Annotated in this window: 53 protein-coding genes and 1 tRNA gene (1 of these 54 running past the window's edge); 25 read left to right on the forward strand and 29 right to left on the reverse strand. The window is 68.1% G+C overall.

Going from position 1 to position 57,671, the window contains the following annotated elements:
• Positions 1-225, forward strand: a 225-nt coding sequence (locus B0F77_RS32425) for a VOC family protein (protein WP_211294164.1), incomplete at its 5' end; no start/stop codon positions are given.
• A gap of 155 nt (positions 226-380) precedes the next feature.
• Positions 381-1,088: a class I SAM-dependent methyltransferase gene (locus tag B0F77_RS32430; protein WP_211294165.1), complete on the forward strand. Its 708-nt coding sequence runs from the start codon at positions 381-383 to the stop codon at positions 1,086-1,088.
• A 44-nt stretch (positions 1,089-1,132) separates the two neighbouring features.
• On the opposite strand, the gene B0F77_RS32435 is transcribed toward B0F77_RS32430, so the two are convergent.
• Positions 1,133-1,217 (reverse strand) — tRNA-Ser (locus B0F77_RS32435).
• Between the two features lie 49 nt (positions 1,218-1,266).
• Positions 1,267-1,698 carry a MarR family winged helix-turn-helix transcriptional regulator gene (locus B0F77_RS32440; RefSeq protein WP_242642580.1) on the reverse strand — a complete coding sequence of 144 codons (432 nt, stop codon included), beginning with the start codon at positions 1,696-1,698 and terminating at the stop codon, positions 1,267-1,269.
• A gap of 166 nt (positions 1,699-1,864) precedes the next feature.
• On the opposite strand from B0F77_RS32440, the gene B0F77_RS32445 reads away from it, so the two are divergent.
• The 4 genes from B0F77_RS32445 to ypfJ all read left to right on the forward strand — a co-directional run bounded on the left by B0F77_RS32445 (position 1,865) and on the right by ypfJ (position 6,528).
• Positions 1,865-3,580, forward strand: coding sequence for a bifunctional metallophosphatase/5'-nucleotidase (locus B0F77_RS32445; RefSeq protein ID WP_086666834.1), 1,716 nt, complete (start codon positions 1,865-1,867; stop codon positions 3,578-3,580).
• 97 nt (positions 3,581-3,677) lie between these two features.
• The gene (locus B0F77_RS32450) at positions 3,678-4,244 is read left to right on the forward strand and encodes a hypothetical protein (protein ID WP_086666835.1); all 567 of its coding nucleotides are present in this window, start codon (positions 3,678-3,680) and stop codon (positions 4,242-4,244) included.
• 54 nt (positions 4,245-4,298) lie between these two features.
• Positions 4,299-5,036: a hypothetical protein gene (locus tag B0F77_RS32455; protein WP_086666836.1), complete on the forward strand. Its 738-nt coding sequence runs from the start codon at positions 4,299-4,301 to the stop codon at positions 5,034-5,036.
• Positions 5,037-5,631: 595 nt separating this feature from the next.
• Positions 5,632-6,528, forward strand: a complete 897-nt coding sequence (gene ypfJ, locus B0F77_RS32460; protein ID WP_086666837.1) for a KPN_02809 family neutral zinc metallopeptidase — start codon at positions 5,632-5,634, stop codon at positions 6,526-6,528.
• A gap of 55 nt (positions 6,529-6,583) precedes the next feature.
• Here ypfJ and B0F77_RS32465 read toward each other — a convergent pair whose 3' ends face one another.
• Positions 6,584-8,092 carry a M28 family metallopeptidase gene (locus B0F77_RS32465; protein WP_086666838.1) on the reverse strand — a complete coding sequence of 503 codons (1,509 nt, stop codon included), beginning with the start codon at positions 8,090-8,092 and terminating at the stop codon, positions 6,584-6,586.
• 81 nt (positions 8,093-8,173) lie between these two features.
• Positions 8,174-8,806 carry a GNAT family N-acetyltransferase gene (locus B0F77_RS32470; RefSeq protein WP_086666839.1) on the reverse strand — a complete coding sequence of 211 codons (633 nt, stop codon included), beginning with the start codon at positions 8,804-8,806 and terminating at the stop codon, positions 8,174-8,176.
• Positions 8,807-8,851: 45 nt separating this feature from the next.
• On the opposite strand from B0F77_RS32470, the gene B0F77_RS32475 reads away from it, so the two are divergent.
• Positions 8,852-9,817, forward strand: coding sequence for an NAD(P)H-quinone oxidoreductase (locus B0F77_RS32475; RefSeq protein WP_086666892.1), 966 nt, complete (start codon positions 8,852-8,854; stop codon positions 9,815-9,817).
• Here B0F77_RS32475 and B0F77_RS32480 read toward each other — a convergent pair.
• Both B0F77_RS32480 and B0F77_RS32485 read right to left on the reverse strand, forming a co-directional pair.
• On the reverse strand, positions 9,801-10,445 hold the full coding sequence (locus B0F77_RS32480; protein ID WP_086666840.1) for a class I SAM-dependent methyltransferase: 645 nt from the start codon (positions 10,443-10,445) through the stop codon (positions 9,801-9,803). The two genes, B0F77_RS32475 and B0F77_RS32480, sit on opposite strands and share 17 nt — an antisense overlap.
• Positions 10,446-10,464: 19 nt before the next feature.
• Positions 10,465-11,664, reverse strand: coding sequence for a cysteine desulfurase-like protein (locus B0F77_RS32485; RefSeq protein WP_086666841.1), 1,200 nt, complete (start codon positions 11,662-11,664; stop codon positions 10,465-10,467).
• A 91-nt stretch (positions 11,665-11,755) separates the two neighbouring features.
• On the opposite strand from B0F77_RS32485, the gene B0F77_RS32490 reads away from it, so the two are divergent.
• The 12 genes from B0F77_RS32490 to B0F77_RS32545 are packed head-to-tail and all read left to right on the forward strand — an operon-like array spanning position 11,756 to position 24,231.
• Positions 11,756-12,232, forward strand: a complete 477-nt coding sequence (locus B0F77_RS32490; RefSeq protein WP_245848935.1) for a bacterial proteasome activator family protein — start codon at positions 11,756-11,758, stop codon at positions 12,230-12,232.
• 59 nt (positions 12,233-12,291) lie between these two features.
• Entirely contained in the window at positions 12,292-13,131 is an 840-nt protein-coding gene (locus tag B0F77_RS32495) for a class I SAM-dependent methyltransferase (protein ID WP_086666843.1), read from the forward strand.
• A 59-nt stretch (positions 13,132-13,190) separates the two neighbouring features.
• Positions 13,191-14,108, forward strand: coding sequence for a galactan export ABC transporter permease subunit Wzm/RfbD (gene wzm, locus B0F77_RS32500; protein ID WP_086666844.1), 918 nt, complete (start codon positions 13,191-13,193; stop codon positions 14,106-14,108).
• 16 nt (positions 14,109-14,124) lie between these two features.
• The gene (gene wzt / locus B0F77_RS32505) at positions 14,125-14,925 is read left to right on the forward strand and encodes a galactan export ABC transporter ATP-binding subunit Wzt/RfbE (RefSeq protein ID WP_086666845.1); all 801 of its coding nucleotides are present in this window, start codon (positions 14,125-14,127) and stop codon (positions 14,923-14,925) included.
• Complete coding sequence (gene glfT1 / locus B0F77_RS32510; protein ID WP_086666846.1) at positions 14,926-15,828, forward strand: galactofuranosyltransferase GlfT1; 903 nt, start codon at positions 14,926-14,928, stop codon at positions 15,826-15,828.
• Positions 15,829-15,852: 24 nt separating this feature from the next.
• Positions 15,853-18,123 (forward strand): YfhO family protein, encoded by a 2,271-nt coding sequence (locus B0F77_RS32515; RefSeq protein WP_143467002.1) that lies wholly within the window; start codon positions 15,853-15,855, stop codon positions 18,121-18,123.
• Positions 18,120-19,166 carry a glycosyltransferase family 2 protein gene (locus tag B0F77_RS32520; protein ID WP_086666848.1) on the forward strand — a complete coding sequence of 349 codons (1,047 nt, stop codon included), beginning with the start codon at positions 18,120-18,122 and terminating at the stop codon, positions 19,164-19,166. The genes B0F77_RS32515 and B0F77_RS32520 overlap by 4 nt, the downstream gene beginning before the upstream one ends.
• 26 nt (positions 19,167-19,192) lie before the next feature.
• Positions 19,193-21,052 carry a DUF6541 family protein gene (locus tag B0F77_RS32525; protein WP_342746862.1) on the forward strand — a complete coding sequence of 620 codons (1,860 nt, stop codon included), beginning with the start codon at positions 19,193-19,195 and terminating at the stop codon, positions 21,050-21,052.
• A gap of 49 nt (positions 21,053-21,101) precedes the next feature.
• Complete coding sequence (locus tag B0F77_RS32530; RefSeq protein ID WP_143467004.1) at positions 21,102-21,299, forward strand: hypothetical protein; 198 nt, start codon at positions 21,102-21,104, stop codon at positions 21,297-21,299.
• A 60-nt stretch (positions 21,300-21,359) separates the two neighbouring features.
• Positions 21,360-22,547, forward strand: a complete 1,188-nt coding sequence (locus B0F77_RS32535) for an ABC transporter substrate-binding protein (RefSeq protein ID WP_086666893.1) — start codon at positions 21,360-21,362, stop codon at positions 22,545-22,547.
• Entirely contained in the window at positions 22,544-23,422 is an 879-nt protein-coding gene (locus tag B0F77_RS32540) for a carbohydrate ABC transporter permease (RefSeq protein ID WP_086666851.1), read from the forward strand. Before B0F77_RS32535 ends, B0F77_RS32540 begins: the two co-directional genes overlap by 4 nt.
• Entirely contained in the window at positions 23,419-24,231 is an 813-nt protein-coding gene (locus B0F77_RS32545; protein ID WP_086666852.1) for a carbohydrate ABC transporter permease, read from the forward strand. The genes B0F77_RS32540 and B0F77_RS32545 overlap by 4 nt, the downstream gene beginning before the upstream one ends.
• Here B0F77_RS32545 and B0F77_RS32550 read toward each other — a convergent pair.
• From B0F77_RS32550 to B0F77_RS32565, 4 genes are all read right to left on the reverse strand, one after another.
• Positions 24,221-24,976 carry a class I SAM-dependent methyltransferase gene (locus tag B0F77_RS32550; RefSeq protein ID WP_086666853.1) on the reverse strand — a complete coding sequence of 252 codons (756 nt, stop codon included), beginning with the start codon at positions 24,974-24,976 and terminating at the stop codon, positions 24,221-24,223. The genes B0F77_RS32545 and B0F77_RS32550 overlap by 11 nt on opposite strands.
• Positions 24,977-25,062: 86 nt before the next feature.
• Positions 25,063-26,967: a glycosyltransferase gene (locus B0F77_RS32555; protein WP_281252568.1), complete on the reverse strand. Its 1,905-nt coding sequence runs from the start codon at positions 26,965-26,967 to the stop codon at positions 25,063-25,065.
• A gap of 173 nt (positions 26,968-27,140) precedes the next feature.
• On the reverse strand, positions 27,141-28,325 hold the full coding sequence (glf, locus tag B0F77_RS32560; protein ID WP_086666854.1) for a UDP-galactopyranose mutase: 1,185 nt from the start codon (positions 28,323-28,325) through the stop codon (positions 27,141-27,143).
• Positions 28,326-28,393: 68 nt separating this feature from the next.
• Complete coding sequence (locus tag B0F77_RS32565) at positions 28,394-29,281, reverse strand: LLM class flavin-dependent oxidoreductase (RefSeq protein WP_086666855.1); 888 nt, start codon at positions 29,279-29,281, stop codon at positions 28,394-28,396.
• Between the two features lie 58 nt (positions 29,282-29,339).
• Between B0F77_RS32565 and B0F77_RS32570 the strand changes: the two genes are divergently transcribed.
• Complete coding sequence (locus B0F77_RS32570) at positions 29,340-30,131, forward strand: HAD family hydrolase (protein ID WP_086666856.1); 792 nt, start codon at positions 29,340-29,342, stop codon at positions 30,129-30,131.
• On the opposite strand, the gene B0F77_RS32575 is transcribed toward B0F77_RS32570, so the two are convergent.
• From B0F77_RS32575 to B0F77_RS32630, 12 genes are all read right to left on the reverse strand, one after another.
• Positions 30,128-30,847, reverse strand: coding sequence for a DapH/DapD/GlmU-related protein (locus B0F77_RS32575; RefSeq protein WP_086666857.1), 720 nt, complete (start codon positions 30,845-30,847; stop codon positions 30,128-30,130). The genes B0F77_RS32570 and B0F77_RS32575 overlap by 4 nt on opposite strands.
• A 54-nt stretch (positions 30,848-30,901) precedes the next feature.
• Positions 30,902-32,317: an LGFP repeat-containing protein gene (locus tag B0F77_RS32580; RefSeq protein ID WP_086666858.1), complete on the reverse strand. Its 1,416-nt coding sequence runs from the start codon at positions 32,315-32,317 to the stop codon at positions 30,902-30,904.
• A 105-nt stretch (positions 32,318-32,422) separates the two neighbouring features.
• Positions 32,423-33,829: an LGFP repeat-containing protein gene (locus tag B0F77_RS32585; RefSeq protein WP_086666859.1), complete on the reverse strand. Its 1,407-nt coding sequence runs from the start codon at positions 33,827-33,829 to the stop codon at positions 32,423-32,425.
• Positions 33,830-33,926: 97 nt separating this feature from the next.
• Positions 33,927-35,375 (reverse strand): LGFP repeat-containing protein, encoded by a 1,449-nt coding sequence (locus tag B0F77_RS32590; RefSeq protein ID WP_143467005.1) that lies wholly within the window; start codon positions 35,373-35,375, stop codon positions 33,927-33,929.
• 38 nt (positions 35,376-35,413) lie between these two features.
• A complete protein-coding gene (locus B0F77_RS32595; RefSeq protein WP_158102881.1) occupies positions 35,414-36,964 on the reverse strand; it encodes an LGFP repeat-containing protein in 1,551 nt (516 codons plus the stop codon).
• A gap of 92 nt (positions 36,965-37,056) precedes the next feature.
• Positions 37,057-38,613, reverse strand: a complete 1,557-nt coding sequence (locus tag B0F77_RS32600) for an LGFP repeat-containing protein (RefSeq protein WP_086666862.1) — start codon at positions 38,611-38,613, stop codon at positions 37,057-37,059.
• Positions 38,614-38,838: 225 nt separating this feature from the next.
• Positions 38,839-39,846, reverse strand: a complete 1,008-nt coding sequence (locus B0F77_RS32605) for a lysylphosphatidylglycerol synthase transmembrane domain-containing protein (protein WP_086666863.1) — start codon at positions 39,844-39,846, stop codon at positions 38,839-38,841.
• 43 nt (positions 39,847-39,889) lie between these two features.
• On the reverse strand, positions 39,890-41,119 hold the full coding sequence (locus B0F77_RS32610; protein WP_245848939.1) for an acyl-CoA reductase: 1,230 nt from the start codon (positions 41,117-41,119) through the stop codon (positions 39,890-39,892).
• On the reverse strand, positions 41,116-42,183 hold the full coding sequence (locus B0F77_RS32615) for a LuxE/PaaK family acyltransferase (protein WP_086666865.1): 1,068 nt from the start codon (positions 42,181-42,183) through the stop codon (positions 41,116-41,118). The genes B0F77_RS32610 and B0F77_RS32615 overlap by 4 nt, the downstream gene beginning before the upstream one ends.
• The gene (locus tag B0F77_RS32620) at positions 42,180-43,565 is read right to left on the reverse strand and encodes an AMP-binding protein (RefSeq protein WP_086666866.1); all 1,386 of its coding nucleotides are present in this window, start codon (positions 43,563-43,565) and stop codon (positions 42,180-42,182) included. The genes B0F77_RS32615 and B0F77_RS32620 overlap by 4 nt, the downstream gene beginning before the upstream one ends.
• Positions 43,562-44,293, reverse strand: coding sequence for an SDR family NAD(P)-dependent oxidoreductase (locus B0F77_RS32625; RefSeq protein ID WP_086666867.1), 732 nt, complete (start codon positions 44,291-44,293; stop codon positions 43,562-43,564). Before B0F77_RS32625 ends, B0F77_RS32620 begins: the two co-directional genes overlap by 4 nt.
• Complete coding sequence (locus B0F77_RS32630; protein WP_086666868.1) at positions 44,290-44,526, reverse strand: acyl carrier protein; 237 nt, start codon at positions 44,524-44,526, stop codon at positions 44,290-44,292. The genes B0F77_RS32625 and B0F77_RS32630 overlap by 4 nt, the downstream gene beginning before the upstream one ends.
• Before the next feature lie 259 nt (positions 44,527-44,785).
• Between B0F77_RS32630 and B0F77_RS32635 the strand changes: the two genes are divergently transcribed.
• The 3 genes from B0F77_RS32635 (at position 44,786) to B0F77_RS32645 (ending at position 49,061) form a co-directional block, all read left to right on the forward strand.
• Positions 44,786-45,883 carry a DegT/DnrJ/EryC1/StrS family aminotransferase gene (locus B0F77_RS32635; protein WP_086666869.1) on the forward strand — a complete coding sequence of 366 codons (1,098 nt, stop codon included), beginning with the start codon at positions 44,786-44,788 and terminating at the stop codon, positions 45,881-45,883.
• Positions 45,880-46,857, forward strand: a complete 978-nt coding sequence (locus B0F77_RS32640; protein ID WP_086666870.1) for a Gfo/Idh/MocA family protein — start codon at positions 45,880-45,882, stop codon at positions 46,855-46,857. Before B0F77_RS32635 ends, B0F77_RS32640 begins: the two co-directional genes overlap by 4 nt.
• Before the next feature lie 167 nt (positions 46,858-47,024).
• On the forward strand, positions 47,025-49,061 hold the full coding sequence (locus tag B0F77_RS32645) for a N,N-dimethylformamidase beta subunit family domain-containing protein (RefSeq protein WP_086666871.1): 2,037 nt from the start codon (positions 47,025-47,027) through the stop codon (positions 49,059-49,061).
• Here B0F77_RS32645 and B0F77_RS32650 read toward each other — a convergent pair.
• The 4 genes from B0F77_RS32650 to B0F77_RS32665 form a co-directional block, all read right to left on the reverse strand.
• On the reverse strand, positions 49,058-49,702 hold the full coding sequence (locus tag B0F77_RS32650) for an acyltransferase (protein WP_086666872.1): 645 nt from the start codon (positions 49,700-49,702) through the stop codon (positions 49,058-49,060). The two genes, B0F77_RS32645 and B0F77_RS32650, sit on opposite strands and share 4 nt — an antisense overlap.
• Positions 49,702-50,901 (reverse strand): glycosyltransferase family 4 protein, encoded by a 1,200-nt coding sequence (locus B0F77_RS32655; RefSeq protein WP_086666873.1) that lies wholly within the window; start codon positions 50,899-50,901, stop codon positions 49,702-49,704. The genes B0F77_RS32650 and B0F77_RS32655 overlap by 1 nt, the downstream gene beginning before the upstream one ends.
• Before the next feature lie 70 nt (positions 50,902-50,971).
• Positions 50,972-51,913, reverse strand: coding sequence for an NAD-dependent epimerase/dehydratase family protein (locus B0F77_RS32660; RefSeq protein WP_086666874.1), 942 nt, complete (start codon positions 51,911-51,913; stop codon positions 50,972-50,974).
• Between the two features lie 32 nt (positions 51,914-51,945).
• Complete coding sequence (locus tag B0F77_RS32665; RefSeq protein ID WP_086666875.1) at positions 51,946-53,076, reverse strand: DegT/DnrJ/EryC1/StrS family aminotransferase; 1,131 nt, start codon at positions 53,074-53,076, stop codon at positions 51,946-51,948.
• Between the two features lie 212 nt (positions 53,077-53,288).
• Between B0F77_RS32665 and lhgO the strand changes: the two genes are divergently transcribed.
• Positions 53,289-54,482 carry an L-2-hydroxyglutarate oxidase gene (gene lhgO, locus B0F77_RS32670; protein WP_086666876.1) on the forward strand — a complete coding sequence of 398 codons (1,194 nt, stop codon included), beginning with the start codon at positions 53,289-53,291 and terminating at the stop codon, positions 54,480-54,482.
• Here the strand turns inward: lhgO and B0F77_RS32675 are convergent.
• Positions 54,470-55,624 (reverse strand): acyltransferase family protein, encoded by a 1,155-nt coding sequence (locus B0F77_RS32675; RefSeq protein ID WP_086666877.1) that lies wholly within the window; start codon positions 55,622-55,624, stop codon positions 54,470-54,472. The two genes, lhgO and B0F77_RS32675, sit on opposite strands and share 13 nt — an antisense overlap.
• A gap of 141 nt (positions 55,625-55,765) precedes the next feature.
• Positions 55,766-57,016 carry a serine--tRNA ligase gene (gene serS, locus B0F77_RS32680; protein WP_086666878.1) on the reverse strand — a complete coding sequence of 417 codons (1,251 nt, stop codon included), beginning with the start codon at positions 57,014-57,016 and terminating at the stop codon, positions 55,766-55,768.
• Positions 57,017-57,070: 54 nt separating this feature from the next.
• Between serS and B0F77_RS32685 the strand changes: the two genes are divergently transcribed.
• Positions 57,071-57,541 carry a hypothetical protein gene (locus B0F77_RS32685; RefSeq protein WP_086666879.1) on the forward strand — a complete coding sequence of 157 codons (471 nt, stop codon included), beginning with the start codon at positions 57,071-57,073 and terminating at the stop codon, positions 57,539-57,541.
• Positions 57,542-57,587: 46 nt separating this feature from the next.
• Here B0F77_RS32685 and B0F77_RS32690 read toward each other — a convergent pair whose 3' ends face one another.
• On the reverse strand, positions 57,588-57,671 hold the final stretch of the coding sequence (locus B0F77_RS32690) for a DUF350 domain-containing protein (protein WP_086666880.1). Its footprint extends 372 nt past the window's final position; the window shows 84 of its 456 coding nt (coding positions 373-456); its start codon lies off the right edge, out of view — the gene reads right to left on this strand; it ends in the stop codon at positions 57,588-57,590.

Here is a 57,671-nt window from a genome sequence, read left to right on the forward strand (position 1 = left end):
GTCCCGCCCACCGACTACGAGACGCTGAACGCGTTGCTGGCCAAGGGATCCCTGCACGGCGTCATCTTCGAACTGGACGACGTGGACGCGAAGTTCGAGCAGGTCCGCGCGGCCGGCGCCGAGGTCCTGCAGGAGCCGATCGACCAGTTCTACGGCGTCCGCGACTGCGCGTTCCGCGACCCGTCCGGCAACATGATCCGCTTCTCGACCCCGCGCGCGTCGTAAATCGCTTCTGGGTTTCGGCGTTGGTGTGCTTCAGTCAGGTCTTCGGTTCCACACGAGACAAGGTCGATGCCATGGGCAGCCCCGGACACACCGGGTGCCTTCGCAGTACCCGGTGACACGTTTCCGCATTCGTTGCGATCACCAGGAGCTCTACCTTGACGTGGTACACCACTTTCTTCACTGATCTCGCCAATGGATTCTGGCGCGGCGCCGTCCAGGCCTCGCAGACCGTTGCCGAGATCGACTTCGTGATCGGTCTCAGCTCCGGGCGCCGCGTGCTGGACGCGCCGTGCGGCAGCGGCAGGCACAGCATCGAACTGGCCGGCCGCGGCTATTCGGTCACGGGCCTCGACATCTCCGCGGAGGCCATCGCTTTCGCCCGTTCGTCGAACTCGGACGTCGACTGGCGGTTGGACGACGTCCGCAATCTCTCGTCGCACGGATTCTCCGCGGACATCGCCATCTGCATGGGCAACAGCTTCGGCTACCTGACCCACGCGGAGTCCTGCCGATTCCTGACCGACGTGGCGGGCGTCGCACCGGTTCTCGTGCTCGACTACGGCTGCGCGGCCGAGTCGTTGCTGCCCGGAATGCCGGGCGAGATCCGGATGTCCGCGGGTGGCGTCGACATGGTCGCCACCAACTCGTACGACGTGCCCACCGGCCGGCTGTTCATCGAATTCGAGTTCACCGACGGTGAGCGGACCCAGCGGTCGACTGCCGTACAACACGTCTACCCGGCTGCCGAGCTCAGCCGAATGCTCCTGGCCGCCGGTTATGACCGGGTCGACCTGTTCGGCGACACGGACGGCAGTGCGTTCGAGATCGGCAGCCATCGATTGTTGGTGGTGGCGCGCCGCTGAAAGCGAGGAAGGCCGGGGCGATTGGCCCCGGCCTTCCTGGTTTGCGGAAGCGGAGGGATTTGAACCCCCGGACGGTTGCCCGTCTCCCGCTTTCAAGGCGGGTGCATTCGGCCGCTCTGCCACGCTTCCCCGACGCGAGCCACGAACCACGAACCACGGACCGCGTCAGCCGGGAAGCCTAGCCGTTCGACTCTCGCAGGTGTGTCATGACCCGGTCGAACACCTTGGCCAGCACCTCGCCCTCCTCTGGGGTGATGAGGTCGACGATGTGGGCTCGCACGCCGCGCAGGTGGGTTGGGGCGGCTTCTACCAGCTGGGCCATGCCCTTCTGGGTCAGTTCGGCGAGGACGCCGCGGCCGTCTTCTGTGCACTCGCGGCGCAGCACTAAGCCGGCCTTTTCCATTCGGGCCACCTGGTGGGAGACGCGGGACTTCGAGGAGGCCACGTCTTCGGCCAGCTGGGTCATGCGCATGCGCTGGTTGGGCTGTTCGGAGAGCCTGACGAGGATTTCGTAGTCCGCCAGTGACACTCCGTGAGTGTCCTGGAGCTCTCGGTGCAGCCGGTCCATGAGCATGGAGGAACCGTTCACGTAGGTGCGCCACGCACGCATCTCGCCGTCGTCGAGCCAGCGCGGCTCCTGCTCACTTGACGTCACGCGAACAAGGCTAAACCCGCGCATGACGATCCAGTCATTGCTCTGGAAAACGTGGCGTCGGCGAGGCAGACTCCTCCGCCGTACACGCGCGTTAACCACGCCTTGGAGAGGCTTCTAACCCATGAGTTCGTTCAGACGGCTTTCCGTTCTGGCGATCACCGCCGCCGCGGCCACTGTCATCAGCGCCACCGGGCCTGCCCAGGCCGATGCCCAGTCACTGCGCGGTCGGGGCACGGTTGACGTGCGCCTGATCGGGATCAACGACCTGCACGGCAACATCGAGCCGCCGAGCGGGTCCTCCGGACGGGTGATCCTCCCGGACGGCACGACCGTCGACGCTGGTGGCGCCGCTTACAACGCGACGCACATCAAGAACCTCCAGAAGGAGGTCAAGAACTCCGTCGTCGTCGGGCAGGGTGACCTGATCGGCGCTTCGCCGATCGTGTCGGCGCTGTTCCACGACGAGCCGACGATCGAGGTGCTCAACAAGGTCGGCATGGACACGACCGCGGCGGGCAACCACGAGTTCGACGAGGGCTACAAGGAGCTCCTGCGCATGCAGCGCGGTGGCTGCCACCCGACGGACGGCTGCCAGTTCCGGGACACGTACCCCGGCGCGCAGTTCCCGATCCTCGGGGCGAACGTCACCAAGGCCAAGACCGGGCTGCCGGCGCTGCCGCCGTTCTGGGTGGAGATCCGCGACGGGATGCCGATCGGGTTCATCGGCATGCCGCTCAAGGACGTGCCGATCCTGGTCGACCCGAACGGGATCAAGGAGCTGCAGTTCGGCGACGAGGTCAAGGCGGCCAACAGGTACGCCAACTTCCTCGACGCGATCGGCGTGAAGTCGATCGTGCTGCTCATCCACCAGGGCGACCAGGTCACCGCGCCGACCGGCGGGCCCAACGCGTGCAACGTCGCGCCGAACAACCCCGGCACCGCCATCGCCACGCAGGTCAGCCCGAAGATCGACGCGGTCTTCTCCGGTCACAGCCACCAGCACTACAACTGCGTGGTCAATGACCCGGCCGGCAACCCGCGCCCGTTCATCGAGGGTCTCGCGTTCGGGCGTGAGCTCAGCGTCGTCGACCTCAAGATCGACCGCCGGACCCGCGACGTCGTCCGCGGTGAGACGAAGGCCGACAACAAGATCGTCACGCGCACGGTCACGCCGGACCCGGAGATCCAGGCGATCGTCGACGTCGCCAAGACCAAGGTCCGCCCGATCGCGAACCGGCCGGTCGGCACGATCACCGCGGACATCCTGCGGGCGGCGGTCCCGTCCGGCGAGTCGCCGCTGGGCAACCTGATCGCCGACTCGCAGCTCGCGGCCACCACGGGCAACGGCGCGGTGCTCGCGCTGATGAACCCCGGTGGCGTGCGCGCTGACCTCACCTACGCCACCTCGACTGAGAACGAAGGCAACGGTGTTGCGACCTACGGCGAGACGTTCACCGTCCAGCCGTTCGGCAACATCCTGCAGACGGTCACGTTGACCGGCACGAACATCAAGAACGCTCTGGAGCAGCAGTTCAGCGCGGCCAGGACGTTCGTGCTGCAGCCCTCCGCGGGCCTGAAGTACAGCTGGTCGGCGTCCGCGCCGTTCGGTTCGAAGATCTCGGATGTCACGATCAACGGCACTCCCCTCGACCCGAACGCGAGCTACCGCGTGACGATCAACAGCTTCCTGCAGGGCGGCGGTGACGGCTTCAGCGAGTTCACCAAGGGCACCACCATCACCGGCGGTGGCATCGACCTGGACGCGTTCTCCGCGTACCTGAAGGCGCACCCGAACCAGGGGCCCCCGGCGACCGATCGCATCACGCGACTGCCGTAACCGCAGACCGCGGCTGAAGGCCATCTCGGCGACGAAAGTCGCCGAGATGGCCTTTTTCGCGTGTCGGACTGCTCCATTTGATCTAGGGTGAGGGCCGATGTCCTGGTTGCGTCGGCTCCTGCTGCTCGCCGGTCTGGTGACCGGCGCCTGGCTGCTGGGCAGCGCAGGCGAGGCGAACGCCGACGTCAAGGTCGAGATCGACCACCTCAAGGTCGAGGTCCGGCTCCCCGTCGCCGACATCGGGCTCAAGATCGAGACGGGTCTCGCGCCGCAACAGCCACAAGAGCCCGTACCTCCGAGGCCGGCCCCGCGGACGGACACTCCCGCGCCGCCGCCTCCCGCAGCAGCGCGGACACCGTCGAAGCCGGCCGAAACGCCCGTCCAGGCCGAGGTGCCGCAGCAACAGCACACAGCACCACCGTCGACGACGCGGCCCACGAACCCCGTGCCCGTCCCGCAGCAGCCGCATCCGCAGGCCGAGCAGCCGATTCCCGGCACGCTCCCGCAGAGCGGCGCGGGGACCACCTCGGGCAACCAGATTCCGGCGGGCACGCTGCCGCACGCGATGCGGCCGCCCACCACCACGACGTCGCTCATCAGCACCGAACAGCAAGACGTGCCGCGCATCGTGCGCGCGGAGGAACCGACGTTCTCACCTGACTGACCGTGCGAAGCCTCCACAGCCACGCACAGGTCATTCACTCCAGGGAGAACCGTCATGCGCAAGAACCTCAACCGGACCATGTCCGCCGCACTGCTGACCGGCGGCATCATGGTCGCCACCGCCGGGTGGGCCCAGGCGATTCCGGTGCCGCTCAACGTCGACGACGAGATCCGCGTCGGCAACCTGGTGAGCGTCCCGGTCAAGGTCTGCGGCAACGCGATCAACGTGCTCGGCACCAGCGACGCCACCTGCGAGGAGGCGCCCGCCGCGCGCATCCAGACCGACAAGGCGCTCGTCTCCGCTCCCGTCACTGTGTGCGGCAACTCGGTCGGCGTCGCCGGCGGCGGCAACGGCAGCTGCGGCTCGACCAAGCCCGAGGAGCCCAACGGCACCGTCGAGGCCCCGGTGACGGTCTGCGGCACCAGCGCGGCCGTGCTCGGCACCGCGAGCGGCGACTGCGGCAAGACCGACGTGCCCGAGGAGCCGCAGCCGGAAGACCCCAAGCCCGAAGACCCGAAGCCCGAGGACCCCAAGCCGGAGCAGCCGGGCGAGAACCCCGGCAACGGCAACCCCGGCGGCGGCAACGGCAGCGACAACTCCGGTGGCGGCAACACGGGCGACGACTCGGGCGCCGGCACCCCGCAGACCGGCGAGAAGGCCGCGCTGGCCACGCCGATCCCGAACCTGTCGAAGACCGGCGCCGACCCGTTGGAGTTCCTGCTGGTGGGTCTCGGCCTGATGAGCGCGGGTGTGATGGCCCGCCGCGGCGCGCGTCGCGTCACGAAGGCCTGACACCAGGGCCTTTTCTGCGAGGCCTGATCGTTTCCTGATCGTTTTCTGACAATCGCCCGGCGAGTGGGTTCTCGCCGGGCGATTGCTGTCTGCACAGTCGATCTCCGCAGGTCACCCGTCTGACTTCACCAATTCAGGTTTCGGGTGAGGTGTTGAGAAATGCGCTGATCAAGCGCATGCTCGATAACGAGCTGGCAACCGGAAGGTGAATGAACTAGACCACCGGAGGCCACGCCCAGAAGGGGTAGGTGGTGCTGTGCAGGTATCTCCTCGCTGTGGCGAAACGCGGTCTGTTGCATCCCCGCGAGTGGATCGGACGTGAACGGTCCGGTCGCGACTGTGTAGCAACGGACACGAGGTTTCGGGTGCCCCGGCGCCATCGGCGTCGCTCGGCGCACTTCGACGCTGTTGAGCTCGGCATCGGTGTCGTCTCATGGCGTCACCGGCTGAGCCCCACGCCAACCTTCGTGGGCCGTAGTCGTCACTACCAAATGGGAAAGCCTCGGTGCGGGCCCCGACGTCGGGCTCCGCACCGAGGCATGTTTCGTGCTTTATCGTTTGCGGCACCCATGGGGTCCTTGGCAGGAGGATTGCGGTGCAGTTCAACGAAGGCGCGGAACTCGATCTCTCTCAGGTCTCGGACCAGCGGGGCGTCGGTGGCCGGGTGGCCGGCGTCGGCGGTGGCCTCGGCGTGGTCGGCCTGATCATCTACTTCCTGGTGCAGCAGTTCACCGGCATCCAGCTGCCCGCGGGCGGTCTGGAGGGCATGGGCGGCAACAGCCAGGTCGAGTCGAGCCAGCTGGCCGAGAAGTGCAAGACCGGCGCCGACGCGAACCGCGACAGCGACTGCCGGATCGTGGCCACGATCAACTCGATCCAGGCCTTCTGGACGGACCAGTTCGCCCGCTCTGGCAAGTCCTACCAGGTCACCAAGACCAACTTCTTCCGCACCAGCGTGAACACCCGCTGCGGCAACGCCACCTCCGCGGTCGGCCCGTTCTACTGCCCCGCCGACTCCCAGGTGTACATCGACCTGGACTTCTTCAACGAGCTGCGCACCAAGTTCGGCGCGACCGGCGGTCCGTTCGTCGAGGCCTACGTGCTGGCCCACGAGTACGGCCACCACGTGCAGAACCTGCTCGGCACGTCCGACCGCGTCAGCTCGCGCACCGGCCCCACGTCGGACTCGGTCCGGCTGGAGCTGCAGGCCGACTGCTACGCCGGTGCGTGGGGCAAGGCCGCGACGACGGTTCCGTCGGCCAACGGTCAGCCGCTGATCTCGAACATCACCCAGGAGGACGTGAACGCGGCTCTGGACGCGGCTTCCCGCATCGGTGACGACTTCATCCAGCGCGAGCTCGGTGGCGGGCGGGTCGACACGACCAAGTTCAGCCACGGCAGCTCGGCGCAGCGGCAGAAGTGGTTCACGACCGGGCTGCAGACGGGCGATCCGGCGCGCTGCAACACGTTCGACACGAACAACCTGGGCTGAGCTCGATGAAGGGCTCCTTCATCCACGTGAGGTGGATGAAGGAGCCCTTCATCCGTTAAGACACGGCCGCGTGCGAGTGGTCCTCGTGCGCGGTCAGCGACATCTTGGCCGCCGAACGGGCGTCGGCGCGCTTGGAGCGCGGCGGCACACCGTTGACGTCCTCGGTCGAGACGCCGTAGGCAGCGGTCACGAACGCGATAGCGCCCGCGTTGCGGCCGAGCGCCACCCGGTCGAGGTTGCCGAGGTTGTCGCACTTCGAGTGGTAGCAGGGGTCGTAGGCAACGCCCGCCGTACCGCCCCACTTGGCCGCCTGGGCCGCCGTCTTGACGCCCTCGGCGCCGGTGAAGAGGCCGCCGGCCGGGATGCCCTGCGCGATGAACTCGCCGTAGTCGGAACGGCCCGAGAAGTCGGTGCCTTCGGTCGGGACGCCCTTGGCCACGAAGTAGTCGGCGAAGGCCTTCTCGATCTGGGCCGAGCCGTACGGGCCGGGGCCCGCGCCGGTCGCGTCGGAGTCGTCGCCGTCGTAGATGAAGTACGCGGCGTTCGGCGAGGCGACCATGTCGAAGTTCAGGTACAGCGCGATGTCCAGCTGCTGCTCGAACGTCAGCGAGCGGACCCACTCCTCGGAGCCGATCAGGCCGCGCTCCTCGGCACCCCACCAGGCGAACCGGATCGCGTTGTCGACCTTCGGGCGCGAGCCCAGCTGCAGCGCGGTCTCGAGCAGCGACGCGGAACCCGAGCCGTTGTCGTTGATGCCGGGGCCGACCTCGACGCTGTCGAGGTGCGCGCCGGCCATGACGACGTTGTTGGTGCGGCCGGTGCGGGTCTCGGCGATGACGTTGCGCTGGGTGCGGTTCTCGAGGTGGTAGCGCATGTCGACGGTGATGGCGGACCCGGCCTTGCCTGCCAGCGTGGTGCCGTCGGCCTTGGAGACGCCGCCGGTGGGGATCTTGCCGGGGTTCGTCAGCGTCACGTTCGACAGCGGGCCGTCGGCGTTGTTCGAGACCAGCACCGCGACGGCGCCGGCGGCGAACGCGTTGAGGTGCTTCTGCTCGAACGTGCAGCCACCGCGGCGGATCAGGGCGACGGAGCCGGTGAAGTCCTGGCCCGCGAAGTCGGTGGCTTCACAGCCCGTGGTCGCGTCTTCGGGGACAACGCGCAGCGGGCCGGTCACGCCGCCGACCGGGGTCTGCGGCGAGGCGGTCATGACGAGCGCCTCGTAGCTCACGCCGCCGACGGTGGCGGTCTTGGCGTCCACGACCTGGATGTCGAAGTTGAAGGTCGGCGTCGTGACGATGAAGCCCTCGTCGCGGAGCTTGCCCGCGACGTACTCGACGCTCGCGTCGTAGCCGGGGGTCAGGGCGGCGCGGGTGCCGCCGTTGCGGTCGGCGATGCGCTGGAGGGCGATCAGGTGGCGGTTGATTCCCTCAACGGTCACCTTCTTGGCGAGCTTCTTGGCGAGCGCGGGGCCTTCGGGTTCTGTTGCGGCGGTCGCGGTGGCGGTGGGGGCTGCGATCAGTGCCGAGATGGCAAGCACGGTCGCCAGCTTGGATCTGCCGGACATGTGAACGTTCCCCTTCGTTCGAGATGCCTCAAACAGTCACAAAGAGGAGACCTGGGCCACAATCCATCGCTCGGCGGGTGTTCAGGCGGTGATCAGCTGAACACACTCAGCAAGCCCTTCGACGGCGACGTTCCACTCCGGGCGCACGAAGTTCTCCTTGTCCAGACGCAATCGCACGTGCTCAAGGCGCTCGCCGCGGGGTGCGGCACCGATCGTGCCGTCGTGCACGTAGCCGAGCTTTGCGCTGACACGGTTGGACGCGTGGTTGCCCAGCCATGCCGCCGAACGAGCGATGCGCGCGTCCAGGTGGTCGAAGGCGAACTGCAACACGGCGATCCGCATCTCGGTGCCGAACCCGTGGCCCTGAAACTTCTGGCCGAGCCACGAGCCGGTGTTCACCTCGCGCAGCACGCCGAAGTCCCGTGCGCCGATGTCCTGCACCCCGATGACCTCGCCCTCGTGCCGGACCAGGAAGCAGATCGTCCAGTCCTTCGGCGCGAGCTTCGCGCGAGTGCCCCAGAAGTGCTGCAGCATGCCGAAGCCGTGATCGTCCGGGAGGGTGTCGGTCCACGGCACGTAGAACGGCATCTCCGCCGGGTCGTGCACGCCTTCCTTGGCGACCTCGACGAGCTCGAACAGGCCGGAGTCGTCGTCCGGGCGCAGTTCCAGGCGCGGGGTGCGGAGAATCAGATGTCGTAGTGGCCAAGCGTCCATGATCCGATGGTGCCGGACCTGTCGATCGGTATTACGGTCGACTGTATGCATGCCATCACTGTTCGCGAACCTGGCGGCCCGGACGCGCTCGAGTGGACCGAGGTCCCCGACCCCGTGGCCGGTCCCGGTGAGGTGCTGATCGACGTCGCCGCGAGTGCGGTGAACCGCGCGGACCTGTTGCAGCGGCAGGGTTTCTACCCGCCACCGCCGGGCGCGTCGGACATCATCGGGCTGGAGTGCTCCGGCACGATCGCGGCGCTCGGCGAGGGTGTGACCGGCTGGAAGGTCGGCGACGAGGTGTGTGCGCTGCTGGCCGGCGGCGGCTACGCGGAGAAGGTCGCGGTCCCGGCGCAGCAGGTTCTCCCGCTGCCACAAGGCGTCGACGTCGTCACGGCGGCCGCGCTGCCCGAGGTCGCGTGCACGGTGTGGTCGAACGTCGTGATGGACGGCCGGTTGAAGACCGGCGAGACGTTTCTCGTGCACGGCGGTGCGGGTGGCATCGGCACGCACGCGATCCAGGTCGCCAAGGCACTTGGTGCCACTGTCGCGGTCACGGCCGGTTCGGACGAACGCCTGCGGAAGTGCGCGGAGCTCGGCGCGGACATCACGGTCAACTACAAGACCCAGGACTTCGTGGCCGAGGTCAAGCAGGCGGACGTCGTCCTCGACAACATGGGCGCGTCCTATCTGCCGCGCAACATCGACGTCCTCGCCCCGGACGGCCGGTTGATGATCATCGGCATGCAGGGCGGTGTGAAGGGCGAGCTGCCGATCGGCAAGCTGCTGTCCAAGCGGGCGTCGGTGATGGCGACGGGTCTGCGCGCACGCACCATCGACAACAAGGGCGCGATCGTGGCGCAGGTCCGCGAACACCTGTGGCCGTTGATCGAGAGCGGTGCGGTGAAGCCGATCGTCGGCCAGGTCGTGCCGATGTCGAACGCCGCGGAGGCGCACCGGATGCTGGAGGCGAGCGACGTCTTCGGGAAGGTGCTGCTCAGGCGAGAGCGGTAGCAGCGGCCAGCGAGGTCCGGGGAGCCGTGCGGAACTCCAGCCCGAACTCCTCGGACCACCGCGTCAGCACCGCCTGCTCGTCCGGCCGGTCCACGTCGTCCGCGAGCACGGTCGCTCCCGGCGCCAGCACCGCACGCAGCACGGGCAACGCCGGATAACGCGAGTCGCCGAACCCCGGGCCGTCCACCAACAGCAGGTCGACCAGACCGAACCGCTCGACGTACCCGAGCACTTCGTCGTGCACCTGCTGCGGCGCGTACCACTGGCCGTGCCGCGACAACGCCGCCGGATGACGCGACAACGGTGCGTGCACAACGCGCGCGACAGAGCCCAGACCTTCGCGTCGTAGTTGTGAGGCAACGAAAGCAGCCGTGCGTTCGTCGTGCTCGATCGCCAGCAGGTGCCCGAAACCGCGCTGCTGCAACAACCGTGCCAACAGGACGGACGAAGAGCCGCAGCCCAGTTCCACCAGAACGGTCCGGGCGCCGAGCACGATCTCGTCCATCACGGCGACGAGGGCGGCCGGCCGGAGGTCACCGGACAGCTGGGGCAGGTACTCGGTGTCGAGTGAGCCGATGCGCTGCAGGGCCGAGAGATCGGCGAGCTCGCGAGCCAGCGAGTCGTCCAAAAAAAGATCTCCCCAACACTCAGCCCAGTTCGGCCACCGCCCGCACCAGGTCGTCCACTTCCAGCGCGTTCGTGTAGTGCGCGAGCCCGACGCGGATGGCGCCGCCGACCTCGCCGACGCCCAGCACCGAGAACACCCCGTGCTGACCGGGGTCGGCGAACGCGCAGACGCCTCGCGAGGCGAGGTGTTCGACGCCGTCCTCCGCCTTGACCCCGGCGATCGTGAACGCCAGCGCGGGAACCCTGCGCATGGCGTCGCCGATCACCATCACGTGTCGCAGCGAACGCAGTTCGTTGATGAGATTAGCGAGCAGCCCGGCCTGGTATGCCTTCACGGATCCCAAAGACGTGACCAGCCGCTCACGGCGCGTGCCCGAGGCCGAGTCGTCGAGGTCCGCCAGGTACTCCACGGACGCGACGAGACCGGCGAGCATCGGGTAGGCGTGCGGACCGAGCTCCAGCCGCTCCGGACCGCGGGCGGTCGGGTCGACCGAGACCGACGGCAGCCGCTCCAGCACCGACGGATCGCGGAACACCAGCGCGCCGACCGGCGGGCCGCCCCACTGACCAGCGGAAAGAGCCACGACGTCGGCACCCATGCCGACGATGTCCAACGGCACGAACGGCGCGGCCGACGAGGCGTCCACGACCATCAGCGAACCGTGCGCCCGCGCCACCGCCGAGATCTTGCCCAGGTCCGGCCGGGTGCCGACGACACCGGACGCCGCGGTGATCGCGATCAGCTTGGTGCGGTCGGTGACCAGCTCGTCGTACTGCCAGCTCGGCAGCTCGCAGGTCTCGATGTCTATCTCTGCCCATTTGACCGCGCTGCCGGTGCGCTGGGTGGCGCGCAGCCACGGCGCGATGTTCGTCGGGTGGTCCAGCCGGGACACGAGCACCTCGTCGCCCATGAACCAGTCGTCGGTCATCACCTCGGCGAGGCGTTGCAGCAGCACCGCGGAGGACGGGCCGAGCACGACGCCCGCCGGGTCGCCTCCGACGAGGTCCGCGACGGACCTGCGCGCCGCGTCGACGATGGCCTCTGCACGTTGTGAGGCGGGGAAGATGCCACCGGGACCGGAGACCGGGGCGCGCAGCGCGGTGGAGACGGCGGTGGCGACCTGTTCGGGCACCTGCATGCCGGCGGGTGCGTCCAGGTGGACCCAGCCGTCGCCGAGCGCCGGGAAGAGTCCCCGTACCCGTGCGACGTCGAACGCCATGCCACACACCGTACGTATGAAGGCAAACACGGTGTCGGCCAGCCCCCACCCGGATAACCCCTGTCGGATGAAAGAGGCGAGGATGGAGACCATGAACCAGGAGCAGCCCGTTGTGATCGTCGGCGGCCAGGACGGCGACATCACCGACATGGTCGAGCAGCCCGCGAAGGTCATGCGGATCGGCACGATGATCAAGCAGCTGCTCGAGGAGGTGCGCGCGGCACCTCTGGACGAGGCCAGCCGCAACCGCCTCAAGGAGATCCACAAGCGGTCCATCGAGGAGCTCGAGGACGGTCTGGCGCCGGAGCTGCGCGACGAACTGGAGCGGCTCTCGCTGCCGTTCACCGAGGACGGCACCCCGTCCGACGCCGAGCTGCGGATCGCCCAGGCCCAGCTCGTGGGCTGGCTGGAAGGCCTGTTCCACGGCATCCAGACGGCGCTGTTCGCCCAGCAGATGGCGGCGCGGGCGCAGCTGGAACAGATGCGCGGCCGGGCACTGCCCGCCGGCAGCGGTGGTGACGGCGCCGACGGTGCCACCACGGGGAAGGGCACCGGCCAGTACCTCTAGCCGAGATACCGGGTGGTGGCCCTACGATGCGCGCTGAACTTCCCGTGAGAGGAGCCATCGTGCTCGAGCAGGTGCGTCGCGGCCTGTCCGCCAAGCAGTTGCGCCACAAGCTGCGCATCAAGGCCATCGAACTCGTCACGGACGCCGTGGCACCGATCCGCGCGCAGATCGACGACCTGCAGAAACAGGTCGACGAGCTGCGCGTCGAGATCCGTCACCAGGGCGACCGCGCCGTGGAACAGACGCGCCAGCTGGAGGTGCGCACGCGCCGCGACCTCGTGTTCCAGGGCGAGGCGGAGGCCGCGCTGCAGAGTGCGAACTTCGTGCGGGACAAGATGCCGCACACCCCGCAGTTCGGTCACCCGCACGAAACGCTCGAGTACGCGCTGTCGCTCGCGCCGAAGGACGGCCTCGCGCTGGAGTTCGGTGTCTACACGGGTACCACGCTCAAGATCATCGCGACCGCCCGCGAAGGGGCCGGCGTCTTCGGCTTCGACTCCTTCGAGGGCCTGCCGGAGAACTGGCGCAACAGCTTCCCGGCGGGCACGTTCAACGTCGAGGGCCTGCCAGAGGTGCCGGGTGCCGAGCTCGTCGTGGGCTGGTTCGACGACACCCTGCCGGGCTTCCTGGAGGCCCACGAGGGCCCCGTGACGTTCCTGCACGTCGACTGCGACCTGTACTCCTCGACCAAGACCGTGCTGGATCTCGTCGGGCCCCGCCTGGTCGAGGGCAGCGTCATCCTGTTCGACGAGTACTTCAACTTCCCCGGCTGGCAGGACCACGAGCACAAGGCGTGGACCGAGTACCTCGAACAGACCGGCATCGAGTTCACCTACGAGGCGTTCACCTTCGACAACGAGCAGGTCGCCATGAAGGTGATCAAGATCCCGGCCCGTTGACCAGTCCGTGACGTACCGGCGTCCAGGTCGTTCTCAGGACGCCGGTACGCTCAGTCCTCGTGCAAGCCACCAGTACCCTCGACCACCCCGAGGCGCCGCCTGCCGTCAAGTCGCGCAGCTTCAAGCGCGCGTTCGCCGACGTACGCGAGGCGTGGGACCACCGCGAACTGTGGGGTCACCTCGGCTGGCAGGACATCAAGCAGCGCTACCGCCGCTCGGTCATCGGACCGTTGTGGATCACGATCTCGATGGGCACGACAGCCCTCGCGCTCGGCTTGCTGTACTCGGTGCTGTTCAAAGCGACCGTTCCGACGTTCCTGCCGTACGTGACGGTCGGCTTCATCGTCTGGAACTTCATCGTCGGCTGCGTCACCGAGGGCACCGACGTCTTCATCGCGAACGAGGGGATCATCAAGCACCTCCCCGCGCCCATCACGGTCCACGTGATGCGCATGGTGTGGCGCCAGGTGCTCTTCCTGCTGCACAACCTCGTGGTCTACGTGATCGTGCTCGCCATCTTCTTCACCTCGCTCAACCACGAGTACCGGATCGCCGCGGACAGCCCGCTGCAGCCAGGCCTGAGCTGGACCATCGTGCTCGCGATCCCCGGTTTCGCGCTGCTCGCGGTCAACGCGGTCTGGATCTCGCTGCTGTTCGGCGTCATCAGCACCCGCTTCCGCGACATCCCGCCGGTGGTGAACAGCTTCATCAACCTGGTGTTCTTCATGACGCCGATCGTCTGGGACACCGGTGTGCTGAACCGGGTCACCGGTGGTGGTGGCGGCGGAGACTGGCGCATGCTCATCGCCGAGCTCAACCCCGTGTACCACTTCGTCGAGATCGTCCGCGCCCCGCTGCTCGGCCACACGGTCGACTGGCACCACTGGGCGGTCGCCGGCGGCTTCACCGTCTTCGGCTGGTTCGCCGCGCTGGTGATCCTGCGCAACTACCGTGCCCGCGTTTCCTACTGGGTCTAGAGGAGGTCGACAAACCATGGTCAGCATCGACGTCTGGAACGCATCGGTCGACTTCCCGATCTTCGACGCCAAGTCGAGGTCGCTGAAGAAGCTCGCGCTCGGCAAGGTCGGCGGCAAGATCGGCTCGGAGGGCCGGGTCCCGATCATCGAGGCGCTGCACGACATCACGCTGTCCCTCAAGGAGGGCGAGCGGGTCGGCCTGGTCGGCCACAACGGCGCCGGCAAGTCCACGCTGCTGCGCCTGCTCGCGGGCATCTACGAGCCGACCCGCGGTCAGTCGCGCATCGTCGGCAAGGTGGCGCCGGTCTTCGACCTCGGCGTCGGCATGGACCCGGAGATCTCCGGGTACGAGAACATCATGATCCGGGGCCTGTTCCTCGGCATGACCCGCAAGCAGATGGAAAAGCGCGTCGACGACATCGCGGAGTTCACCGAGCTCGGTGACTACCTGCAGATGCCGCTGCGCACGTACTCGACCGGCATGCGCGTCCGGCTGGCGCTGGGCGTGGTCACCTCGATCAACCCCGAGATCCTCCTGCTCGACGAGGGCATCGGCGCGGTCGACGCGGCGTTCATGGCGAAGGCCCGCGACCGGCTCAAGGACCTGGTGGCCCGCTCCGGCCTGCTGGTGTTCGCGAACCACTCCGACGAGTTCCTGGCGGAGTTCTGCGACACCGCGATCTGGATGGACGAGGGCCACGTGAAGATGCACAGCGGTCTGCGCGAGGTGCTGACCGCGTACAAGGGCTTCGACCCGTTCGAGCGGATGCACGAGCACGACCCGACCCCCGTGCTCAGCGGAAATGGTGGCGAGTAAGTGATCCCCGAGGCACTGCCCAAGGGCTCCGTGGTGGCGGTGGTGGTCACCCGCCACCGCAGGGAGCTGCTCTCCGAGTCGCTCAAGGCGCTGTCGACCCAGACGCGCGTCCCCGACCACCTCGTGGTCGTCGACAACGGCCCGGACCAGCCGGTCAACGACCTGGTCGAGCAGTGCCCGCTGCCCACGACGTACCTCGCCTCGCACCGCAACCTCGGTGGCGCCGGTGGCTTCGCGCTGGGCATCCTGCACGCCCTCTCGCTGGGTGCGGAGTGGGTGTGGCTGGCCGACGACGACGGCCGCCCTGCGGACGAGAACGTGCTGGCCGTCCTGCTGGAGGAGGCCGAGCGCCGGGGCCTCGCCGAGATCTCGCCGGTCGTCACGAACATCGACTCCCCCGACAAGCTCGCGTTCCCGCTGCGCAGGGGCCTGACCTGGAAGCGGCAGGCCGCTGACCTGGGCACCGACTTCCTGCCGGGGATCGCCTCGCTGTTCAACGGCGCCCTGTTCCGCGCCACGACGCTCGACGTCGTCGGCGTGCCGGACTACCGGCTGTTCTTCCGCGGCGACGAGGTCGAGGTGCACCGCCGCCTGGTCCGCAGCGGACTGCCGTTCGGCACCTCGCTGAAGGTCGCCTACGTCCACCCGGACGGCTCGGACGAGTTCAAGCCGATGCTGGGTGGCCGCTTCCACGCGCAGGACCCGGAGAACCCGGTCAAGCGCTACTACACCTATCGCAACCGCGGGTACCTGCTCGCCCAGCCAGGCATGCGCAAGCTGGGCGTCTTGGAGGTATTCCGGTTCGGCCTGTACTTTCTCGGGGTCCGCAAGGATCCGAAGGCCTTCATCGAGTGGTTGCGCCTGGTCCGTCTGGGGCGGCGTGAGCAATTCTTCCGCAAGTGAGCGCTTCGAAACCGATTGCTTGAGATGACTGCGACTCTGAGCCCGGCAGTGCCGTCGGGCAAACCCGGATTCCGGGAACGCGTGACGCCACCGTTCACCATGGTGGTCCTGGTACTGCTCGGTGCGATCATCCCGATGTACCGCAACCACATCTTCTACTTCTGGGACGACACGGCCGCGGCCGCCGTCCCGGTGTGGCAGCGGGTCGGCGAGGCGTTCAGCGAAGGCCGGATGCCGCTGCTCGAGCTCGACATGTGGCGCGGCGGTAACTTCGCCGCTGAGGTCGCCACCGGCATGTGGAACCCGGTCGAGGTCCTCCTCGCCGTGAGCACCGGCTGGATCGACAACATCGCGCTCGGCATCACGATCGTGAAGTTCGCGTTCCTGGTGGCGTTCTCGATCGGCACGTTCCTGCTGGCCCGCGAGTACGGCGCACGGCCGTGGATCGCGGCGGCCATCGGCACCGCGCTGCCGCTGTCGGGCTACGTCCTGTTCATGGACGGCACGTCCTGGATCAACGCCCTCACGACGTACGGCTTCCTCCCGTACGTGTGGTGGACGGCCAGGCGCACGGCGCGGCTCGGCAAGTCGACGGCGTGGGTGGTCCTCACGGGCTTCCTGGCGGCGACCACCGGCAACCCGTACGTGCTGGTCTCGATCTTCCTGATCGTGCTCGCGGTCTCGCTCGAAGCGTGGCTCGCGTTCGACAAGCGCAAGGTCATCAACCTGTTCGCGGCCGGCTTCGCCGTGCTGATGCTGAACGTCATCGTGTACCTGCCGTTCTCGCTGACCTCGTCGGTGAGCTACCGCAAGGACAGCAGGACGTTCAACGACGGGTTCCTCTCGCCGCAGCTGCAGGACTTCTTCGGAATGTCCAACCCGGCCGCGCAGCCGTTGATGAACATCTGGAGCGGTCTCAACCCGACGTTCCCGGCGCTTTACCTGGCGTGGTTCTTCCTGCCGCTGCTCCCGTGGTTCCGCTGGAGCGTGCTGTGGGAGAAGCGCAAGGAACTGCTCGGCCTGTACCTGTACACGCTGGCCTACCTGCTCCTGGTGCTCGGCCCGTCGAACCTCAACGTGTTCCGCTGGCCCGCCCGGTTGATCCCGTTCTTCTTCATCCCGCTGGTCATCATCTGGGCGATCGTGGCCAGTGAGGGCCTGCAGAAGACCAAGACGAAGGCACGCACGCTCGGATCGCTCGGAATCGTGCTGGTCGGGGCGTACTTCGGCTGGGCAGCACTCCCGCAGACCAACGTGCGCCAGGCCTACACGATGGTCATCGTGATGATCGCGGTGCTCGTGCTGCTGCGCGTCGGCATCGGCTCGTTCAAGGGCTTCGCGGTGATGGCGGTCGGCACGATCGGCTTCCTCGCGATGCAGACCGCGTGGTTCCCCGGCAACTACAGCGTGGCCGACTACAAGTTCCCGACCAGCGAAAAGGGTCTGGAACAGCGGTTCGAACACCGCTACGAGGGCGTGACGGTCTCGCTCAGCGACATCGGGAAGGTCAAACCGGGCGATCTGTACCCCGGTGGCGCCTACCAGGACTTCATCTTCGGCACGAACTTCAGCGTCGCCAACGTAGAGGCCCTGACCGCGTACAGCGGCGTCGGCTTCAACGCCATGGACCAGGCGCTGTGCACCGCCTACAACGGCGCAGTCACGTGCCCCGAGTCGTGGAAGTCCCTGTGGACTCCCCCGCCGGGCTCGAACAAGCCGCTGGCCGACCTGCTCCGCGCAGAAACCGTCGTCGTCCAGAACAACCTCATCGACACCCGGGACGTCCCTGCACCGGAGGGTTGGCACAAGGCCGAGTCCTCCGACCGCGTGGTCGTCTGGAAGCGCAACGACAAGCTCGCGTTCCCGGACGGCAGGCTGTCGTCCTACCCGGACGGCACCAGGATCGAATCCGACCGCATGACCGGCAAGGTCAGCGAAGAGGTTAAGTTCAGCGGCGCGAACGGCGGCAAGCTGGTCTTCTCCCGCCTCGCGTGGCCGGGCTACGTGGCCAAGGTCAACGGCCAGGACGTGCCCGCGAAGCTCGGACCTGCCGGTTTGCTCGAGGTCGAGCTGCCGAAGGGCGTCCGGGAGGGCACACTGCAGATCGACTGGGTCATGCCGGGCATGACCATCGGCCTCATCACCGGCGCGGTGGGTATCGTGCTGACCCTGGGGCTGATCTTCCTAGACCGCTCGCAGCGGCGCAGGCGCCGTGACGAGCCACAACGCAACTCAGACCTCGAGCCACTGGACGACGTGATCCGTGAGACCGTCGGAACAGGAGACCGAAAGTGACCGACCAGACGCGCCGACCTCTGGTGTCGATCGTGGTGCCGGCCTATGACGAAGCTCCGAACGTCAAGGGCACGGTCTCTCTCTTCCGCCAGATCAAGGAGTCGCAGCCGGACGTCGACTTCGAGCTCGTCCTGATCGACGACGGCTCCAGCGACGGCACGGCCGACCTCTTCATCGCCGAGCTCGGCGAGCAGGACGTGGCCAGGGTCGCGTCGTTCTCCCGCAACTTCGGTTCGCACGCGGGGCTCAGCGCGGGTTTCGCGCTGTGCCGCGGCGACTGCGCCCTCACCCTGTCCGCCGACCTGCAGGAGCCGGTCGAGGTCATCGACCGCTTCCTCGCGGAGTGGCGGGCCGGCAACGACATCGTGTGGGCCGTTCGCGCGGTCCGTTCGGTGCCGAAGGGCATCGCGAACAAGCTGGCGCTGAAGTTCAACGACTTCTTCGCCAAGCACTCCGACGTGCCGGAGACCTTCCCCAAGGAAGGCCCGTCGCAGATGCTGGTCAGCCGTCCCGTGCTGGACGTCGTGAACCAGATGCCGGAGCTCAACCGCAACATCCTGGCGCTCGTCGCGTGGGCCGGCTTCAAGCAGACCACCGTGGCGTTCGAGCAGAAGCCGCGGGCGGCCGACGACAGCAAGTGGACGACCAGCAAGAAAATCAAGCTGGTGTTCGACTCGTTCGTCGAGTTCTCGGTCATGCCGATCATGCTGATGATGGTCGCGGGCGTCGCCTTCACGGGCGTCGGCCTGACCACGATCTTCGGCTTCCTGCTCGGCGCCCTGATCACGCTGTCCGCGCCGAACGCGATCGGCATCATCGTCGGCGTCGTGCTCTTCGCGGCCGGTGCGAACCTCGGCTGCACCGCGATGCTCGGCCAGTACCTGTACCGCGCCGGTGACGACGCCCGTCGCCGCCCGCTGTACGTGATCCGCCAGGTCCGCGACGTCAACGCCCTCGCCGGTCAGCCGCCGCAGGGTGTCGTCAACGTGAACCCGCTGGACATCCCGGGCCTCACCAACGTCAACGGTCTGGGCCGGCCCTGATAGCAGCCCTTGCTCTGACGGCGGCCCTGCTCTGGGCCCCCGGAACTCTGCTGGCAGCCATCCTCGGTCTCCGGGGGTGGCTGCTCGCAGGTTCGGCCCCTGTCATCACGATGGGGCTGATCGGAGTGGGCGCGCCGCTCACGTCGGCCGTCGGGCTCCGCTGGAACGTCTGGGTGCTGCTCGGCTGCACTCTCGCCGTCGCGGTCGTGCTGCTGGTCGTCCAGCGCTTCGCCCGCACGCCGGTCGCCGTGCCCGCCTGGTCGCCGATCGGGTCGCTGACGGTCTTCGCCGGTGTCGCGGTGGCGGCGGGGATCGCGATCCTCACGATCGTCAAGGGCGCCTACGGGCTCGACTCGGTGCCGCAGGGCTGGGACGCGCCGTACCACGGCAACGGGATCCGGTTCATCGCCGAGACCGGCAACGCGGGCAACAGGGCGTTCGGCTGGATCGACGTGCCGGACAACCCCGCCGGTGCCTTCTACCCGAACGCTTACCACGCGTTCGAGGCGCTCATCTACAAGCTGACCGGCGTGACGATCCCGCTCACGATGAACACCGGAATGGTGATCACGGCGGCGCTGGTGGTGCCGCTGGGCACCGTGGCAATCATCAAGGCGTTCGGCGGCCGGGCGGGGTTCGCGGCGGCGTCGGCGCTGCTCTCCACGTCGTTCGCGGCGTATCCGTTCGACCTGTGGCAGTGGGGGCAGCTGTACCCGTACGTCGCCGGGCTGACCCTGATCCTGCCGTTCCTGGCGTTGTTCGTGCGGTGGCTGGACACGCGGGCCGACCGGCTCGGCGTCCTCGTGGCCGTGTCCGCGGTGGGGCTGGCCGCCGTGCACTCGGCGATGATGTTCGTCGCTGCCCTGCTCGTGCTCTGCCTCCTCGTGCAACGGGCCGTTCCGGCGCCGCGTGAGTTCCTCCGCCGCGACCTGCCGCGGCTCGGTCTGCTCGGTGTGGGCGCCGCGGTGATCGCCGTCCCGTACCTGATCGGTGCCTCGACGATGGCCGGCCGGACCTCCGCCTACAACTGGGCCGCGGTCACCACACCGTCGCGCGCGTTCGGCGACGCCGTGCTGTTCGGACACGAGGCGGAGGCACCGCAGTACCTGCTGGCCGCGTTGTCGCTCCTCGGCCTCTACCTGCTGCTCCGCGTGCCGATGTGGCGGTGGCTGCTGGGCGCGTACGGGATCTTCCTGGCGCTCTTCGTCGCGGCCGACGCCGTGGACGCCGACTGGGCCACCGCGATCACCTCGCCGTGGTGGAACGATCGCTGGCGGCTCGTCGCGGTGCTGATCCTCCCCGCCACCCTCGCCGCCGGGTGGGCGCTGAACCATCTGGTCAAGCTGGTGGAGCCACGTGGACACGTCGTGCTGCTCGTGGTCGCCGCGCTGGCCGCCGGTGGCTATGTCGCCGTGACGGACGGGTACGTCGAACGCAACGCGATCCGGCTGCACTGGACGTTCCGCAGCACCGTGGTGACCGACCAGGAGCGAGAAGGGCTGCTGGAGCTCGGGAAGATCGTCAAGCCGGGCGAGCGGGTGATGAACGACGGCGTCGACGGCACGGTCTGGTTGTACGCGTTGAGCGGCGCTGAACCGATCGTCGGCCACTACCCCAACCCGGCCACCCTCAGCCCGCGGCGCAAGGTGCTGCTCGACCGCTTCAACAAGATCGCCACCGACCCCGAGGCGGCGCAGATCGTGCGCGACCTCAACATCCGCTACGCCGTGGTGTCGAGCGGGCTGATGGCCGACTTCAAACGCTCTCCCGGCATGACGGACCTCGACGACGTGCCGGCGTTGAAGGCGGTCTACCGCAACCGGGACTTCCAGCTGTACGAGGTGGACTGGTCGAAGCTGGCGATCCGCCCGGAGCAGAACCGCTGACAGCGAACCCTTCTTGTCGCCGATGTGCGCTCGATGGTCCGCTTTGTTCATGAACAAACATCTCGTGCTCTTCATGGCCGGCAACCCGAACGCGATCACGCTCGCCGTCGAGCCGGAGGTCGCAGAGGACCTCGGCGACCGGCTCGTCCAGATCGTGCGAAACGGCCACACGCAAACGATTGCGGGCACTCAAGGTCAACAGTATGCAGTGAACTTCTCGCACGTTGTGATCGCTTACTTCGAGTAAGGGGAGTAAACGTGAGGGGTGATCTCTCGACGCAGACTGCTCAGCGCCGGCGCCGCGACCATGCTTCTCGCGGCGTGCGGCTCGAACACCGGTCGTGGGGGCGACGGTCAGGCCCTGCGGCAGTGGTACCACGCTTACGGCGAGCCCGGTGTGCAGCAAGCCGTGGAACGTTATGCGAAGGCGTACGGCAAGGTCCCCGTGGACGTGCAGTGGAACCCCGGCGACTACGACTCCAAGCTCGCGACGAGCCTGCTGTCCGACGGCGGACCGGACGTCTTCGAGTCCACCCTGCAGATCAGCTCCGTCCGGGCGAATCAACTCGTGCCGCTCGACGACGTCTTCGGCGACTCCAAGAGCGACTTCACCGCCTCGATTCTCGCCGGGCACACCGCTGACGGGAAGATCTACGGGGTGCCGCAGGCGGTGGACATGCAGATGCTGTTCTACCGCAAGAGTTTCTTCGCCCAGGCAGGCGTCCAGCCACCGTCCACTGTGGATGAGCTGATCGACGCGGCCAAGCGGCTCACGACGGGCGGGGTGAAGGGTCTCTTCGCGGGCAACGACGGCGGTGGGGGTGTGCTGGGCGGCCCGGCGCTGTGGTCGGCGGGGCTCGACTACGTGCGGGACCACCAGGTCGGGTTCGACGATCCCGTTGCGGCACAGGCGATCGGCAAGCTGCGTGAGCTGTATTCCAGCGGTGCGCTGCTGCTCGGCGCGGTGAAGGACTGGGCGGAGCCGGACGCGTTCACGCAGGGGCTGGTCGCCATGCAGTGGACCGGGTTGTGGGCGGTGCCCGCGGTGCAGAAGGCGCTCGGGGACGACTTCGGGGTGCTGCCGTTCCCGAAGCTCAACGCGAACGGCAAAACCAGCGTGCCGGTCGGGGCGTTCGGCGCGATGATCAACGCCAGGTCGAAGCGGATCGACGAGGCCAAGGAGTTCGTCAAGTGGTTGTGGATCGAGAAGACTGACTACCAGGAGGACTTCAACCTCAGCTACGGGTTCCACATCCCGCCGCGCAGGTCGCTGGCCGAGAAGGCGACGAAGCTGACCTCCGGCGCCGGTGCCGAGGCGGTGAAGTTCGTGCGGGACAACGCGAAGGCGTCGAACCCGCCGGACTGGACGTCGGTGATGCGGACGGCGTTCAACGACGCCGTGTCCCGGGTCGTGCGGGACGGCGCCAAGGCCGACGACGAGCTCAGGACCGCGGCGGCCAAGGTGAAGGACGAGTTGAAGCGCCTGTACGGATGAAACACGGCCGGGCCTTCTGGCTGTTCGTCGGACCGTTCGCCGTTGGGCTGCTCGTGTTCGTGTACGTGCCGATCGGGTGGAGCCTGTTGCTGTCGTTCTTCGACGCGCGCAACACGGTGACACCGATGACGTTCGTCGGGCTGGGCAACTACGCGGACATGCTGACGGACGGGCCGTTTCTCCAGTCGTTGGGGACGTTCAGCGTGTTCGCGGCGTTCATCGTGCCGCTGACGTTCATGCTGGCGCTGGCGCTCGCGTTGCTGGTCAACCAGATCAGCTTCATGCAGGCGTTCTTCCGATCGGTGTTCTTCCTGCCGACGGCCTGCTCGTACGTGGTGGCGTCGCTGGTGTGGAAGCTGTCGATCTTCAACGGCGTGCGCTTCGGGCTCGCGAACACGGTGCTGGGCTGGTTCGGCGCGGAACCGGTCGCGTGGACCGTGTCGACGTCACCGCCCTGGTACTGGCTCGTGCTCGTGACGCTGCGGCTCTGGTTGCAGCTCGGGTTCTACATGATCCTGTTCATCGCCGGGCTGCAACGGATTCCGCAGCATCTCTACGAAGCCGCGTGGATCGACGGTGCTTCTCGCGGCTGGCAGACGTTGCGGTACATCACGCTCCCGCAGCTGCGCACGACGTCGGTGGCCGTGCTGCTGTTGCTGCTCGTCGCGGCGTACCAAGCGTTCGACGAGTTCTACAACGTGCTGGGCACTGATCGCGGGTACCCACCGTTCGCGCGACCACCGTTGATCTATCTCTACTACACGGCGCTGGGTTCCGGCGGGCAGGACTTCGGGCACGGCAGCGCGGGCGCGATGATCCTGACCTTGCTGATCGCCGGCGTGACGTTGTTGCAGGGCAAGGTGATCACGCGATGAAGGTGGCCAGGTACCTGGCGTTGTCGGTCGCCGCGGTGTTGTTCCTGATCCCGTTCTACCTAGTGCTGCGCAACGGGTTGGCGAGCGAGCAGGAGATCACTTCGCCGGCGTGGACGTTCTGGCCGAGCGAGATCCGCTGGGAGAACTTCACCGAGCTCTTCGCCAACCCCGCGGTGCCGCTGGTGCGCAGCCTGATCAACTCGCTGCTGGTCGCCGTCCTGCAGACGGTGGGACAGCTGGTGTTGTGCGGGCTGGCGGGCTACGGCCTCGCGCGGATCCCCTACCGGTACACGAACGTCGTGCTGTACCTGGTGATCGCGACGCTGATGATCCCGGCGGCCGTCACGTTCGTGCCGACGTTCGTGGTCGTCTCCACCCTCGGCTGGATCTCCGACCTGCGCGGGCTGGTGATCCCCGGGCTGTTCAGCGGGTTCACCACGTTCCTGTTCCGGCAGTACTTCCTGAACTTCCCCAGGGAGATCGAGGAGGCCGCCCGGATGGACGGCCTCGGCCACTGGGGCACGTACTGGCGGGTCGTGGTGCCGAACTCGAAGGGGTTCTTCGCCGCGCTGGGCGTGATCGCCTTCATCACCAGCTGGAACCAGTTTCTCTGGCCGCTGGTGATCGCGCAGGACCAGGACTCGTGGACGGTGCAGGTCGCACTGTCCACGTTCCTCACCGCTCAGTCGATCGAGGTCGAGCAGCTGTTCCTGGCCGCCGCCGTGTCCATCACCCCGCTGGTGATCGTGTTCGTCGCGCTGCAACGGTTCCTGGTGCGCGGAGTGACGGAGACCGGGATCAAGGGCTAGGAGTCCTGGTCACCAGCAGGAAGATGCTGGGTCCGAACCGGCACCGGGCGAGTGCGGGTTGCGCCGCCCGTTCGACGCGCAGCAGAACGCGGTGCGGCACGACCCGCTTCAGCGCGCCCGACCGCAGGTTCGACACGGACAGGCTGCGCACGACGCGCAGTCCGGCGTCGGAGAGCTGCCTGGTCACGGTGTCGAGGTTGTGGTTGACGAACGGGATCTCGTCGTCGTGGCGGTTCTCCGGCGACCGGATGTCCACCGGTTCGGTCGGCACGCCCCGGCCGAGGTGGCGCAGCCGGTTGCGGGCGTGGCCGAGGTTCGCGACCTCGATGACGGCGAGACCGACCGGGTCCAGCACCCTGGCGATCTCGGCCAGCTCGGCGGTCGGGTCGGGCAGGTGGTGCATGACCCGGACCATCGTGACCAGGTCGATCGAGCCCGTCGCGAACGGCAGTGCCGCCGCCTGCGCCTGGATCCGTTCGACTCCCTCGCCGAGGTACTTCGCCGCCTTGTCCAACTGGACCTTGCTCGGCTCGGCCAGCGTGACGTGGTCCGCGTACTGCGGCAGCAGCGCGGTGATCCGGCCGTAGCCGCCTCCCACATCGACCGCGTGCGCGAAGTGCCGGCCGCTCAGCAACCGGTCGATCGCGATGCGCTCAGCCTCGTGCTCGTAGTCGCGGCCCTTCCAGTAGCCCAGGTAGTCGTGGGCGGGTCCGTCGTAGAAATCAGCTCGCCTGATGTCCCCCATGCAGCCAAGACGCACCGGCACGGGACGTGGTTGCCACGAAAAAGGCCCCCAAAAAGTTTTGGGGGCCTTCTCCTGGATCACGAAGCTCAGCTGTTGGCTTCGAACACCTTGCGCCACGACTCGACCGAGGTCAGCTCGGGCAGCGCGTCGCGGTACACCTTCTGCATCCGCGGCCACTCCGAGGACAGTCGGCGGTAGTTGCGGACCGCGCGCCTCATCAGCTGGCGGAACTCCTTCGGGTCGCGCTTGCGGAACGCGACACCGCTGCCGTCCGCGTTGGACACCGTCGCGCTGTCGAGGTTGCCCAGCAGGAACCAGCGGGCGTTGGACGCCGGCACGTTGATCTGCGGACGCTGGGTCGTGGCCGCCTGCGGCTCACGCAGGTTGTGCATGAGCGCCTTGGCGGCCTCGGACGCGATGGTCACCGGGTTGGTCGGCGGGGTCAGCATCTGCTCCGCGCGCACCATGTCGAACGTGGGCGGCGGGAACTCCCGCGCCGACGGAAGCACCTGGGCGTCCGCGTAGTTCTTGCGCAGCTCGCGGATCTCCGGCAGGGCCGTGCGCAGCGAGTCGAACAGCTTCGACGGGCCGGCCAGGAAGTCCTCGATCGCCTTCTGCTGCACGACCACCGTCGAGTACTCCATCGACAGCAGGTGCCGCAGCGACAGCTTCAGACCCTGCTTGAGCAGCGTCGACCGGACGTCGTACGGGCTGTGCAGCGCGGCCAGGATCAGCCGGTTGCGGGTGTGGAAGTACGCCTGCCAGTCGGTGGCGTCGTTCTTGTCCGTCCACGGCATGTGCCACACGGCCGAACCCGGCAGCGAGACCGTCGGGTAGCCCTTCTCCAGGGCGCGCAGCGAGTACTCCGCGTCGTCCCACTTGATGAAGAGCGGCAGCGGGTAACCGGTGCGCTGCACGACCTCGCGCGGGAACAGGCACATCCACCAGCCGTTGTAGGTGGCGTCGATGCGGGCGTGCAGTTCCTCGGTCTCGCGCAGCGACTCGGCACCGAAGTCGTGGTCGGTGAGCGCGCCCGGCGCGGCCCGCCAGTAGCAGGTGCCCAGGTCGACGACCTCGCCCATGCTGTGCAGCCGGGCGCGGGCCTGGAGGTTCAGCATGTGCGAACCGACGATGACCGGCTGGGCGGCGGCGCGCGCGAACGCGTTCGAGCGCAGGACGGCGTCCGGCTCCAGGCGGATGTCGTCGTCCATCAGCATGATCTGGTCGGCGTCGGTGTGCTCGATCGCCTCGTACAGACCGCGGGTGAAGCCGCCGGAGCCACCGAGGTTGTCCTGCTCGATGATCTCCAGCTTGTCGCCGAGGGCCTTGACGGCCTCGTCGTAGCCGGGGGTGTTGCGGACCTTGACCGAACCCTGGTCCGCGACGAAGACCTTCTTCAGCACGGAGAAGACGGCCGGGTCCTCGCCGAGGGCGCGCAGTGCGATGACCGCGTCGACCGGGCGCATGGTGGTCATGCCGATGGCGACCGTCTGCGCGGGCAGCGGCTGGTCCGTGGTCCAGGCGGCCTCGTCGATCTCCATGGTCGTGTCGTCGGTGAAGACGTCGAACCAGATCCAGCCGCCGTCCTCGAACGGCTTGAGCGAGACCGGCACCTCGACCTGGATCCACGCCTTCGGGCTGCGGATGACCTGGCCGTCCAGGTGGACCATGTCGCCGTTCGCCTTGGAGCGGTAGACGTCGATGCGACCGGCACCGCGCACCGTCATGCGCAGGACGACGTCCTCGACGACGGTCCAGCGCTTCCAGTAGCTCGCCGGGAACGCGTTGAAGTACGACGAGAAGGACACCTTGGCCGAGGTCGGCACCGTCACCGCGCGCCGGCCCGACACGTGGCTGTGCACGTTCTCCGGCTCGTCGAGGTAGAGAGGCCGCACGTCCAGCGGGTCCTCGTCCCGCGGCATGATCACCCGCTGCAGGACCTGGGTCGGGCTGATCTTGGTGGCGCTTGCGGCCTTGGCCTGCTCGGTCACGTGCTTCCTCCGACGAACCGAACTCACTCGGTTCGGGTCAGCTTCATGGATGGCTTCCGCCACAGAAAGTTTGCGGTGGCGCGGCGCGTCAGGCGCCAATAGTACTCACTGTCCAAAGACGATCGCCCGGCCGCACAGGTTGTACGGCCGGGCGAAATGCGTCTAGAACACCATCAGTCGAGGTCGCCGTTGATCGGCGCGCCCTCGGTGAGGTGCGGGGCGATCTTGTTGTCGAACGCGCTGAGCGCCGCGCCGATCGCCATGTGCATGTCGAGGTACTTGTAAGTGCCCAGACGGCCGCCGAACAGCACGTTCTTCTCCGCGGCCTCCTTCTTGGCCAGCTCGCGGTAGCGCTCGAGCTTCTCGCGGTCCTCGGCGGTGTTGATCGGGTAGTACGGCTCGTCGTCCTTCTCCGCGGCACGGGAGAACTCGCGGACGATGACCGTCTTGTCCTTCGGGTAGTCCCGCTCCGGGTGGAAGTGGCGGAACTCGTGGATGCGGGTGAAGGGGACGTCCGCGTCGTTGTAGTTCATGACCGGCGTGCCCTGGAAGTCACCGGTGGCCACGACCTCCTGCTCGAAGTCGAGCGTGCGCCAGCCCAGCCAGCCCTCGGAGTAGTCGAAGTAGCGGTCGACCGGACCGGTGTAGACGATCGGCGTGCCCGCCGGGATCTCGTCCTTCACGTCGAAGAAGTCCGTGTCGAGGCGAACCTCGATGTTCTCGTGCTCCGCCATCTTCTCGAGCCACGCGGTGTAGCCGTTGACCGGCAGACCCTCGTAGGTGTCGTTGAAGTAGCGGTTGTCGAAGTTGTAGCGGACCGGGAGGCGGCTGATGACCGCGGCCGGCAGCTCCTTCGGGTCGGTCTGCCACTGCTTGGCGGTGTAGTCGCGGATGAACGCCTCGTAGAGGGGGCGCCCGACCAGCGAGATCGCCTTCTCCTCGAGGTTCGACGCGTCCTTGGTGTCGATCTCGGACGCCTGCTCGGCGACCCACGCGCGGGCCTCGTCCGGGCTCAGGTACCGGCCGACGAACTGGGTGATCAGGCCCAGGCCCATCGGGAACTGGTACGCCGTGCCCTTGTGCATCGCGAACACGCGGTGCTGGTAGCCGGTGAACTCGGTGAACTGGTTGCAGTAGTCCCAGACCCTCTTGTTCGAGGTGTGGAAGAGGTGCGCACCGTAGCGGTGCACCTCGATTCCTGTCTCGGGCTCAGCTTCCGAGTAGGCGTTACCGCCGATGTGCGCACGACGCTCCAGCACCAGCACCCGCTTGTTCAGCTGGGACGCGGCGCGCTCGGCGACCGTGAGACCGAAGAATCCGGATCCGACGACAATCAGGTCATAACCTGCGAAGCTCACGGCAAGCGAGGATACCTGGCTACTCTGCGCAGCCTTGAGGCCCCCTCAAGCGACGTTTTAGCTGATCATCAGGGCTTTTTCGTGATCAATTCCGGTAGCACGTCCTCGGCGACCTGTTCGAGGACCGACTCGCGCCCCATGTAGACGCCGTCGTGCCGGGGCCAGTGCGACACGGCGTCGGTGAAGCCCAGCTCACGCGCGCGGCCCACGACGTCGCGGAAGCACTCGACGCTCGACAGCGAGTACACCGGTGCGGAGTCCAGGTTGAGGTACCGGTCGGCGGTGTGCCGCATCCTGCTGATCTCGTGCAGCTTCTCGTCGAACCGCTCGGCCATCTCCGCCACTCCGCGCCACCACTGCTCGACGTCGTCGGTGGCCGGGCCCGTGGTCACCCAGCCGGTGCCGTAACGCGCGGCGATCGACATCGCGTTCGGCCCGTTCGCGGCCACCACGAACGGCAGCCGCGGGCGCTGGACGCAGCCGGGGGCGCTGCGCGCGTCGACGGCGCTGAAGTAGCTGCCGGCGTAGGTCGTGCGGTCCTGGACCAGCAGCGAGTCGAGCAGCTCGACGAACTCGCCGAAGCGCTTGGTGCGTTCCGCCGGCATCAACGGCTGCGAACCCATGACCGTGGTGTCGTACCCGGCCCCACCCGCGCCGAGGCCGACGGTGAGCCGTCCGTCGGACAGGTCGTCGATGGTCATCAGCTCGCGGGCGAACGGCACTGGGTGACGGAAGTTCGGCGACGCGACGAACGTGCCGAGCCGGATGCGCGACGTCACCAGGGCGGCCGCGGTCAGGGTCGGCACAGCACCGAACCACGGGCCGTCCACGAGGGTCCGCCAGCCGAGGTGGTCGTAGGTCCACGCGTGGTGGAAGCCCATCTCCTCGACCGCACGCCACTTGTGTTCAGCGACCCACCAGCGGTGTTCGGGCAAGATGACGATGCCGATACGCACGACGGAACAGTATCCACACGTCCGTATTACGGCGAAGCGGCAAGGCAGGATGGTTGTCGTGGAGAAGCCCCTGTTGATCGCATCGGACGTTGACGGAACTCTGCTCGGCCTCGACGAACGCGTGAGCGCGCGCACTGCGGCCGTGGTCGGCCGCGTACTGGCCACGGACACGCCGTTCGTGCTGGTCACCGGCCGTCCGCCGAGGTGGATTCCGGTGGTCGCGACGCAGGCGGGGCTCTCCGGGTACGCCGTGTGCGCGAACGGGGCCGTGCTCTACGACATCGCGGCCGACGAGGTCGTGTGGCGGCGCGATCTCGGCCCGGTCGAACTGCACGACATCGCGCACGCCCTGGGCGAGGCGATCCCGGACGTGACCTTCGCCACCGAACGGGTCGGCGACGGGCCGACGTTCGTCGCCGAGCACGACTACCTGCACGCCTGGGCGGAGAATGCCGGCCGCTACTCGCGGGCCGAGGTGTTCGGTTTTCCGGCGGTGAAACTGCTGGCCAGACAAGCGGACATGACCAGCTCGGAGATGGCGGAGGCCGCCGTGGACGTGCTCGGCGCCGAGGTCACCGTCACCTTCTCGACGAACTCCGGGCTGATCGAGATCTCCCGCGCCGACGTGACCAAGGCCACTGGCCTGGCCGACGTGGCCGAGCGGTTCGGGATCGAGGCGACCGGCGTGATCGCGTTCGGCGACATGCCCAACGACGTGCCGATGCTGGGATGGGCCGGGCACGGGGTCGCGATGGGCAACGCGCACCAGGCCGCGCTGGACGCCGCCGACGAGGTGACGGCGTCCCACGAGGAAGACGGTGTGGCGCAGGTGCTGGAGCGCTGGTTCTAGCGTTGCTCGGAGAACGTCTGGGCGAGGGGCCGGGCCGGCTCGACGGAGTTCCACCAGGCGAAGGCCTCGGTGAGCGACTCCGGGATCTCGCTCGGCACCCGCAGTTCGGCGTAGGCGGCGTCGAGCAGGCGCACGACGTCCTCGGGGACGCCCGAGCGGGTCATGCCCACCGCGTTCACGCCGTGCAGCTTGGCCGGGCTGCCGTACGCCTTGGCGAACGGCGGCACGTCCCTGGTCACCGCGCTGCCCATGCCGACCATCGCACCGGGGCCGATGATGCGGCGCTGGTGCACGACGGCGTTCATGCCGACGTTGACCCGGTCGCCGACCTGGATGTGGCCGCCGAGGCTGGTGCCGGCGGACAACGTCACCGCGTCGCCGACCTGGCAGTCGTGGGCCACGTAGACGCGGTTGAGCAGCCAGCAGTCGGCACCGATCCTGGTCGGGCGGTAGCTGCCCTGGTGGATCGTGCTGAGCTCGCGGATCACCGTGCGCGGGCCGATCTCGACGCCGATGTGCGCGAGCTCGCCGTCCCACGCCCTGTTGTGGGGCTCGCTGCTGATCTCCGGCGGGGTGCCGATGACGCAGCCGGGGCCGATCCACACGTCGTCACCGATGCGCACGGGGCCGAGCACGACCGCGTTCGGGCCGATGGTGACCCGCTCACCGAGCTCGACGCCTTCGCCGACGAGGGCGCTGGGGTGGACCTTGCTCACGATGCTCCTCAGGACGTTGGGGACGCCCCGGAGTCTACGTAGCGGCAGCGAAGATCATCCTCGACGGGCGATGGCGACCCTCGTGCCCTGGCGGCGGACCTCCTCCGCCGTCATCTGCCCGCCGTAGCGACACTCGGCGATGTTGTAGTCGCACACGATCCAGCCGTGCTCGAAGCCCTGCACCACCACGCCGGGTTCGGTCGTCTGCTGGTCCAGCCGAGACATGCCGAGCGGGCTGCTCGTACCGCCGGAGGTCCACCAGGTGTCGCGGACCTCCCAACCGATCGTCCTGCCGACGCCGCTGTTCACGAAGATCGACGCCTTCTCGAACTGCACGAAGCCGTCCTCGCCGTACTGCGTCCCGTGGACGTACTGCGGAAGGCCGTACACCGCGACGTCACCACCAGCGCGCAACTTCCGCAGGGCTTCGTCCCGGACGGCGTGGCCACCGGTGCGCGGACCCCAGAGCAGCACCGTGCGATCGCCGAACAGCACGTACTGGCCGTCGGTGCCGGGAGCCGGGGTCTGGTTCGAGGTCGGCCAGCCGAACCCCTGGCCGTATTGGCTGCGCCGGCTCTCTTCGAACGTGTCGCGGACCTGGCCACTCATCCAGAAGATGCCGGCGTCGCCCTTGTACAGCGACGCGTTGACGAACGTCGTGAAGTGGAGACTCCAGCCCTCAGCCGTCGTATCGGTCTTGGGGTAGCCGAACGGACCCGAGGGACCGCCGTGTGCCTGGTACGCGGCGGTCGCGTCCCAGCTCAGCTCGTGCGCTCCGGTCGCGGCGGACCAGTAGATCGCCTGCGGTGAGCCGAACTCGGCCTTCCACCCGTTGCCGGGCTGTTCGACCTGGTCCGAGGTGAGCCAGTCGTTCAAGCCGTTGGGCGCACCGGTGTCCCGGTACTTGTCACGCAACGCGCCGCTGATCCAGAACGGCGTGGGCTCGCCCAGCTTGTGGAAGAAGCTCACGGCCTCGCTGAACCGCTGCTCGGTCCCGCTGCCGTTCCCCACGTCCAGAAGGCCACTGGCGGGCCAGCCGAACCGGCCCGTGACGCTGCCGTTCGCCCAGTACTTGTCCCGCGCGGCGCCACCGATCGCGTGCGCGCCGTACGCGTCGGAGTAGTAGACGGAGTAACCCGTGTCGTAGGCCGTGGCCGCACCCGCCTGAGAACCGCGGTTCACCGACACCTGGTCCATGATCGCGGCCGCCGTCGCCGGGCTGGTGCCGAGCCACAACCGTGAGATCGCACCGGACATCCAGTGCGCACCGGCGGCTTCGCGCCAGGTGATCACGATGTCGTACTTGGAGAACTTCGCCCAGCGAATGCCGTTGTCGAGCACGACCTCGTCGCCGACCTTGTCACCGGCGAACGACGCGCCACCCAGCGCGAGCCACTTCGCGCGGACCGGCGAGGTTTCCCATTCACCGGCCGCGTTCGCGGTGCCGGTCACGACGCTGGTCGCCGCCACGAGGGCAGCGACCAGCGCAATGCAACGTCTTACCAACAACTTCGACCCCCAGGAGCGCAACTCAGTTGCGCGGACAATACGTGGTCACCTGGGAAAAATCGCCCCTCAATTCGTTCCGTAGTAGCACGAACCGATTTTGTAATCGCACTGGATCCAGCCGTTGTCGAACTTCTGCCGCTTCACGTTGTTCCCGACCAAGCCGGCGTCTTCGGTTGCCATTCCGAGCGGGCTCTGCATGCCGCCGGTCTGCCACCAGAGGTCGCGGAACTCCCAGCCGATCCTCACGTACCGGGTAGCGCCTTTGAAGATCGAGACGTGCTCGAACTGCTGGAACTCGTACTCGCCCACGGTCGTCCGGTCGTTCTGCGGCAGTCCCCAGACCGCGACGTCGCCGCCGCCGCGCAGCGACTCCAGGAAGTCGAACTTGACGGCGTGCCCACCGGTGCGCGGGCCCCAGAGGATCACCTTGTCCTGCAGGTGCGCCGAGTTGAACAGCACGTACTGACCGTCGGTGCCGGGAGCAGGGGTCTGGTCCGACATCGGCCAGTTCAGGTCCCCCTCGTCGGCGCCGTAGCGGCGGTAGGTCTCGCGGACTCCGCCACTCATCCAGAACGGGCGATCCGTTCCGTAGCGGTGCCGGTGGTAGATCGTCGTGTCGTTGACGAAGTCGGTGCTGATCCCGTAGCGCAGCGACGTCGTGTCCGATGCCGGGTAGCCGAAGGGACCGGTGGGGCCGCCGTGCTGTTCGTACTTGTCCGCGATCGTGGAGCCGACCCAGTGTGCTCCCGCCTCAGGCGACCAGAAGATCGTGGTCCCGGCGTCGAGCCACACCTTCCACCCGTTCCCCGGCGCAGCGACCTGGTCGGCCGAGACCCAGCGCAGCTGACCTGCGGGTCCGCCCTGCTCCAGATACTTGTCCCGAAGCGCACCGCTGATCCAGAACGGCTGCGGCGCACCCGGTTCGTGGAACAGGCTCACGGCCTCGCTGAACCGCTGCTCGATGCCGCCCTCGACGGCGAGCGGGCCGCTGACCGGCCAGCCGAACCTGCCGGTGACGCTGCCGTTCGCCCAGTACTTGTCCCGCTCCGCGCCGGAGATCGGGAACGCCCCGAAGGCGTCGGAGTAGTAGACGGAGTAGCCGGTGTCGTAGGCGATCGCCGCACCCGCCTGCGAACCGCGGCTGACCGGCACCTGGTCCATCGCCGCCGCCGCCACGGCCGGACTGGTGCCGAGCCACAACCGCGAGACGGCGCCGGACATCCAGTGCGCGCCGGCACCCTCGCGCCAGGTGATCACGATGTCGTACTTGGAGAACTTCGCCCAGCGGATGCCGTTGTCCTGGACGACCTCGTCGCCCACCTTCTCGCCGGCGAACGACGCACCGCCGAGCGCTTGCCACTTCGCGTGGACCGGCGAGTCCTCCCAGCCCGCGGGCGCTGCGTGCGCGGTGCTGAACGTGACGGTCGACGCCACGAGAGCGGCGACCAGAGCAGCAGAACGTCTTGCGACCATGTTCTCAGACCCCCTCTTCAGACAACCCTGGAGAACACGCGAAAGGGCCGGCACCGGTTGCCCCGGTGCCGGCCCTCGTTTCCGCCGATCCGTCAGCTCACCTGCGCGGGCCGGACGTGGTCGTGTGGAACTGCGTCTGCGGCTGCGCCTTCGATCCGGTGACCGAGTAGACGCACTGACCGCCGTTGTAGTCGCAGGTGATCCAGCCGTTCGTGAACTGCTGGTGGAACACCTTGGGCTGCACCTCCAGCGCGTCCGACGCGACCAGGCCGAGCGGGCTCTCGGTGCCGCCCGTCTGCCACCAGATGTCGCGGAAGTCCCAGCCCAGGGTGTGGGTCGCGGTCCCCATCGGGAAGATCGACGCGAACTCGAACTGCTGGAACGTGAACGTCGGCTGGATCCACTCGCCGGTCTGCGGCAGGCCGTAGACCGCGACGTCACCGCCGCCCCGCAGCTCCTCCAGGATCTGGCCGCGCACGAGGTGGCCGCCGGTGCGCGGGCCCCACAGGATCACCTTGTCCCGCGCGTCGCCGAACAGCACGTACACGCCGTCCGTGCCCGGTGCGGGGGTCTGGCTCGACCTCGGCCAGCCGAGCGGACCGGCGAGGCCGCCCTGCATGCCGTACTCGTCGCGCACCCGGCCGCTGATCCAGAACGCGCCGTCGTCGGCGGGACCGAGGTAAACCGTCGTCTTGTTGACGAAGTCCGTGGTGAACCCACCGTCGTGCGCCGTGGTGTCCGTAGCCGGGTAGCCGAACTGGCCACCGGGGCCACCGTTGGACTCGAGTGCGTTGCTCGCCTCGTAGTCGAGCAGGCGCGCTCCCGTCTGCGTCGACCAGTAGATCGCGCCCCTGTTCATCCTGATCGACCAGCCGTTGCCCGCCCGCTGCAGCTGGTCGCCGGCGGGCCAGTTCCGGCGGCCGGCGGCGAGCTCTTCGCGGAACCTGTCCCGCAGCGCACCGCTGATCCAGACCGCCGACCGTTCGGGTTCGCGGTAGGTGCTCACGGCCTCGCTGAACCGCTGCTCCCAGCCCAAACGCTCCCCCACGGGGAGCAGATCACTGGTGGGCCAGCCGAACTTGCCGGTGGGGCCGCCGTTCCCGAGGTACGTGTACCTCTCCGTGCCGTGCACCCAGAACGCGCCGTAGGCGTCGGAGTAGAAGACCGAGGATCCGTACTCGAAGTCGACGCTCGCACCCGCCTGAGCACCGCGGTTCACCTGGACCTGGTCTGTGACCGCGACCGGCCCGGAGCCGCTGCCGAAGAACCACCTCCGGGAGATCGCACCGGAGAACCAGTGCGCGCCGGCGCTCTCCCGCCAGGTGATCACGATGTCGTACTTCGAGAACTTCGCCCAGCGCTTGCCGTCGCGCTCGACGACCTCGTCACCCACCTTGTCGCCGGCGAACGCGGCGCCACCGAGCGCCTGCCACTTCGCGTAGACGGGCGACTTCTCCCACTCGTCCGCCGCGTGAGCGGTGCCGAACGGGAGGGCGGCCGCGGCCAGCAGAGCCGCGACCACCACCAAAGAACTTCTGACCGACATGTCTTCCGTACCCCCCAGGGAACGACGGATCTTCCAGATCACTTGCGCGGACGTGCCGCGGTCACGCGGAACTTCGTGGCCTCCGCCTTCTCCCGCGTCGCCGCCGCCGGCGAGCGGTCGCTCGCGATGGAGTAACCGCACTCACCAACGCTGTAGTCGCACCACATCAGGCCCTTGTCGAAGTCCTGCACCAGGAAGTCGGGGGACCCGAGCTGGTGGACGTCCCCGCGCGGAATGCCGAGCGGGCCGTCCACGCCACCGAGCTGCCACCAGAACGCGCGGAAGTCGCCGGCGAGCGTCGGGACGTGGTTGTCACTGCGCAGGAACACGGTGGCCTTCTCGAACTGCTGGAACTCCGCCGTGGTCCCGATGGCCATCTGGCCGTACTGCGGGAGTCCGTACACCGCGACGTCACCGCCGGCGCGCAGCTTCTGCAGGATCAGGCCGCCGACGACGTGGGCGCCGGTGCGCGGACCCCACAGGATGACCTTGTCGAGGCTCTCGCGGAACAGCACGTACTGGCCGTCCGTGCCGGGCGCGGGCGTCTGGTCCGACTTCGGCCAGCCCAGCGGACCGGCGGTGCCGCCGTTCACGTTGTACTCGTCGCGGACCCGGCCGCCCATCCAGAAGGCGTTGCCGTCCGGGGTGACGTACACCGTCTTGCCGGTGGCGAAGTCCGTGGTCTGGCCGCCGGCGACGTCCGCGGTGTCGCTGCTCGGGTAGCCGAAGTGGCTGACGACGCCACCGGCGCGGTTGAGCTTCTCGACGGTCTTCGGGCTGATGGCGTGCGCGCCGGTGCCCGCCGACCAGTAGATGCCGCCCTTGGCCGTCTGAGCGGCCCACCCGTTGTCGTGCTGGACGGACTGGTCGTAGGAGAGCCAGCCGAAGCCGTTCGGGCCGCCCTTCTCGAGGTACTTGTCGCGCAGCGCACCGCTGATCCAGTACGCCTCCGACACGCTCGGCACCTGCTGGAACAGGCTCACGGCCTCGCTGAACCGCTGCTCGACGCCGCCGTTGTCCGCCATCGCGATCTGGTCGCTGATCGGCCAGCCGAACAGACCGGTGACGCTGCCGGTGGCCCAGTACTTCTCCCGCTGCTTGCCGGAGAGCGCGAACGCGCCGTAGGCGTCGGAGTAGTAGACGGAATAGCCGGTGTCGTAAGCGATCGCCGCACCCGCCTGCGAGCCGCGGTTCACCGGCACCTGGTCCATCGTCGCGGCCGACTTGACGATCGCGTCACCGGGCTGCCAATGCCGCGAGATCGCACCGGACATCCAGTGCGCCCCCAGGCCTTCCTTCCAGGTGATCACGATGTCGAACTTCGAGAACCTGGCCCAGCGGATGCCGTTGGACAGGTTGATCTCGTCGCCCACCTTGTCGCCGGCGAAGGAAGCGCCGCCCAGCGCCTGCCACTTCGCGTAGATCGGCGAGTCCTCCCAGCGGCCGGCCGGCAGCTGCACGACCTCGTCGTCCGCGGCCTGGTGGACGGGAACAGGAGCGGCGCTCGCGGTACCGAGCGTGATCGGCAGGAGCGCGGCGGTCGACGCCGCGAGGGCGGCGACCAGCGCAACAGAACGTCGAACGGACATGCTTGGAAACCCCCGTGGTGAAGCTGCGAACATGCGAACGGGCTGGCGTCCGAGTGCGGACGCCAGCCCCTTCAGCCTTCAGAACTGCGAGATCACTTGCGCGGAGCCGACTTGGCCACGCCGAGCTTCGTGCCCTCCGTGCGCGCCTGCTCCAGCGTCACCTTCGGCTGCGAAGACGCGGCCTGGAGCTGCGACGAGGTCCAGTAGTCGTAGTAGCACTGGTTCTCGTTGTAGTCGCAGAGCAGGTAGCCACCGTCGAAGAGCTGCACCAAGGTGTTCGGCTCCGAGCCGAACTGCACGTCACCCGTGGCCATGCCGAGGCGGCCCGAGTAGCCACCGAGCTGCCACCAGCCGGCGCGGAAGTCCCAGCCGATGGTGATCGTCTTGCGGCCGTTGCCGTCGAAGATCGACGCCCTCGTGAACTGCTGGAAGTTGTACGGGCCGACCGGCCCCACGCCGGTCTGCGGCAGGCCGTAGTCGCGGACGTCGCCGTCAGCGCGCAGCTTGGCGAGGTACTGGTCCTCGACCACGTGCGCACCGGTGCTCGCGCCCCACAGGATGACCTTGCTCGGGCCGAACAGGACGTACAGACCGTTGGCGCCGGTGGTGGCGAACTGGTCCGAGGTCGGGAAGCCGAGGCGACCCGTGGGACCACCCATGTTCGTCAGGTGGTCGCGCAGCGCACCGCTGAGCCAGTGCGCGCCGGTCGTCGGCGAGTGGTAGATCGACACCGAGTTGGCGAACGTGGCGAACGTGCCGTTGCCGACGGCCTGGGTGTCCGAGTTCGGGTAGCCGGCGTGACCACCGGGGCCGCCCTGCTCGTAGTACTTGGCCGCGACCTCGCCGGTCAGGCGACGAGCACCGGTGCCGGCGCTCCAGTAGATCGTGCCGTTGGTGGCGCCGGCGTTCCAGCCGTTGTTGGCGTCGGCGGCCTGGTCACGCAACAGCCAACCCGGCGCACCGGCCGGACCGCCGTCGGCGATGTACTTGTCACGCAGCGCGCCACTGATCCAGAACGGCTCGCCGTCGGGCTTCTTGTACAGGCTGACCATCTGGCTGAAGCTCTGCGTGGTGCCACCGCCGAGGTGCGGGACCTCGTCGCTGATCAGCCAGCCGAACCCGCCGGTGATGCTGCCGTTGGCCCAGAACTTGGCCCGGTTGCTGCCGCTAATGGCGAACGCGCCGTACGCGTCCGAGTAGTAGACCGAGTTGCCGTTGTCGAACGCGGACGCGACCCCGAGCTGGGAACCGCGGTTGATCTGCACCTGGTCCATGATGGCGACGGTCTTCGTGACGCCGTTGCTGTCCAGCCACAGCTGCCACTTCGCGGCCACGGCACCGGAGAACCAGAACGCGCCGACGCCGTCCTTCCAGGTGATGACGACGTTCTTGGAGAACTTGGCGTAGTGGATGCCGTCCTCCTGGACGACCTCGTCCCCGACCTTGTCACCGGCGAACGAGGCGCCACCGAGCGCCACCCACTTCTTGTAGACCGGCGAGTCCTCCCACACACCGGCCTGCGCCCTCACGACGGGAGCCTGCTGCTGCACCACGGGTGCGGCAGAGGCTGCCGTGGAAGTGACGATGGGCAAAAGTCCCGCCGTCGCGGCCGCAATGGCAGCGACGAGCGAGACAGCACGACGAGACATGCTGCTGCTCCCCCAGGATTGTGTACGTCTGTCAACGAAACCCGAAGGCCCCACCAGAGGGTTCCGTCAGCAGGAAACGACGCCAGTCTGCCCGAAGAATGGCGTTCTGGCGAGAAAAATCTGAAGATGCTTCAAACACATCCGGCGGACAGTTTCGTGTGTAACGAAACTGTCCGCCGGACCGATGGAATGATTCTTTGAAGAAAAACGATCAGTCTTGAATGGTTACTGGGCCGCTGCGGCGGCCGCGGCGATCCGCGCCTCCGCCTGACGCTTGCGGTACGTCGCGATGGCGGCGGCCGCACCCGCGGTCACGACGTCGGCGATGATGAACATCAGGCGCGAGGCGACCGCGAAGGCCAGGGCCTGCACCGGGTCGATGCCACTGGCGGCGAGCACCGCGACGATGACGCCCTCACGCACGCCCGCACCGGACGGCAGGAAGAACGCGAACAGGCCGGCGGTCAGGCTGATCGCCATGGCGCCGATGCACAGGATCAGGCCGTTCACGCCGGGCGCGCCGACGGAGTTCGCCAGCAGCCACATGTGGGCGCCGAACGCCGCGTAGCCGAGCATGGAGAAGCCGAGGACCTTGCCGATCGTGCCCCAGCGCAGCTGGTGGTCGAGCGGCGGGCGGCGCAGCGTCTTGAGCACCAGCGAGGTGCCCCACGTCAGGATCTTCGGGTGCAGCGCGATCAGGCCGATCGGCAGCAGCGCGAACAGCCAGACCGCCTGCGGGGTCTCCTTGAAGATCACCGGCAGCGCCATGATGCCGAGCAGCAGCGACGCGACGGTGGCGATGCCGAGCTGGATCAGCGAGCCGGTGAAGATGCGGGCACGCGGGAGGCCTGCCTTGCGGCCCAGCTCCATCTGCAGAAGGTAGGCCCACACCGAGCCGGGCACGTACTTGCCGAGGCCGCCGACCAGGCAGATCATGCCGCCGCGGAACACGCCGATCGGCTTGCCCAGGTCGTCGATGATCGTCTGCCACGCGATGGTGTTGAACCCGATGGCCGCCATGACCGCGATCTGGCTGAGCAGGCTCGACTGCCACGCGACCGCCGAGATCGTGTGCCACACGTCGTTCCACTTGGTGATCAACGCGTAGGCGGTGAACCCGATGACCAGGACCACCATGAGCCGACGACCCCACTGGATGATCTTGCCCTTGGTCGTCTTAGTGCTCTCTGGCGGAACCTCGGCGATGTCCGCCTCTGCCTCGACAGTGGTCATCTTGTGGTCTCCGGTGGAGTGTGGTGGTTGCGGCGGCATCGAATCAGACGGTGACCGTCGTGATGCGGCTGAACTCGGACAGCAGATCGTAGCCGTCCCAAACAGCCGCGAAACTGAGGGCCGACCCGAACGGCACGACGCGGTCGATGCCCCGGCCGGCGAGCCGACGGGTGAAGGTCAGCACCTCGTCCCGGTCGAAGCCGAACACGCTGAGCGTCTGGTCCTTGCGTTGCACGATCCGGCCGAACTCGGCCAGGTCGGCGAGGGTCGTCTGCGGGAACGTACCGACGCCGAGCCATTCGCGCGGGACCTCGTCCGGCGCGGTCAGTTCGATCGTCGCCACCGCGTTGCCGTCGAAACGGATCTCCGTGGCGTGCCCTTCGGCCGCGACGCCGTACGCCGAAACGCGCTTCTGCACCGCCATGGCGGGCTCGACCACGAACTGCTTGCTCGCCACGACCTCGGCGAGCAGCGTGCGGAACTCGTCGCGGGCCGGCTTGGCGCGCTCGGCGTCGCCGACCCAGAACAGGGTGCGCGGCGACGAGCAGGCGGCCTGGTCGAACCAGTAGGAGTCGTTGTAGAACCCGATGGCCGCGTCCCTGCGCTGCTCGGGCGTCGCGGCCTCCCAGCCGGCGACCGAGACGGCGGCGAACGACGCTCGGTCCGGGAACGTGAGGTCGCGGGCGTGCGGGGCCAGCGCGGACTTGCGCACCTCGGCCACCGATCGGTCGCCACCCCAGATGACCCGCAGGTCACAGGCAGCGGACAGGGCGGAGGTGACGGCCTCGTCGCGACCATAGGTGATCATGCGCTGGGTCTGCGCGATGGCCGGGTGGGCCTCCGCGAGCGAGGAGTTCAGCGCCTCGATCACGGCCTGCGCGGCACCGGCGGAACGCGGCGAGATCCGCACGACGTTCGGGTTGCCGGCGAGCGCGGACAGCGCCCACGAGTACACGAAGATCGTGTCCACGTTGGCCGGTGGCACGTGGAAGACGAGTCCGCGCGGGAACCTCAGCCGGTCGCCGGTGGTCTCCAGGCCGGCCAGCGCCTTCGCGATCTCGCCCTTGCGCAGGAAGAAGCCCAGCGACGCGAGTTCCGGGTAGCGCCGCGCGGTGGCAGGCGCGAGGAGCTTGCGCGCGAACTTCACCAGGAACTGGACGACGCGCTCGTCGCCCACGGACAGATAGCCGCCTTCGGGCTCCGCCGTGATCTCGGCGAGCAGGGCGTCGACCTCGACGGCCGGGCCTGCCGGGAAACGCTGCTCAACACTCACGCCGGGCTCCCGCTGAACGTGTCGGAACATCCGCGCGCCTCGGCGCGGGGAAGACGGCCGAGCACCGAGAAGCGCTTGCCGGGCCAGTCGCCGTCGTCGACGCCGTGCACGACACCGAGGTCCTCGGTGAGCAGGACGTGGCCGGGGTAGGACCGCGGCACCGTGCTCACCACCTCGATGACGCCCGGCACGCCGACGGGTTGCTCGCGCCACGTCTCCGGGTCACGGATGACGACGTCCGCGAAGTCGGGGCAGTACAGCGAGTTGCCGCTCGGGCCCTCGAGGAAGACGGTGCCGAGCTGCTCGACCATGCCGTAGTAGTTGTGGATCCGGGTCAGGCCCGTGTCCTGCGCGAACGCGCGGCGGAACTCCGCGTTGTCGACGGCGCGGTCGATCAGCTTCTTCCAGCCACCGGAGTGGATGAGGATGCCGTTCGACAAGTCCAGCTTGTGCTCGCGCGCGACCTCGTAGAGGTACTGCCACACCATGAAGGTGAAGCCGAAGATGAGGAACGGCTCGTTGCCGTGGTTCGCGAGGAAACCCTTGATGGCCTCGACGTCCGGGCGGTCGTTCTCGTCCAGCGCGTAGACGTGCTTGCGGCCGAAGTTCGCCATGCCGAGCACGCCGGCACCGCGCGCCGAGAACGAGCGGCGGTTCTTGATGATGCCGATGGTGTCGACCATCAGCATCGGCAGGCGCTGGTCGCCGAGCACGGTGCGCAGCGTCTTGCCGAGGTAGCGCGGCTGGTCGGCCGCCGCCTGCTTGTCCAGATAGATCCGGGACACCTCGGCGCCGGTGGTGCCGGACGAGGTGAGCACCTTGAAGACCTCGTCGTCCGGCACGCTCTTGAGCACGTGGTGCTTGAACATCCGCACCGGCAGCCACGGCAGCTGCTCGACCGAGTCGAACGAGGTGCCACGGGCGATCCCGAGCGAGCTAAGGATCCGGTCGTACGGCTCGCCGCCGGCGCGGTGGTGCTCGGTCAGTTCGGTGAGCACGGGCAGCAGCGCCGCCTCGCGCTCGGCCTGGCTCAGGCCGAACACGCTCTCGGCAGTGGTGGTCACGCGCGTCCCTCCAGGGAGCGGTAGTCGATCTTGCCGCTGGCCAGCAGCGGAAGTGCGTCGATGTCCCGCACGTCGAATCCGGACACGTGCATGTGCAGCTTCTCGGACAGTGCCTTGGCAGCTGCCTTGCGCGTGTCGGCGGCACAGTTCTCGACCCAGACGACGACCTTGTCGCCGGCCGGCACCGCGGCCGCCGCACCGATGTCCAACCCGGAACCGCGCAGCATTTGTTCCAGGTCGTCGAGGTTGACCCGGTTGCCGAAGACCTTGCCGATCCGCTTCAGCCGGCCGGTGATGAACAGGTAGCCGTCCGCGTCCAGGCGGCCGAGGTCGCCCGTTTCGAGCAGACCGTCGCGAGTGTCTGGTTCGGACAGCTCCTCTTCGGACTCCGCGTAACCCATCATCACGTTCGGGCCGCGGTACAGCACTTCGCCGACGACGTCCGGATCGGAGGTCTCGGAGCCGTCGTCGAGACGGATCGAGAACGCGCCGCCGGGCAACGCGGGACCGGCGCTGCCGATCTTCTCGGCCAGCTTCTCCGCGGGCACGGTGGCCATCCGCGGCGCCGCCTCGGTCTGGCCGTACATGACGAACATACGGCCACCAGCGGCGATCATCTTGTCGTTGAACTCGACGACCAGGTCCTCGCGCAGCTTGCCGCCCGCCTGCGTGATCGTGCGCAGGCTCGGGTACTTGGCCGGGTCGAAGCGCAGCCTTTTGAGCATCTCGTAGTGGTACGGGACGCCGGCCAGCGAGGTGATCTTGTGTTCCTCGACGGCCGTCCAGAACGGACGCCCCATCACACCGGTCGGCTCCACCACGACGGTCGCGCCGCGCAGCAGGTGGCTGTTCAGCACGGACATGCCGTAGCTGTAGTGCAACGGGAGGCTGGTCGGCGCCACCTCGTCGGCGGTGATGCCCAGGACCTCGGCGATCGCCTCGGCGTTGGCCAGCACGGCCTGCCGTGACAGCCGGACGAACTTGGGGTTGCCGGTCGAGCCGCTGGTCGGCAGCAACACGGCGAGGTCGGGGTGCGGCACGACGCCGGTGGCTTCCTCGCGCACCCAGTCCGCGCTGTAACCGGCGGGCGGCTCACCCTCGCCACCGAGCACGGCGGCTGGACGGAAGCGCTCGACCAGGCCGAGGAGAACCTCGCGGTCCTGACCGGCGTCGAGCAGTGCGACGGCCCGGCCGGACTCGAACGCGGCGACGTAGCGCAGCACGCTCGGCACGTCGACGGACGTGCGGGCGAACAGCACACCGGCGGGCAGCGCGGTGAGCTCAGCAGCAATCTTGTCGACGGCAGCGCGGAGCTCGGGTCCGGCGAGCACCTCGCCGGACGTCGCGTCCACGAGGCGTGCGCCGGGGGCCAGCAGGCTCACAGCACGAGCCCCCCGTCGACGCCGAGCACCTGCCCCGTCACGAACGAGGCCTCGTCGCTGACCAGGAACTTGATGACCTTCGCGACCTCGTCGGCGGCACCGAGGCGGCCGAGCGCGGTGTCCTTGCGGACGCGGTCCAGCACCTCTTCGGACTGGCCTGCGGTCAGATCGGTCTCGATCACGCCGGGCGCGACCGCGTTGACGCGGATGCCGTACCGGCCGAGCTCCTTGGCGGAGGACTTCGCGAGCGACGCGACCGCGGCCTTGGTGGCGGCGTACACGGACTGACCCGCGTTGCCGCGTTCACCGACGATCGAGGCGAGCAGCACGATCGAGCCGGTCTTCTTGCGCATCATGGCGCGCGCGGCCGCCTGGACGGACGCGATCGCACCGGTGACGTTCGTGTCGAACATGCGTGCCACGTGGTCGTCGCCGATCATGCCGATCAGCGCGCCCTCCATGACGCCGGCGCTCGCGACCAGCGCGTCGATCCGGCCGTGCTCCTTGGCGATCTGCCGGAACACGTCCTTCACCGCAGTGGTGTCCGTCACATCGAGCGCGAGGCCGCTGACCTGGGGACCCAGCTCGGCGGCGCGCTGCTTGGCGACTGCCTCGTCCCGGCCGGTCAGCACGACCGTCGCCCCGGCTTCGGCCAGCGCGGCGGCGGTGGCGAGACCGATGCCCCTGGTACCACCGGTGACGACTGCGACCTTGCCGGAGAGAGTCACTCCGCGCCCAGGTCCTTGACCATGTCGAGCGCGACCTTGAAGCTGCTCATGTCGATGACCTGCTCGGTCTCGAACTGCACGTCGAACTCGTCCTCGATGGCCGCGACCAGCGCCATGTGGCCGACCGAGTCCCACTCGTCGATGTCGCGGTACTTCAGGTTCTCGACGTCGACGTCCTCACCGAGCGCGAGCGCCTCGACGAACGTGTTCCGCAGCCGATGCTGCAAGTCCATGCTGTGCTCTCCCGTGTTATGGCCTGCGTGACGTGCGGCCGCCCGGACTACGAGGGTAACTGGTCACGCGGGGCCGTCTTGCCGTGGTACGGGGTGAGGCTGGTTACGGCCTTGTACCCCCGCCGTTTCGTCTCCACTAACACAGGTAGCCTGCGACGGTGTTCGCGGCGCTGACGTGCCCGGCAGCCCATGACAATCCGCATTCGCGCAGGCCGGACCGGTCGGAGCGGGAGCGGTCTCCCGAGGGAAGTACGGAGTAATGATCCCAATCACCGTTGTCGACGTGAGCGACGCGGAGCCCTATGTGCTCGAGGTGCTTCGCTCGGGCGTCATCGCTCAGGGTCCGATGGTCAAGCGCTTCGAGGACACCTTCGCCGAGATCGCGGGTGTCGACCACGCCATTGCCGTCAACAACGGCACGACGGCTCTCGTCGCGGCGATCCAGGCGCTGGACCTGCAGCCCGGCGACGAGGTCGTGACCTCGCCGTTCACCTTCATCGCCACGCTCAACGCGATCCTCGAGGCCGGCGCCACCGCCCGGTTCGCGGACATCCGCGAGGACGACTTCTGCGTCGACCCCGAGGCGATGGCGGCCGCGATCACGCCGCGGACCAAGGTCCTCATGCCGGTCCACCTGTACGGCCAGACCGCCGACATGGGCAAGATCGCCCCGCTGGCCGAGGAGCACGGTCTCGCGCTCGTCGAGGACAGCGCGCAGGCGCACGGCGCGAAGTTCGACGGGAAGGGCGCCGGCAGCTTCGGCCTCGGCTGCTTCTCCTTCTACGCGACCAAGAACATCACAACCGGCGAGGGTGGCATCATCACCACCAACGACGCCGAGATCGCCGACAAGCTGCGGGTCATGCGCAACCAGGGCATGCGCGCCCGCTACGAGTACGTGATGGCCGGTCACAACTACCGCCTCACCGACCTCGCGGCCGCCGTCGCGATCCCGCAGCTCGCGAAGATCGACGAGATCACCGCGAAGCGCAAGGCGAACGCCGCCAAGCTCAACGAGGGCCTCGCCGGCATCACCGGCCTGCGCACGCCGTCCGAGCTGCCCGGCCGCTCGCACGTGTGGCACCAGTACACGGTCCTGATCGGCGACGACGCCGCGCTGACCCGTGACGAGTTCGCCGCCAAGCTCACCGAGCGCGGCATCGGCAACGGCATCTACTACCCGAAGCTCGTCACGGACTACGACGCGTACCGCGGTCACAAGCAGGTCGTCATGTCGGAGACCCCGGTGGCGGCGAAGATCGCGCAGCAGTGCTTGTCGATCCCCGTGCACGCCCACCTGACCGACGACCAGCTCGACACGGTCATCGGCACCATCCGGGAGGTGCTGGGCGCATGACCGCGAACCCCCGCATCCTGCTCGTCGGCACCGGCACGATGGGCTCGCTGCACGCCCGCGTGCTCGCCGGTTCCGACCGCTGCGACCTGGTCCGCGTGGCCGAGCCCCGCGAAGAGGCCGGTCGCATGATCGCCGAGCGCTACGACGCGCAGTGGAGCCCCGAGATCGGCGACCTGTCCGACGTGGACGCCGTCGTCATCGCCGCCGCGACCGAGTACCACCACGGTCTCGCGGTCGAGGTCCTGAACCAGGACAAGCCGCTGCTCATCGAGAAGCCGGTCTGCCCCGGCATCGAGGCCTCCGAGGAGGTCGTGGCGCTGTCCGCCCAGCGCGGTGTGCCGCTGATGTGCGGTCTGCTGGAGCGCTACAACCCGGCCGTCCTCACGGCGTTGTCGCTGGTCGACAACCCGGTGCACGTCACGGCGACCCGCCACTCCCCGTACGCGCCGCGCATCCGCACGGGCGTCTCGTGGGACCTGCTGGTGCACGACGTCGACCTGGCGATCCGCGTGTTCGGCGGCCAGGACCCGACGGACGTGCAGGGCACGTTCGGCTACTTCCACCCGACCTCGGTCGAGGGCGCGGAGGACGTGGCAGAGACGGTGCTGGGCTTCGCCAACGGCGGCCTCGCCACCGTGTCCGCGAGCCGCATCGGCCAGCGCAAGGTCCGGTCGCTGACGATCACCGAGGTCGACCGCCTGATCGAGGCCGACCTGCTGCGCCGCGACGTGACGATCTACCGCCACGTCTCGAACGACGCCGCCACGCCGGACGGCCGCGGCTACCGCCAGCAGACGATCATCGAGATCCCCGAGCTGATCTCGGCCCGCGAACCGCTGGCCGCGCAGCTCGACCACTTCCTCGACATCGTCGCGGGCAAGGCCGACGCGGACGCCGAGCGTTCCGCGATCCTGCCCTCGCACCGCGTTGTGGCGAAGGTGTTCGACCAGCGGACTCAGGTCGCCGGCGTCTGATAGAACCAATTGATGGCCGGATCGCGCCGTAACAGCGCGATCCGGCCGTTTTAGTTTCAGGCCGGATACGTTTGCATCACGACGCGAAAATCCGGCAAACGTCGCGCCACTCCCCGACGACTCGCCAGTACCAGGTCACGAGCCTGGGCGGACTCATAGGGGGACTCATGGCATACGACCAGCACCAGCGGTTCGTGCAATTCGTTCCTGGGGGGAACGGAGTCATCTACGCGATTCAAGCGGACGGACTGCTGCTGCGTTACGAGCATTCGGGCTGGCTGACCGGAACGCCGACGTGGGCCAACGGCGCGGGGGCGCAGATCGGCAACGGCTTCCAGCAGTTCCGCACCGTCTTCGCCGCGGCGGACGGCCAGATCTTCGGCGTCACCGCGAGCGGTGACCTCCGCTGGTACAAGCACCTCGGCGGCGGGGCCTGGCACGTGAACAGCGGCTCGACCATCCGCACCGGCCTGCAGGTCTACCCGCGGATCTTCGGTGGCTGGAACGGCGTCTTCTACGCCGTCGACACCAACGGCAAGCTGCGGTGGTTCAAGTACCTGGCCGGCGACGGCACCAACTCGTGGCACACCAACAGCGGCAACATCATCAGCAACAACAGCTGGAAGCCGTTCTACGAGCTGTGGGCCGACCCGAACGGCGTCATCTACGGCATCCACACGGGCAGCAACGTGCTGCAATGGTGGCGCTACACGTCCGGTGACGGCACGAACGGCACGTGGGTGAACGGCGGCAACGCCTACTCGATCGGCAGCGGCTGGTCCGACGACACCCAGAAGACCTGGCTCTCCAACGGTTCCGGCACCCACTACGTGGTGTGGCTGGACGGCGCCACCACGCCGGGTTTCGACGACAAGCTGATGTGGTTCCGGCTGTTGAACTCCGAGACGATCAGCGGCAACTTCACGGGCCAGTGGGTCAACGGCGGAGCGCCGCTGCAGGTCGGCTCCGGGTTCACCATCGAGAAGACCGCGTCGCTGCAGGGCTACGCCACCGACACCAGCCCGCGACCCACCTATCCGCAGGGGTTCGCGGTGTCGAGCAGCTTCACGACGGTCGAGGCGACGATCGAACGCCTCGCCGTGCCGGGCCAGACGTCCGGCACCGTCGTGTGGGGCCCGCAGTCGGTGGCCGGCAGCCTCCAGTACGTGCCGGGTGACTACCGGTCGGGCGGCTGCGACTGGGCCACGACGTTCTCGCTGACCATCCCGGCGACCTGGAAGTCCGGCGCGTACGTGTGCCGGCTGCGCGGCCTGCTCAACGGCACCCCGCACCTGCGCTACGAGATTCCGTTCGCCGTGAAGCCCCCGGCGCCGACGGCGAAGCTCGCGGTGCTCCTGCCGACGAACACCTACAACGCGTACAACACGTGGGGTGGCCACAACAACTACACGACCGTCGGCCAGGGCGGTGTGCAGCGCGTCTGCACGTCGTTCCGTCCCAACAACGCCGTGTGGACCGACGACCGTGCGGTCCTGAGCCACACCTACTACTCGGACCTGCTGTTGCTGCGGTGGATGGTGCAGAACAACATCGAGTTCGACCTCTACCAGGACGGTGACCTGAACGCCGACGGCACGTGGCTGGGTCAGTACAAGGCCCTCGTCATCGGCAGCCACTCCGAGTACTGGTCGCAGCTCATGAAGGACAGGGTCAACACCTACCTGTCCAACGGCGGCCGGGTCGTGAACACCGGCGGCAACACCTTGTTCGCGCGCATCTCCTGGAACGCGGGCGGCGACGCCGTCGTCTTCCGCGCCGCCAACGGCTCGCAGACCGACAACTGGTACGCCAACCTCGGCCAGCCCACCCGCGACGTGCTCGGCGCCGACTGGGACGACTCGGAGTTCCTGACCTGGGGCGCGTACGAGACGCTGCTGCCCGCGCACCCGTTCCTCGCGGGCACCAGCCTCTCGCTGGGCAGCACGTTCGGTGCCGTGTCGTACAACATCTCCGGCAGCGGCTGGGAGACCGACCGCTGCCCGACTCCGCCGAAGCCGGGCACGGAGATCATCGCCGTGGGGAACAACAGCGGCGGCCCCAACGGCGGTCACATGTTCAAGTGGACGCGGTCCGGCGGTGGCTGGGTGTTCAGCACCGGCTCGATCTCGTTCAACGGGACGCTCGCCGTGGACGCGGTGGCGTCGAAGATCCTGCTGAACGTGATGACCGCGGCGGCTCTTTAGGCCTCTGCGTCTTCCTCGGCCTTCGCGAACTCGCCGGCGGGCGCGCCCCAGAGGACTTCCTCACCGCGCGCCTCGGCGAGTTCACGACGGCGCTTGTTCTCCGCGCGCACCCGCTCGATCTCGGCGTCGATGTACTCCTGCTCGTAGCGCTGGAACACCCGTGCGGGGTTGCCGGCGACGAGCGAACGCGCGGGCACGTCCTTGGCCACCACGGACAGCGGCTGCACGGTGGCGAAGTCGCCGATGGTCACGCCCGGCATGATCACGCTGTTGCCGCCGATGAAGCAGCCCTTGCCGATGCGGACCGGCTTGCGCTCGATCAGGTCGCTGCCGGAGTGGTTCTCCAGTGCCATGTTCGCGAGCCAGCTGGAGTGCGTGAAGATCAGGCAGTTGAGGCCGATCGACGTGTGCTCGCCGATCTCCATGCCACCGGAGGCGTCCAGCACGGCGCCCTCGCCGATCCAGCAGTGGTCGCCCATCTTCAGCTGGTCGGGGCTGATCACCTTGGCGCGCTCGCGAATGCGCGTGGTGGCGGGAAGACCGTAGAGCGCGGCGCGCTCGGAGTCGTTCATGTACTGCCCGACGAGGTCGGTGAGGATGTGCTTGCGGAGGCGGTTGCTCCGCTCGTCGTCGAAGAACATCAGCGCGTACCTGCCGGGGTCGGAGCGGTCATCATGTCGAACACGGCGAGGTGCTTGTCCGTCACCACGTCGAGCGTGAAGTCGCCGAGCACCACGTCCCGCTGCCTGGCGGCGATCCGTTCCCGTTCGTCCGGGTCGTCCAGCAACCGGATCAGCATCGCTGCCAGTCCGGCCGGATCGTCTGGCCGGACCAGCAGCGCGTTGTCCCAGTTGCGCAGCTCGACCCAGGGGAAGTTCGTCTCGCGCACGGCGCAGACGGTGGCCTTGCCCGCCGCCATCGCCTCCAGACTCGCAGTGCCACACCCTATGCCCTGCAGATCGTGGGCGACGACATCGGCCTCCGCCAGGTAGGACGGCACCTGACCCTTCGCCACCGGCCCGGTGGCCACGAAGACGTCCCGCACGCCCAGCTCCTCCGCGAGTTTGAGGAACCTGTCGTAGTAGATGTGACCCACCACCAGCACCTTGACCTTCGGGTGCTTCTCCAACACCGCGGGCATGGCCCTGACCAGCGCCAACCGGTTGCGTAGCGGGATGACGTGGCCGAGCGAGACGATCAGCGGCGCCGCGCAGAGCCGGTAGCGGTCGCGCACGTCGAACGTCGGCAGCGCGGTGATCTCACGAGGGTCGATGGCGACCGGGATGTGGTCGAACTCTCTCTCGGAAGCGCCGTAGCGTTGCGCACAGTAGCTCTCCGCCATCTCGTCCATGATCACGAACCGTGGCTGGTACAGCCGCAGGATCGGGCGGACCAGGAAGCGGTCTAGCAGCCTGAACAGGATCGAGTACAGCCGCAGCGTGCTTTCCAGTCGCGTGTGGACGGACAGCAGCGCGGGAACCCGGCGCCTGCGCGAGTACCAGCCGGTGAGCCAGCTCAGGTCGAGGAACTGGCCGTGCTGGTGGATGACGTCCGGCTGGAACTCGTCCAGCAGCCGGAACACGCGGCGCAGGTTGGACGGCCGGGCGGTGAAGGTGATGTCGAAGTCGATCGACAGACCCAGTTTGGGCATCTTGAACGCGGGCAACCTGTGCACGCGGTACCCGTTGATCTCTTCCTCGGCCGGAGCGTCGCGGTAGGCCGCGGTCAGCACGATGACCTCGTGCCCGCGTTCGACGAACTTCTCGGCCAGCGATTCCGCGAGGTGCGCGCTCCCTCCCACGCGCGGTGGGAAGAAGTTGTTCACGACAGCGATGCGCACCTGGGCAGCTCCAATCCGATTGGCGTGGACGCGGCCGGGTTGCCGCGCCCACGCTGTTCGGTGCCGAGCGTCAGCTGGTGGCGCTGAGCTTCACCAGCTCGGTCATGCCGTCCTCGACGGTGATGGTCGGCTCCCAGCCGAGCACCTCCTTGGCGCGGGTGATGTCCGCGGCCCGGCGAGAGACGAGCACGTCACGCGGGTTGAACTGCGGCTCGACGTCCACGCCGACCGCGTTGATCAGAATCTTGGCCAGCTCGGCGACCGAGGTGTCGATACCCGTTCCGATGTTGACCGGAACATTGTCCTTCTCCGACTCGAGCGCCGCGACGACGGAACGAGCGATGTCGGTGACGTGGATGAAGTCCATCGACTGCTCGCCCTTGCCGTCGATGACCGGCGGCAGGCCCTGGCGGAGGCGGTTGACGAAGTGGTTGATCACCGAGGTGTAGTACGCGGTGGTCTTCTGGCCGGGGCCGTAGACGTTGAAGAAGCGCAGGCCGACCCAGGACAGGCCCTTGGTCCGTTCGTAGAAGCCGAGCAGGTCCTCACCGGAGCGCTTGGCGATGCAGTACGGGGTGAGCGGCGAGAGCTCGTCGTCCTCGTGCATCGGCAGCTTCTTCGGGTCGCCGTACACCGAGGCGGACGACGCGAACACGAGCCGGCGCACACCCTGGTCCGCGGCGGCCGCGAACACGTTGTGGTTGCCGACCATGTTGATGTCGACGCTCTCGTACGGGTCCGCGACGCTCTTGTTGATGGAGACGGCGGCGAGGTGGATGACGCTCTCGCAGCCCTTCATCGCGTTCTGCACCGCACCGCCGTAGCGGACGTCCTGGTCGATGAGCTCGACGTTGCCCGTCGCCACCAGCTGGCCGACCGCGTCACGGTCGCCGCGGAACATGTTGTCGAAGATGCGAACCTTGTAGTCACGCTCGAGCAGCATCGGGATGACGTGCATACCGATGAAGCCCGCGCCACCCGTGACGAAAACGGTGCGCTGGGACGAGGACATGCGGAGACTCCTGTGCGTTTGCTCGGGGTGGTTTAGCGGACGGTGCTGAGCACTTCGCGGAGCGTCTTGGCGACTCGCTCCACCTCATCGTCGGTCAGGTTGGCGTGCATCGGGATCGCCAGGTGACGACGGAACAGATCAGCCGAGACCGGGCACGGCGTCGACTGGCCGTACACGGGCTGGACGTGCGAGGCGTACGTGCCGAAGTTGCACTGCACGCCGTTCTCCCGCAGGCCCTTCGCCACGGCGCCGCGGTCGATGCCCGCGTCGAGCGTGATGACGTAGGACTGCCACGGGTGGACCCTGTCCTCGAGCGCGACCGGCAGGGTCACGCCCTCGAGGTCGCCGAGCAGCGCCTCGTAGGACTTCGCCACGCGGGCGCGGTTCGCGAGCAGCGTGGGCAGGCGGTCGAGCTGGGCGAGCATGATGCCGGCCATCACGTCCGACATGCGGTAGTTGTAGCCCGCCACGTCGAACGACGGCACCGGCAGGTCGTTCGAGGCTTCGCGGGCGAGCGCGGGCTCGATGCCGTAGGTGTGCATCTTGCGGGCCTTGGCTGCCCACTCGGCGTTGTTGGTGGTGAAGGCACCGCCCTCACCGGCCGTGATGCCCTTGCGGCCGTGGAAGCTGAAGGTCGCGGCGTCGGCGAGGCTGCCGGCCGGGCGGCCCTTGTAGCTCGCACCCGCGGAGCAGGCGCCGTCCTCGATCAGGAACAGGCCGTGCTTGTCCGCGATCGCGCGCAGCTCGTCGTAGTCGGCCGGCTGGCCGAAGACGTCGACGGCGAGGATGCCTACGGTGCGCGGGGTGATGGCGGCCTCGACCGCGGCCGGGTCGACGCTCCAGATGTCCGGGCGGACGTCCGCGAAGACGGGCTTGGCACCGGTCCACATGACCGAGTGACCCGTGGCCGGGAAGGTGTAATCGCCGACGATGACCTCGTCACCCGACTTGACCCCCGCCACTTCGAGCGACAGGTGCAGCGACGCCCCGCAGTTGTTGGTCGCCAGCACGTGGTCGACACCGGCGACCTCGCTGAAGCGCTCCTCGAACTTCTTGCAGGTCGGACCGGCACCGGAGAGCCAACCGGACTCGAAGACCGCAGCGACCGCCGCGAGCTCTTCATCGCCCACCGTCGGCTGACCCAAAGCAATGCTGTCGGACATACCTCTCCCTGGCTGGATGGGCCCGAGTGTATAGGTGCTGGAGAGGATCATCGCCTATGGGCCGTTACTGTCCTCAGTGCCGCGACCGGCGGCCTTTGCCCCGTATTCGGTGTCCAGACGGGTGCATCACGCCCTGCTGGGCGCCGGAAGACTCGGCAAAGGCGGCCGGTCGCGGGACTGACACGAACGGACCCGGAAGACGAGGATTTGACGTGCGACACATCGCGGTGATCGGCGGTGGCATCGTCGGTTTGGCGGTCGCCAACGAGCTGGCGGGACGCGGCCATCAGGTGACCGTGCTGGAGAAGGAATCCCACTGGGCGGCGCACCAGACGGGCCACAACAGCAACGTCGTGCACGCTGGTCTGTACTACAAGCCGGGTTCGTTCAAGGCGCGGATGTCCGTGGCCGGCAACGCTTCCATTGTGGACTTCGCCAAGGAGCACGGCGTTCCCTACGAGGTCTGCGGCAAGCTCGTCGTGGCCACCTCCGAGGACGAGATCCCGCGGCTGAACGTGCTCGCCGAGCGCGCGGAGGCCAACGGCGTCCCGGCCCGGATGATCTCCGCCGCCGAGGCCCGCGAGTACGAGCCCGAGGTCGCGACCGTCGCCGCGCTGCGCGTCGAGACCACCGGCATCATCGACTTCCCCGCCGTGTGCCGCGCGCTGGTGAAGCTGCTCCACGCACACGGCGCTGACCTGCGGCTCAACAGCCCGGTGCTGGGCATCCGCTCGTCGCCGGTCGGCGCGGGTGTGGAATTGGCCACTCCGCAGGGGATCGTGCGCGCCGACGCGCTGGTGAACTGTGCCGGACTCCACAGCGACCGCATCGCGCGGATGGCCGGTTTGAACCCGTCCGCGACGATCGTCCCGTTCCGCGGCGAGTACTTCGAGCTCACGCCGGAGCGCCGCGGCCTGGTGCGGGGCCTCATCTACCCGGTGCCGGACCCCACGCTGCCGTTCCTCGGCGTCCACCTGACCCGGATGCTCGACGGCAGTGTCCACGCCGGACCGAACGCGGTGCTCGCGCTGCGCCGCGAGGGTTACAAGTGGTCGCAGTTCTCGGCCACCGACCTGTTCGAGGTCGCGAAGTTCCCCGGCACCTGGCGGTTGGCGAGGAAGTTCGCCCGCACCGGTGCCGAGGAGGTGCTGCGTTCGTTCTCCCGCAAGCGTTTCGCCGCTTCGCTCGCCCGGCTCGTGCCGGCCGTGCAGGAGCAGGACCTCGTGCGCGCGGAGGCCGGTGTGCGGGCGCAGGCGATGCTGCCCGACGGTTCGCTGGTCGACGACTTCCTGTTCGAGACGGCGGCGCGTCAGGTGCACGTGCTGAACACGCCGTCGCCCGCGGCCACCTCGTCGCTGGAGATCGCCAAGCACGTGGCCGACCAGGCCGAGTCTCAGCTCGACTGAGCCGCTCGTTCCAGGTCCCGGTCGAGCTGCTGGAGTTCGACCGGGACCTTCGGCTCGATCAGGTACTTCACCCGCAGCCGCAGGAACGGCGACTCGATGCCGTGATAGGTCACCAGCGCCACCGCGATCGAGACCGGCAGGAACAGCGCCGCGACGGTGACCAGCGCGCTCGCCATCGCGCCGATGCCGGGAATCTCGATCCACCAGCGGTTGCTCACCAGCACGCCCGCGATCACCAGGTGCAGCAGGTAGAGCGAGAAGCTCAGCTCACCGATCTTCGTGACCGTGCGCGCGACGATGTTCGTCGCCCGGACCGTCGCCACGTACGTGAGGACGACGAACGCCCACATGCCGCCCTCGACGTCGACCCAGATCAGGCGCCACCAGCCGTGGTTGAAGAACCCGTGCACCTGGTTGAACGCCCACAGCGCCGCGACGACGATCACCGCGCTGGCGCCGATCTTCCACCAGCCGCGGAAGTGGTCCGCGTACCTGAGGTAGAGCCACGCGGCGATCATGCCGATCAGGAACTGGTCGATCCTGCCGACGAGGTTGTAGTAGAGGATCGAGTCCGGGTTCGGCGCCTTCGTGACGAACCAGACCAGTGCCCTGATCACCGCGATCGCGGCGCACAGGCGCAGGAACGTCGGCAGCCCGAACCGCGTCAGCAGCTTGTTGAGCAGCGGGAACAGCAGATAGAACTGCATCTCCACGGCGACCGCCCACAGCGCGCCCGAGGAGATGTCGCCGAGCACCAGCGCGCCGGGCAGGTTGCCGAGGCCGAGCACGGTCTGCAGGAACGGCAGGAAGCCGAACGCGCCGGGGTTGGCCGCGAGCGCGACCAGCACGATCACCAGGAACAGCGGGTAGATCCGCAGCAGCCGGTTGGCCATGAACCGCGGGTAAGAGACGTCCCGGCCGATCGTGCCGACGGCGAAGATGAACCCGCTGAGCACCATGAACAGCGTGACGCCGGTGTGCCCCTCGAAGATCACCGTGGCGGCCGGGTTGGCGGAGTACAGCCAGTCCTTGCCGAACTCGAACGGCCGGTCGTGCGCGATCCAGGTGCCGAAGATCTGCGTGCCGTGGAAGAAGATGACGAGCAACACCGCGTACGCGCGGAGCTGGTCCACGGAGGCCATGTACGGCCTGTTACTGCTGCGCACTTCCGTCCCCCACGCTTGGCAAGCACGCAGAGTACCTGTGGCTGCCAAGTGCCTTCACCTGATCGATGAACCAGGCGCACGTTCGTGAAGAACTGCACGCCTGGTCATCGAACGTGGCTAGCGGGGCTTCAGCACGTCCGTTCCCATGAACGGGCGCATCGCCTCCGGAACCACCACGGAGCCGTCGGCCTGCTGGTGGTTCTCCAGGATCGCGACGATCCACCGGGTCGTGGCCAGCGTGCCGTTGAGCGTGGCGGCGATCTGCGACTTGCCGTTCTCGTCCCGGTAGCGCACGTTGAGCCGGCGCGCCTGGAACGTGGTGCAGTTCGACGTCGAGGTGAGCTCGCGGTACTTCTGCTGGGTCGGCACCCACGCCTCGCAGTCGAACTTGCGGTGCGCCGACATGCCGAGGTCGCCGGTCGCCGTGTCGATGACGCGGTACGGCACCTCGATCTTGGCGAGCATCTCCTCCTCCCAGCCGAGCAGCCGGGCGTGCTCCGCCTCGGCGTCTTCTGGCTTGACGTAGGAGAACATCTCGACCTTGTTGAACTGGTGCACGCGGATGATGCCGCGGGTGTCCTTGCCGTACGAGCCGGCCTCGCGCCGGTAGCACGACGACCAGCCCGCGTACCGCTTCTCGCCGTCGAGGATCTCGTCGGCGTGGTAGCCCGCCAGCGGCACCTCGGACGTGCCGACGAGGTACAGGTCGTCGTCGGGCAGGTGGTAGATCTCGCTCGAGTGCGCACCGAGGAACCCGGTGCCCGCCATGATCTCCGGCCGCACCAGCGTGGGCGTGATCATGAGGTCGAACCCGTTGGCCGTGGCCTGCGCCGCCGCCATGTTGAGCAGCGCGAGCTCCAGCTGCGCGCCGACGCCCTTGAGGAAGTAGAACCGGCTGCCACCGACCTTGGCGCCGCGCTCCATGTCGATCGCGCCGAGCCTGGTGCCCAGGTCGAGGTGGTCGAGCGGCTCGAAGTCGAACTGCCGCGGCTCGCCGACCGTCTTGACGACCACGAAGTCGTCCTCGCCACCGACCGGTGCGTCCGGGTGCACCAGGTTCGGAATCTTGGCCAGCAGTTCGGTGACCAGCTCGCTGGTGGCGTTCTGCTCGGCCTCGGCGGCCTTGACCTCGGCGGCCAGGTCCTTCGCCTTGGTGAGCAGCGCTGCGCGCTCGTCGCCCTTGGCCTTGCCGACTTCCTTGCCGAGCACCTTCTGCTCACCGCGCAGGGTGTCCGCGCGGGAGATCGCGCTGCGGCGCCGCTCGTCAGCGGACAGCAGGGAGTCGACGACGCCCTCGTCCTCGCCGCGAGCGCGCTGCGAAGCGCGCACGATCTCCGGGTTTTCGCGCAACACCTTGAGGTCAATCACCCTTTAAAGGGTAGACCTGCGGTTCATCCGAATTCTGGCCGGGGAGGGGACGCGGTGCAGAACGACTTCCTGCCGGATCAGAACGGAGCGGAGCGGGCCAGGAAGCTCCCGGCGGAGGCCTGGGCGGTCGCGATGATCGTTGGCGGTGTCGCGCTGCTGGCCATCGCCATCAGCTATCTGCCGACCGCCATCAGGCTCGACTCCAACCAGGCCGTGCCCGGCACCTACGTCGTCGAGGGCTCCGTGTCCTGCAACCGCGGCGGCCACGTCTGCCGCAGCCACACCGGCAGCTTCACCAGCGATGACGGCACGGTCGTCCGCACCGGAGCAGGCCTGCGAGGGATTCCGAAGGCGGCACAGCCCGGGTACCGCGTCCGCGCGGTCGACGTCGGCGAGCCGGGAATGGTGTTCACCTCAGTCGGCGACGGCGGCTGGCCGTTCACGGGGCTGATCGCCTTCGGTGGGCCGGGTGTGCTGCTGTTCGGCTTCGGGTGGTGGCGGCTGTGGCGCTGGTGGAAAAGCTGAGGGACCCGGCGCCTGAGCACCGGGTCCCTTCGGCCGAACCCTGCGGCTAGCTGATGGCGACGGCGACCACGAGACCGAGCGCCACGTGCGCCGACGCGACGACCACGGAGGCCGGCGCGAACTGGTCCGA

The organism is Lentzea kentuckyensis, assembly GCF_002150765.1.
In the GTDB taxonomy this organism is placed as follows: domain Bacteria; phylum Actinomycetota; class Actinomycetes; order Mycobacteriales; family Pseudonocardiaceae; genus Lentzea; species Lentzea kentuckyensis.

Coding starts and splice junctions, on each gene's coding strand:
- B0F77_RS32440 (WP_242642580.1), bottom strand. CDS start 1,698: ATGCGTGCGTGGCGCACCTACGTGAACGGTTCCTCCATGCTCATGGAC.
- B0F77_RS32445 (WP_086666834.1), top strand. CDS start 1,865: ATGAGTTCGTTCAGACGGCTTTCCGTTCTGGCGATCACCGCCGCCGCG.
- B0F77_RS32450 (WP_086666835.1), top strand. CDS start 3,678: ATGTCCTGGTTGCGTCGGCTCCTGCTGCTCGCCGGTCTGGTGACCGGC.
- B0F77_RS32455 (WP_086666836.1), top strand. CDS start 4,299: ATGCGCAAGAACCTCAACCGGACCATGTCCGCCGCACTGCTGACCGGC.
- B0F77_RS32465 (WP_086666838.1), bottom strand. CDS start 8,092: ATGTCCGGCAGATCCAAGCTGGCGACCGTGCTTGCCATCTCGGCACTG.
- B0F77_RS32470 (WP_086666839.1), bottom strand. CDS start 8,806: ATGGACGCTTGGCCACTACGACATCTGATTCTCCGCACCCCGCGCCTG.
- B0F77_RS32475 (WP_086666892.1), top strand. CDS start 8,852: ATGCATGCCATCACTGTTCGCGAACCTGGCGGCCCGGACGCGCTCGAG.
- B0F77_RS32485 (WP_086666841.1), bottom strand. CDS start 11,664: ATGGCGTTCGACGTCGCACGGGTACGGGGACTCTTCCCGGCGCTCGGC.
- B0F77_RS32490 (WP_245848935.1), top strand. CDS start 11,756: ATGAACCAGGAGCAGCCCGTTGTGATCGTCGGCGGCCAGGACGGCGAC.
- wzt (WP_086666845.1), top strand. CDS start 14,125: ATGGTCAGCATCGACGTCTGGAACGCATCGGTCGACTTCCCGATCTTC.
- B0F77_RS32515 (WP_143467002.1), top strand. CDS start 15,853: ATGACTGCGACTCTGAGCCCGGCAGTGCCGTCGGGCAAACCCGGATTC.
- B0F77_RS32530 (WP_143467004.1), top strand. CDS start 21,102: ATGAACAAACATCTCGTGCTCTTCATGGCCGGCAACCCGAACGCGATC.
- B0F77_RS32535 (WP_086666893.1), top strand. CDS start 21,360: ATGCTTCTCGCGGCGTGCGGCTCGAACACCGGTCGTGGGGGCGACGGT.
- B0F77_RS32540 (WP_086666851.1), top strand. CDS start 22,544: ATGAAACACGGCCGGGCCTTCTGGCTGTTCGTCGGACCGTTCGCCGTT.
- B0F77_RS32545 (WP_086666852.1), top strand. CDS start 23,419: ATGAAGGTGGCCAGGTACCTGGCGTTGTCGGTCGCCGCGGTGTTGTTC.
- B0F77_RS32550 (WP_086666853.1), bottom strand. CDS start 24,976: ATGGGGGACATCAGGCGAGCTGATTTCTACGACGGACCCGCCCACGAC.
- B0F77_RS32585 (WP_086666859.1), bottom strand. CDS start 33,829: ATGGTCGCAAGACGTTCTGCTGCTCTGGTCGCCGCTCTCGTGGCGTCG.
- B0F77_RS32590 (WP_143467005.1), bottom strand. CDS start 35,375: ATGTCGGTCAGAAGTTCTTTGGTGGTGGTCGCGGCTCTGCTGGCCGCG.
- B0F77_RS32595 (WP_158102881.1), bottom strand. CDS start 36,964: ATGTCCGTTCGACGTTCTGTTGCGCTGGTCGCCGCCCTCGCGGCGTCG.
- B0F77_RS32600 (WP_086666862.1), bottom strand. CDS start 38,613: ATGTCTCGTCGTGCTGTCTCGCTCGTCGCTGCCATTGCGGCCGCGACG.
- B0F77_RS32605 (WP_086666863.1), bottom strand. CDS start 39,846: ATGACCACTGTCGAGGCAGAGGCGGACATCGCCGAGGTTCCGCCAGAG.
- B0F77_RS32630 (WP_086666868.1), bottom strand. CDS start 44,526: ATGGACTTGCAGCATCGGCTGCGGAACACGTTCGTCGAGGCGCTCGCG.
- B0F77_RS32635 (WP_086666869.1), top strand. CDS start 44,786: ATGATCCCAATCACCGTTGTCGACGTGAGCGACGCGGAGCCCTATGTG.
- B0F77_RS32640 (WP_086666870.1), top strand. CDS start 45,880: ATGACCGCGAACCCCCGCATCCTGCTCGTCGGCACCGGCACGATGGGC.
- B0F77_RS32645 (WP_086666871.1), top strand. CDS start 47,025: ATGGCATACGACCAGCACCAGCGGTTCGTGCAATTCGTTCCTGGGGGG.
- B0F77_RS32650 (WP_086666872.1), bottom strand. CDS start 49,702: ATGTTCTTCGACGACGAGCGGAGCAACCGCCTCCGCAAGCACATCCTC.
- B0F77_RS32660 (WP_086666874.1), bottom strand. CDS start 51,913: ATGTCCTCGTCCCAGCGCACCGTTTTCGTCACGGGTGGCGCGGGCTTC.
- B0F77_RS32665 (WP_086666875.1), bottom strand. CDS start 53,076: ATGTCCGACAGCATTGCTTTGGGTCAGCCGACGGTGGGCGATGAAGAG.
- B0F77_RS32675 (WP_086666877.1), bottom strand. CDS start 55,624: ATGGCCTCCGTGGACCAGCTCCGCGCGTACGCGGTGTTGCTCGTCATC.